Consider the following 57671-nt stretch of genomic DNA (forward strand, 5'->3'; position numbering starts at 1 on the left):
GGATGTAAAAATTATAGGAAATTATATGACTTAAAAGATAACTTTACTTCTCCTAAAAGATTTCAAAACAACCACAACATAGATACAAAATATCCTGGTTTAATTCAATCAAGATTTAAAAGAATTTATTCAGGATCTAAAGCAAGATAATAGAATAAAAAATAAATAAAAAGGGCTCTATATTTACATTTAGTATCAATAGATCTTTTAATACTGCTAAAATAGGCTAATATAGATTTTGAAAAATAAATTTAAACTATACTAGCAAATGAAACAAAAACAAAATTACACATGAAATTCCACTTACCAAACAATGATTAAAGTATTAAAAGAGCAATTTTTATTTAGCAGAGAAATTAGTGATTTCGTTTTTTTACACAAACCTTACAAGAACACATTAATAGAGATAGCATAGGCCAAGATCATTAAAATTTTTAGGAGACAAAAAATAAATGTGGCATAGACAAGTTAGTTCTCATGATTTTAGAGTTACATTTAGAACTATTTACTCTCAATACAAGGCAGAGCTTTTAATTAAATATTATCGAAAAAGTTATTGAAAGTGTTTTTACGCATAAAGAACTTAACCAAATAAAATTTTCTTATGAAAGAGAAAAAGCAGCCATTATGTAAAAAAGAAAACTTTTACAATGATATGATGATTATTTAAATGATTTAGAATTTTTGGGAATATAAATATATTATTTAATGGCAGGGTTATTTTATTTCTCATGATTATTTTTATACTCTTTTTAATTTCGTTAAAAAGAGTATAAAACCTTATATTTCATAACTTGAAACAGATTATAAAATTTTCTTTTTACTTTCTGTGGAAAATTATCCATAAAATCAGCAACCTTTTTTAGATTATCAAATTGCCAGATCAAAATAACCTACCTTGCTTTTCACCTCTCATAGATTCAACAAACATTTCTTTATTTATATTTTTTTTAACCACTCCATTTTCACATTTCCATATTTTCCAATCATCATTGATCTTCACAGGAAGATAAAAAACATATCCTGTTTTTCTACTTGCATAAATATAGGCTTCTTTTAGTTTTTTAATTTTTTCTTTGTATGAAATCTCATCTATATTTGAAGAATCACTTTTATTTACACTTTTTACTTCAAAAATATGAATTTTATTTTGTTTATCTTTAAAGATAAAGTCAGGATAACTTGTGTGTTTTCTTGTGTGATAATAATCAAATTTAATATTTGATTTATCTATAAAATTCTTGCCAAATAAATAAACTAGTTCGCCATCAATTTCTATAGTTTTACAACATTTATTTTTTATTTTGCTAAGAATTTTAAACCATTCCTCTTCAGCTTCACTATCAAATTGAAATTCTTCTTCTTCGTTAGTCCAAATCCAATCATTGATTATAATAGGCTTTCCATTACCATTAAAAAAACTATAAATATCATCTCTTAATTGAACTTCAATTACTTCTCCATATTTTTCATAATCTTCAACAACAGAACTTACCTTATTGCTGATATTATCTAAATTAGCATTAAACACAAACCATTTATTAAAATCTGTAACAAAATCTCTTTGTTTTTCTTTTACTTTATCACTACAAGATTGAAATTTTTTATAAGCTTTGAAAATAGAATCGTTATAGTATTCTATATCATTGTTAATACAATCTGATATATCTATATCATCTAAAGCAACTTCTTTAAGAGCAGTGATTTTAAATGGAGCAAATTCTTTGATTATTTCGTTTTCAAATAAACCTTTATTAATTTCACCCTTTAATTTCACTTTTGTGGGCTTATTTTGATCTTCTTTAGGTTTTATACCATAAACATAAGCTGTACTAAAAATTTCTTGAGTATTTTTATCTAATTTTTCAAAATATGTTAAACAAGGATTACGCCTTATACGCCCAATAACTTGCTCATCAAGTTGTTTAGATTGTGAATTTCTAACTTGATAAAGCATACAAGCTCTAGGCATATCAAAGCCTTCTGTTATAACCATTTTAAAGATTACAACATCAATAGGAAAATCATTTTGTTTAACATAGTTTTGCCACAGGCTTTTATTTTTTACTTTTTCTAATCTACTATTACTTTCGTAGCCATTTTCTTTTTCTACAAAGCATACCCATTTTAAATCTTTTTCTTCTATAACTTTTCTGATGATTTTCATTTCATATTCTGCAATACTTTGATTAGAAATTTGTATTATAAAAGCAGGTACTATCCCTTCTTTATTATAAATTGTTTTAATGCTTTTAAATTTATCTAAAGCTTTGCTTAATCCACTTTCTAAATCTTCTTCATCTTCTATATATTCTACTTTTTTAATCAAATTTGCACTAACAGCGTCATTTTCTGATATACAAACATCAAATTGATCATTTTTAGGAGTAGCTGAAAAATTAATAACTTGAGTAAAATAATTTGATAACTCATTTAGCTGATTTGTAGCTATATGGCTTTCATCTCTTATTAAAATTATTTTTTTACCTAGATTTTTACAAGTTTCTAAAAATACTAATAAACTTTTTTCTTTATTAATTCTACTTGCTTTAGTATATTGTGAGGTAGGTAAAACAAACACATTATGATTTATGTCAATATATAGACTATATTCTGTATTTTTTGTATTTTCTGCACCACTACTAATGTAAAAAGGGTTTAATCTTGTAAAAGCATTTAAAGATAAATTTGCAAAACTTTCAAAATTTTGTCCTGCTAAATTTCCTTTAGAGAGAGTAGAAACTATAAAGATAAAATCATCATCGATTTCTAGCATTTTATTCATCAAACTTGCCATCATGTATGTTTTACCACTTCCAGTGGGTGCTTTTAAGGTGATATTTTCTTTCCCTTGCATAGCTAAATTAAACAAGGAATTTACAGCTTCATTTTGTAGTTCTATAATTTCTTGTTTCATCATTCACCTTCTATTTTTCTGCAAGTTAGCTCAAATTCTTTACATATCCATTCTATTTTATCATGGATATTTTCAAAACCTTTTCCATAAAGTTTTTCATCTATTTTTTCAAAAACTGAATGATCGCTTGAAGCAATACTTTGAATTTCACTAACTTCTAAGCTATCTCCATAAGGAGTATTTTTTTCTAACCATTTAAAATCTTTACTTTTATCATAACATTCTCCACTCATGATTCTTTTTAAACGCTTTGAAGCAACATCTAAGGCAATTCCATTTGGATTTAAATCTGTTATTTCATTATTAGTAACTAAAATAAATTGTCTATTACCACCATCTTGTTTATTTAATTCCAAAACAGCATGTCCTGTAGTTCCACTACCCGCAAAGAAGTCTAGAATGATATCATTATTATTTTCCATATTACCAAATGATACCATTTTTAATAAATTTATTATTAAAGCACTAGGTTTTGGGTTTTTAAAAGGAGCATTAGAGTTATCTTTTGATAAAAGAAGATCTAATTCTGTTTTTCCATTATCGTTTGAATTTTCATTTTCTAAAAACGACAATGTAGTATAAGATTTTCCTTCTATATATTCAATTTCGTTTTTACCATTTTTTTTACGACATTTTTCATAAGATTTAGTATATATTCTATTATTTTTTATAACAATAAATCCATTTTCTATTCCCCACTCAACAGCAGACTTTGACCATCTCCACACCCAATCTGTATTTCCATGTTTTCCATTTTGACGTTCTAAATATTTCTCATAATCACTTCCTGCGTAAAATATTTTTCCATTTATTTCAATCGGATAATCCATATTTTTTGAATACTGAAGAGAACTATAATCTAATGTTTGAGTTAGTGCATATTTTCCACGCTTTTCTACATATTCATCTTCTAATATAAATTTATCCGTATTTCGCTCATCTAAAGAAAAATTATCCATAAGATCTAAATTCTTAGCATATGAAACTATATAATCATGATTTTTTGCAATAGTATTGGTGCTTTTACCACCTTTTTTTATTACTCTTGGTGCTGAAAAAATAAAATTTCCCTCCCCAAAAACTTCATCAAACAAACATTTGACATAAGCTTGATTTCTATCATCAATACTACAAAAAATAACGCCATCATCTTTTAAAAGTTGTCTTGCTAATACTAATCTTAGATAAAGCATGGAAAGCAAATTATCTCTTGTGATCGCATTATTGTAATTAGTTTGTGCAAATTCACCTAAATCATCTTTTCCATAAGGTGGATCTATATAAATTACTTTAATTTTATTTTTGTAGTTAATTAAAAGATTTAAAAGAGCAGGATAATTATCGCCTATTATAAGTTTATGAGTAATTCCACCTTGATCAAAACTAAGATTTTCATTCTTTTTTAAATATCTTATTGTTTGTCCTTCGTTTTTCTCCAAGCGTACATCAAAATGAAACCCTGTTCTTTTATAAGTCATACCTAGAGCTGATATTTTTAAAACTTCTGTTTTATTTTCTGCATTATCGATAAGTTTTATTAGAAAATCTGCATTTTCTTTTTCTAATATACCATTACTTGCACGATCTAAAATTTTTATTTTTTCTTCTTCTTTTAATTCTTGTAAGCTTTGCAATTCATTTCTTTCCATTTTATGCCTTTCTTAAATTTATTATCTAATAAATTACTATTCATTTGTTGAGTAAAATCATGATATTTATTTTGTGAAATTATAATAAAAATACATAAGATAATTATTTAAATATTTTTAGGCATGCATAAAAATTACAAATCATAAATTAAAAAAATAATCTCAAGAAAATCATTTTTTTCTATGAGCCTCGCAGAGAATATCTTGCTATTGCTAAAATCTCATCTTAATTTTTATATTTATAAGACAAAATATTTTATACTTATAATTAAAAAACCAAAAAAGGAATGTTATGAATGCTAATTATCCAAATGCAATCAAAATTTTAGGAATGTCAGATCTAATGAATTTGGTGTTACTATAAGAAAAAATGGTAAAATTTTATCTAGCATAAATTAAAAAAGCAAATAGAAAATGGTTTAACTACTATGGAAATATTGCAAGAAGCAGAAATAAATTTGAACTATTATATAAAAACAAACCCTTAACTTCATTTTCTACTTTTTCAAGAAACCATGAACAAAACCTAGAAGAAAATATTAACAATGGCTACTGAAATTACAAACACAAATCATGGATTTACAGCATGAAATAAAAGATTTAAATTATTTTACTCATACAAAATCAAGTATTTTAAATAAACGCAAATTATCATTAATTTATAATTATTTTACATTTTATATATTTTATACTAAATATTTTTACGTAATCTATAATACTAAAATACATAAACTATACATTATAAATATAAAATTTATTTTTTAAATCTTTAAAAAATAAATTTTATTAAATCTTTAAAATAAAAACTACAATAACTCAAATAATAGATGAATAGTATGACTTTTTATTTAAAATAGATATTTTGCAAATATTGATAAAATTTAGTTAAATTACAAAATTTAATTAAAAAATTTTACTTTACCCATCTTCAACTTATTTTAAAATTTAATTTTTATAATAAAATTAATATTTTATTATAAAAGGAGATGAATGCAAAAGCTAATTATAGAATTAGCCACTTTAAAAGATTTAGACTCTATATTGAAAATAACCCAAAACGCTTTAATATCTATGAAAAAATTAGGCTTTCATCAATGGAATGAAAACTATCCAAATTTTGAAATCTTTACTCAAGATATCGATAAAAATCATCTTTATATTTGTCGCAAAAAAGAACAAATTCTAGGTTTTGTTTGTATCAATGAACTTTTTATGGAAGAATACGAAGATGTACATTTTAATCCTAAATTTAATAATAAAGCTCTATATTTACATCGTTTAGCAGTCAATCAAAATTTCAAAAGACAAGGAGTTGGTTTTAAGCTTTTAAATTTTTGCGAAGAATTTGCTATAAGAAATAATAAATTAAGCTTAAGAGCAGATACATTAAGTAAAAATTTACCTATGAATTCGCTTTTTAAAAAATTAAATTATCAATTTTGTGGCGAATTTAATATAAAAAATTATAATGATAAATTCTTTGCTTATGAAAAAATTCTAAAAAACTTTAACTTTGATTAATAAAAATTTTGTAAGAAAAATATTGTTATAATAAATCTTTACGTAGCAGACAATTTTAAGGAATTTTAATGTTAAAAGAATTACTCGAAATAAAAAAAGAAATGGAGCCTGTAATCCACGATGCTAATGTAAAACTAAATGTTTTAGCAAGAGAAGTTATAGTGCGTAAAAAAGAATATGAAATTTATGGTCCTATGATAGATCGTGTTTATCTTGATAATGCTATTTATGTTAAAGTTATGTCTAGCGGACGTGATGCCAAAACAGATAATGTGCAAATTAAAACTGGTTTTTATATGGTTTTTGTTGCTCCAGAAAAAGAAAGCACAAAAGATATTAAAAATAAACTCAAAGTAGCTTATGAAGCACTTGATAATAAATTTATTTCAACACTTATAAAATCATGTCAACGCTTTAAAGAAATTATTTCAAAAACTCAAGCTACCTTGGCAAAAGCTTCACAAATGAATGTTTTGGTAAAAACAAATTTAGGAGAAGCTAGTGCTGCTTTAAAATTTAATATTACCATAGAATACACAAAAGATAATCAAAAACTTACTAGAGAAAATTCAAAATCAGCAGGAAGTTTTAGAGATACAAAGACTTATATTAATTTAGTTGTTGAAAAAAATACAGATTCTAGAGTATGTGAAAAATTGCTTGATGATGTTGAAAAATATTTTATTGGTGGTGGGTGAGATTATTTAGACTTATTAATTTTTATAATTTTTCAAATAAAAAAGATGCTTTTATGTATCTTTATTATAAAAATATTCAAAGAAATTATATGTTTTAATTTTTTATTTCTTTTTTACTTACAAAAATTTTCTAAAAATTGGATAAATATAAAAGTTTTCAAGATTGATTTTTAAAAATTATTATTTTCTATAAAATATTATTTATATTAAAAAGATATTTTTATATTTAAAAAAAGAATTTCTAAATGCTATAAAAATATCTTCGTCAAAATTTCCTAACTAATATAATTATTTGTGTTTGGTTCAAATTTCTTTATATTTAAGACTTAGAATCCAGACTAAAAAATTTATTGTTTCAAAAGTTTTTATTCTATCATCTCATTTTTAATATCTAAAAACAATCATAAATTTAGGAATTATAGCTACTTTAAATAATTTTAGTAAAAACCCAAATCATAGAATTTTAAAAATATAAAAATAACTTTTATTTTTCTAATTTAAAGTGTAAAAGTTAGATTCAACATTTTATTTTAAGAATATAATCAATACTATCAAAATATTTGAAATATTTTAAAAGAATAGCTAAGATAAATTTTTACTTTAATCTTCTAAAAATCTTATTTAAAAGATAATATAAGTTAAATGTTTTTCTTTAAAATCCAAAGATAAAACCAAATAATATTTTAAACTGCTCAAAAAATACATTCTTAAAATTGCAAGAAATTTTACTAGTCTAGAATATAAAATTTAATACTTTATAATCATTTTTTCAAATATAATTTATAATTAAATATTTCTTAAAAAGCAAAAAAATAAAATTATATACCTACCAAGATAGTTTAATCTTGTGTAATTATTTAAAATACTTGAAATTAAAAATTGATTTATTCTCTTTTAATTTTATTTTTAAATTTAATATTATTCCCTTTGTTTTGCTTCATCTTCAACCTCAAGTAAAAATCTCTCTACAAGTTGATCTTCTTTTAATTTAGCCACCACTTCTCCATGTCTTATTACAAGTCCTTGGTTTTTACCAAATGCTATGGCAACATCAGCCCCTTTTGCTTCACCTAAAGCATTTACAACACAACCCATTACACTGATATTTAAAGGTTTATTGATATGTTTAGTTTTTTCTTCAACTATTTTTATAGCTTTTATAAGATCACTTTGAATTCTCCCGCAAGTTGGACAAGAGATGATATTTACTCCACTTTTTTGCACACCACTATCTTGCAAAATTGCTCTTGCTACGCGAATTTCTTCTTCTAGCTCTCCTGTCATTGAAACTCTTATTGTATCACCTATACCTTTAAGAAGTAAATTCCCCAAAGCAATAGAACTTTTTATTGTACTATGAAATTTAGTTCCGGCTTCAGTAACACCTAAGTGAAAAGGATAATCGCAAAGTGGTCTTAATCTTTCATAAGCTTCTATAGTTTTTTGTGCATCTGAAGTTTTCATAGAAATTTTAATATCAAAAAAGTCTAAATCTTCCAAAAGTTTAATATTATACAGAGCACTTTCAAGCATAGCATCAACATTATATCCGTATTTATCACTAAATTGCTTTTCAATTGATCCATGATTTACGCCTATGCGTATAGGAATGCCTCTTTCTTTACACGCCTTAACTACGTCTTTTACATTTTCTTTAGAACCTATATTTCCAGGGTTTATCCTAATACCATCAATAAATTCAGCACAAAAAACAGCTAGTTTATGATTAAAATGTATATCAACAATTAAAGGCAAAGGGCTTTTTTGCTTAATCTCTTTTAAAGCTCTAGCATCTATCATATCTAAACACGCTAAACGCACTATATTGGCTCCTGCAAAATATAAACGATTAATTTGATCTAATGAGCTATCAATGTCTCTTGTCTTAGTAAATAACATGGATTGCACAGAAATTGGAGCACTTCCTCCGATCGTAACATCGCCTACTTTAATTTCTCTTGTTTTAAATCTTTTATACATTATAAACTTCTTTTAATTTATTTTCATTTGTATATTTTTTTAATGAAAGTTTATTTTATTATTTTTTTGATAAAATTTTATAAAAATATTTAAAATTATAGGATTTTTAATGCAAGAAAAATCGGATTTTTCCAAAGGCTTAGTTATTTGGCTAACAGGTTTAGCAGGAAGTGGAAAAAGTTATATTGCTGAAGCTTTATATAAAAAATTGTGTTTAAAATATAAAAATATTATTTATCTTGATGGAGATGAATTAAGAGATTTACTTGGAAATTACGATTATGATAAACAAGGACGCATTAATATGGCGTTAAAAAGATCTCAATTTGCCCATTTTTTAAGTTCTCAAGAAATGATAGTTATAGTAAGTACAATTTCAATGTTTAAAGAAATTTACGATTATAATAGAAAAACTTTAAAAAATTATTGTGAAATTTATATCCAATGCGAACTTGAAGAGCTTATTAAACGTGATAAAAAAAATCTTTATACCAAAGCAATAAATAAAGAGATTAATAATGTTGTAGGTATTGACTTAAAATATGATGAACCAAAACCAGATTTAATTATAGATAATAATCAATTTGGTAATTTAGAACAAAAAGTTGAAAATATTTTAAATTTTTTAAAAATTTAAAATATTTTTCTAAAAAAATAAATTAAAATCTAATTATATTTTATCACTTAAGCATAGTATTTATAATTTATTTTTATAAAAAAGTATAAAAGTATTTACTTTTATACTTTTTTAATCACTATTTCATCATTATTAGTATCAATTAAAATACTATCGTTTTCATTCAATTTATCAGATAAAATCATATCGCTTAATTTATCCTCTATCATATCATAAATAGCTCTTTTTAAAGGTCTTGCTCCAAATTCAGGATCAAAACCCTCTTTTGCAATCAAAAGTGCTCCTTCTTCACTAAGCTCTGCTTTAATCCCTTTATTAGCCAAATTTTTTTGCAAATCTCTAAAAAGAAGCTTAACTATCTCATAAGCCTCATCTTTTCCTAAAGGGTTAAAGGTAATAATATCATCTAAACGATTTAAAAATTCTGGTTTAAAGAAATTTTTTAATTCGTTTTTAATTGCATTTTCTTTTTCTTCGCCATCTAAATTCATAATAGCCAAAGAAGCAATATTTGAAGTTAAGATTATAATGGTATTTTTAAAATCAACTACAACTCCTTTGCTATCAGTTGCTCTAGCATCATCTAAAATACCTAAAAGTATGTTAAAAACATCTTTATGAGCTTTTTCAACCTCATCAAATAAAAGCACACTATAAGGCTTACGACGCACAGCTTCAGTTAATTCTCCACCTTCTTCGTGTCCAATATATCCTGGAGGTGCTCCTAAAAGTCTTGATACACTATGTTTTTCCATAAATTCACTCATATCAAAACGAATCATTGCTTTTTCATCATCAAATAAAAACTTTGCCAAAGCTTTAGCTGACTCTGTTTTTCCTACTCCAGTTGGTCCTAAAAATAAAAAACTTCCTATAGGTTTATTGTCTGCATTAAGCCCTGCTTTATTGCGCTTTATAGCTCTTGCTAAAGCAGCTAAAGCTTTATCTTGACCTATGACACTTTCTTTTAAATGTTTTTCAACTTCTAAAAATTTAATTTTTTCAGAAGTAAGCATTTTTTGCACACTTATGCCTGTCCATTTGCTTAAAATTCCAGCTACTAAATCCTCATCTACTTGATTTTTAAGCAAAACTCCATTTTCACTCATTTTCTTCCATTTTTCTTCGGCATTTAAAAGCTCTTTTTCTAAACTTGGAATTTTACCATATTCTAGCTCAGCAGCTTTTTGAAACTCTCCTTTATTTTTAGCCAAATTAGCTTCATTTCTTAAAAGATCAATTTCTTTTTTCTTTGAACTTATCTCATCAAAAACAGCCTTTTCGTTTTCAAATTGAGAATTTAAAGTATTTTGTTTTTCTTTTAAATTAGATAATTCTTTAGTTATCTCTTCAAGCCTTTTTTGATTTTTTTCATTATTTTCCATTTTTAAAGCTTCATTTTCAACTTCTAAAGTTTCTATATCTTTTCTCACTTTTCTTAAAGAACTTGGTTCGCTTTCTATTTGCATTTTAAGTTCAGCTGCAGCTTCATCAATTAAATCAATAGCTTTATCAGGTAAAAACCTATCTGCAATATAACGTTTAGAAAGTTTTGCAGCAGCTACTAAAGCACTATCATTAATACTTACATTATGGTGTATTTCAAGTCTTTCTTTAATACCTCTTAACATTGCCAAAGCTTCATTAATACTTGGCTCACCAACATTTACAGGTTGAAAACGACGTTGTAAAGCAGCATCTTTTTCAAAGTATTTACGATACTCTTTTAAAGTTGTTGCTCCTATAGTATGAAGTTCACCTCTTGCAAGTGCCGGTTTTAAAATATTTGCCGCATCCATACTACCTTCACTTGCCCCAGCTCCAACAATAGTATGAATTTCATCAATAAAAAGTATAATATTTTCACTTTTAATTACTTCATTAACAACAGATTTCAATCTATCTTCAAATTCACCACGATATTTTGCACCAGCTATTAATGCACTCATATCAAGAGCAATTAATTTTTTATTTTGCAAAGAAGTTGGAACATCTTTTTTAACAATTCTTTGTGCTAAAGCTTCTACAATTGCAGTTTTTCCAACACCAGGTTCTCCTAATAAAATAGGATTATTCTTGGTTTTTCGAATTAAAATTTGCATTAATCTTTCTATTTCTTCTTCTCTACCTATGACAGGATCAAGCTTTGATTCAATAGCTTTTTGAGTTAAATCAATACCAAATTTATTAAGAGCATCTAAAGTTTCATCACTTGTTTTACTATCTATTTTACGTCCAGCTCTTAAACTTTGCAACTCTTTTTGAAATTCTTTTATATCTAAAAATTTAGATAAAATTCCTCTAATAGGTTCTTTTTCACTCTCACTTATTAGCCAAATATCTACAGATAAATAACTATCTCCATTAGCACTCATTAAACCTTTGGCATTTTCTAAAGAATTGACTATTTCATTAGAAAATTTAATATTTTCTTTTGTTACATTTGAACTTGTTGCAAGATTTGAAATTTTGCTTTTAATCTCAAGCTCTAAAGCTTCTTTAGAAATATTTAATTTATTTAAAATTTGATTTAAAATACTAGCACTATCTACAGTTAAAGCCCATAAAAGATGCAAAGGAACTACTTCATTATTTTTAGAATATATCGCTAAAGATGCTGCACTTTCAAGATTTGAAAGCATAGAATCTGTTAAATAATCTTGTATATTTGCCATAACCCATCCTTAATTATTTCATTTTTTAGATTATTATATAACTTTAGTCATATTATGTCAAGTTTATTTATATATTTTTATTAATTTTATTTATATAAATACTATAAATACAATTATATAATAATTATGTTTTTCTAGATATATTCTTGATTTATTTACGATTCTTTAAGTTAAGTTTATTAAAATTAAAAAATAATAAATAAAATTTGGAGTTTAAAATTGAAAGCTAAAAGAATTTTTGCCCTAATAAGTGGCTTTATAGGATCTTTAATCTTTTGTTTTTTTATAGTCAATGTTTTAGAAGCTAAAACAAACAATACAAATGAGCAAATACAGCAACGTCTTCAATCTTTGGAAAAATTAACTAAAACTTTAGCAATCATCGAGCAATATTATATCGATGATATAAATATTACCAATTTAGTAGATAAATCAATCTCCGGACTTTTAAATAATCTTGATGCACATTCTTCTTTTTTAAATGAAAAAGACTTCAATGATATGAAAATTCAAACTAATGGTGAATTTGGAGGGCTTGGAATCACTGTTGGTATGAAAGATGGAGCTTTGACTGTTATTTCTCCTTTAGAGGGAACTCCAGCTGATAAAGCAGGTATTAAACCAGGAGATATTATTTTAAAAATCAACAATGAAGCTACTTTAGGAATTTCGCTTAACGATGCTGTTGATAAAATGAGAGGAAAACCAAAAACTAAAATTACTTTAACAATTTTTAGAAAAGGGGCAAATGAGCCTTTTAATGTGACCTTAACAAGAGATATTATAAAGGTTGATAGTGTTTATTCAAAACTTATAGAAAATGAAAATATATTATATATTAGAGTTACAAATTTTGATAAAAATATTGTAGAGAAAACTAGCAAAGAACTTAAAAAATATCCAAAAGTAAATGGAGTTATTTTAGATTTAAGAAATAATCCTGGAGGATTATTAAATCAAGCTGTAGGTCTTGTTAATCTTTTTGTTGATAAAGGGATAATAGTTTCTCAAAAAGGACGCATAAAAGAAGAAAATCAAGAATATAAAGCAGATGCTAAAAATAAAATTTCTAATGCCTCTTTAGTAGTGCTAGTCAATGGAGGAAGTGCAAGTGCGAGTGAAATAGTCAGTGGGGCTTTGCAAGATTTAAAAAGAGCTATTGTTGTAGGAGAAAATACCTTTGGTAAAGGAAGTGTTCAACAAATTATTCCTATTAATCAAAATGAAGCTTTAAGATTAACCATAGCAAAATATTATTTGCCAAGCGGTAGAACTATCCAAGCTATAGGAGTTAAACCAGATATTGAAATTTTTCCAGGAAAAGTAAATACAGATAAAAATAGTTTTACTATTAAAGAAAGCGATTTAAAACAACACCTTGAAAATGAATTAGAAAAACTTGATAAGCAAAAAGATTTAAAAAATCAAAATAAAGATGATAAAAATTTAATTACATCAAAACAAATTAATGAAGATGCCCAATTAAAAACAGCGATTGATACAATTAAAATTTTAAATCTTAAGGTAAGTCAATGAAAAAAGATTTATTTTATGAAGGTAAAGGTAAAAAAATTTACAAAACACAAGATGATGACTTGTTTATTGCGGAATTTAAAGATGATTTAACTGCATTTAATGCAGAAAAAAAAGGCAAAGAAGAAGGTAAGGGTAAATTAAATTGTAAAATAAGTACTATAATTTTCGAATTATTAGAAAAAAATGGTATTAAAACTCATCTTGTAAAAGCTATTAGTGATAATGAACAACTGATTAAAAAATGTCAAATTATTCCTATAGAAGTTTTAATTCGCAATATTGCAGCAGGATCTTTAAGTAAAAGACTTGGTATAAAAGAAGGAAAGGTTCTCCCCTTTACTCTAGTAGAATTTTGTTTAAAAGATGACAAACTTGGAGATCCTTTTATCAATGATGAGCATTGCTTACTTTTAAATTTAGTTAAAGACCAAAATCAAATTATAACTATAAAAGAATTGGCAAGAAAAATTAATACGATTTTATTAGATTTTTTCGATCAAAGAAATTTAAAACTAATAGATTTTAAAATAGAATTTGGTCTTTCTAAAAATCAAGAAATTATTTTAGCTGATGAAATTAGTCCTGATAGTTGCAGACTTTGGGATAAAAATACCAATGAAAAGCTTGATAAAGATAGATTTAGACAAGATCTAGGAAATGTTAAAATAGGCTATGAAGAAATACTTAGAAGAATTGTAGGATAACTATGAAAATTGTTGTTAATATTTTTTTAAAAGAAGGTGTTTTAGATCCTCAAGGAAAAACTATACAAAAAGCTTTACATGCTCTAAATTTTAATAATGTAAACAATGTTAAAATGGCAAAACAAATCATTCTTGAACTTAATGAAAATGATAAAATGAAAGCAAATAAAGAAGTAAAAAAAATGTGTGAAGAACTTTTAGTTAATGACGTTATAGAAGATTATGAGATTATTATATGAAAGTAGCTATTATAAGATTTCCTGGAACTAATTGTGAATTAGATACTCAATATGCTTTTGAAAAACTAAATTTAAAAACACAAATCATTTGGCATGAAGAAAAAGAATTTCAAACTGATTTGGTTGTATTACCCGGTGGATTTTCTTATGGAGATTATCTAAGATGTGGCGCAATTGCAAAATTTGCTCCTATTATACCGGCTATATTAGAACACGCAAAAAAAGGCGGTTACATTTTAGGAATCTGTAATGGTTTTCAAATTCTTTTAGAATTAAAACTTTTAAAAGGGGCTTTAAAAGCAAACAATAGTCTTAGTTTTATTTCAAAAAATCAAAAATTAAAAATAATTTCAAATCAAAATGCCTTATTGAGATATTTTAACAAAGAAGAGATTATTACATTACCTATTGCACACGGAGAAGGAAATTACTTTGCCACTGATGATGATTTAAAAGAACTTGAAGATAAAGATTTAATTCTTTTAAAATATATAAATAATCCTAATGGTTCATTATGTGATATAGCAGGAATATGTGATGAAAATAAAAAAATTTTTGGTCTTATGCCTCATCCTGAAAGATTTTGCGAAAATATCTTAGGAAGCGACATAGGGCTTAAAATCTTAAAAGGATTTATTTCTTGATTGCTTTTTTAAGATTTTTCTTTTTCATTTCTTTTTTAATCATCAAAGTCCTAGCGCAAGATAATATAAATAATTTACAAATAGAACTTAAAAATCTTCCAGAAGAAGAGCAAAAAATTTATAAAAATATTGCTCCTAGCGATGAAAGCGAAGATTATCAAAAAAATATTGAAGATCCTTTCATCCCACAAAGCTCACTTGTTTTAATTACTGGCAATTATATAAATAAAGCTTATGTTGGAGAAGTTTTTCCTATAACAATCTATGCTAAAACTACAGAAAATACCAATTTTAATTTTCATATTGAATTTATCAAAAATAATGATCTCTTGTTTTTAAATCCTGATGTTAAATGGGAAAGAAAAAATGATGTTTATGAAGCAACATTATGGTTTGAGGCAAAAACCTCTAATGCTAATTTAGAACAAATCATTATCAAGCTAAGTCGCAATAATGTTTTTTTCCAAAAAGCTAATATTGCTATAAATCCTATAAAATTTGAAAATACGCCAAGTAGTAATAATTTTTCTCATTTAGTTGCAAGCTCACTTGAAATTAAAAAGATTAAAACAAATTATTTTGATGATAAAAATGTAATTATGATTATGGAATTAAATGCTACTAATACCAATCTTAAAAGTTTTTACTTAAAAGGAATAGAAAAACAAGGTATTGAAAATTTAAAAGGAGATTTTAATTCTTCTAATGCTTATTATTATGCAGTATTTCCTGTAAATAAAAATATTTTTTCTTTTTCTTATTTTAATAAAGATGAAAAAAAACTTCAAAACTATAATTTAAAAATAAAAGTTAGCGAAGATAGTATAAGTACACAAAGTGATTTAAATCCTACTAATAAAGATTTTAATATCTATAAACAATATGGACTTTGGATTATTGCTTTTTTATTAGGAATTTGCTTTGTTTTTAAAAAAAATTACATTATTTTAGTTTTTGCGCTAATTTGTTTTATCTCTGGATTTTTAATAGACACTTCAACAAAAATTGGAATTTTAAAAGCTAATGCCAAAGCTAGAATTTTGCCGACTGAATTGTCAACTTATTTTTACACAACTAATAACAATGAAAAAGTTGAAATTTTAGGAGAAAGAAAGCCATATATAAAGGTTTTATTTAAAGATGGAAAAATAGGATGGGTAGAAAATGAAGATCTTGCAAAAAATTAGAGCTTTATATTTTTGGATCTTTTTTATTTTAAGCGTAAGCTTAGTTTTACTTTGCTTTTGTTTTATATCATCTCAAAAAAAACTTTGGAAAATTCGTAAATTTTGGGCAAAAACTCAAAAATATATTATTCCCTATAAAATAGAACTTAAAGGTGTATTCAATCAACAAGCTTCTATGATACTTATGAATCATCAAAGTACTTTAGATATTATCGCTTTAGAAGATATTTATCCTAAAAATTTAGCTTGGATTGCAAAAAAAGAATTAGCTCAAATTCCTGTATTTAAATTAGCAATGAAAAAGCCTAAATTCCTTTGTATAGATAGAAAAAACCCAAGGGAGTTAATAAAAATATTAAAAGAAGCAGAACAAAGACTAAATGAAAATAGAGTATTGGCTATATTTCCAGAAGGAACAAGATCAAGAACCCAGAAATTGCTTAAATTCCAAAGTGGAGCCAAAATTTTAGCACAAAAATTAAATTTAAAAATTCAACCTATTCTTATTGTAGATTCTGCAAAAATTTTAGATACCAAAAGTTTTAATGCAAATAAGGGGATTCTTAAAATTATTTGTATGGATTTAGTTGATACTAGTGATGAATTATGGCTTGAAAATACACGTAAAAAAATGCAAGAGCTTCTTGATAAAGAAAGAAATAACCTTAAATTATGTTAAATACACTTTTAATTGTAGGGCTTGGAGGATTTTTAGGTGCTATTTTTAGAATGCTTTTTATCGAATTAATAAACAAATTTTTACCCTATTCTATTAATCTTGGAACACTTTTTGTTAATATTTTAGGATCATTTTTTTTGGGAATGTTATATTCTTATTTACAAAATAGATATTTTTCACCTTATTTAAATTCTTTTATTAACATAGGATTTTTAGGTGCTTTTACTACTTTTTCTAGTTTTTCATATCAAAATTTACTATTTTTACAAAATGGGTGCTATTTAAATTTAATTCTTAATATATTCCTTAATATAAGTTTTTACCTATTTGCTGTATGGATTGGTCTTTTAATTTTTAAATAATTTAAAATTATAAAATAAAAACTAAATTTTAATAATCACTATAAAATATCTTAATTAAAAAAGTTATTGTCCATAAATCTCAAAAATACTTTATAAAATCTTATTTGATTAAAAAATATTGATAAAAATTTCTTTTAAAAGCCAAATTCTCTATCTTTTAAAAAATATCTAGATTTAAAATTTACTCTTAATTTTAATTTTTTTGCTAAAATATCTCCTTAAAAATTAATTAAGGAGAAAAGATATGCAATTTCAAACTGAAGTCAATCAACTTTTGCAACTTATGATACATTCTTTATATTCTAATAAAGAAATTTTTTTAAGAGAGTTGATTTCAAATGCAAGTGACGCTCTTGATAAACTAAATTTTTTAAGCGTTAGTGATGATGCATATAAAAACCTTCAATTTAAACCAAAAATAGAAATTAAACTTGATAAAGATAAAAAAACTTTAAGCATTAGCGATAATGGTATTGGTATGAATAAAGATGATTTAATCAATCATTTAGGAACCATAGCAAAGAGCGGAACAAAAAATTTTTTAGAAAATTTAAGTGGAGATGCGAAAAAAGATTCTCAGCTTATAGGGCAATTTGGTGTTGGATTTTATTCAGCTTTTATGGTGGCAGAAAAAATCGAAGTTTTGACTAAAAAAGCCTTAGATGATAAAGCTTATCTTTGGAGTTCTGATGCAAAGGGCTATGAAATAGAAGAAGCAGACAAACAAGAGCAAGGTACTATCATAACGCTTTATTTAAAAGATGATGAATTTTTAAATTCTTACAAAATTGAAAATATAGTTGAAAAATATTCTAATCATATTCAATTTCCAATCTTTATGGAAAAAGAAGAATATATCCCTGCTAAAGAAGGCGAAGAAGAAGGAAAAACAGAATTAAAAATTTCTCAAATCAATAAAGCTAATGCTTTATGGAGATTATCAAAAGCTTCTTTAAAACAAGAAGATTATGAAAAATTTTATGAACAAAATTTCCATGACAATGAAAAACCCTTGCTTTATCTTCATACAAAAAGCGAAGGAAAATTTGAATATAATTCTTTATTCTTCATCCCAAAAAACGCACCTTTTGATCTTTTTCGCGTTGATTATCAAAGTGGCTTAAAACTTTATGTAAAAAGAGTATTTATTAGCGATAATGATAAAGAGCTTTTGCCAACTTATTTAAGATTTATAAGAGGTATTATTGATGTTGAAGATCTTCCTTTAAATGTAAGTCGTGAAATCTTACAAGAAAACCAAATTTTAAAAGCAGTTAAAGAAGCTAGTGTTAAAAAAATTCTTAGCGAATTAACAAAATTAAAAGAGAAAGATAAAGAAAAATATATAAACTTTTTTAAAACCTTTGGAAAAGTTTTAAAAGAAGGTTTATATGGCTTTGGCGACAATAAACAAAGTTTATTAAAACTTATGATGTATAAGAGCACCAAAAGCGAAGGTTTAAGAACTCTTGATGAATATAAAGAAAATATTAAAGCAGAGCAAAAAGAAATTTATTATATTACAGGGAATAATGAAAGCTTACTTAAAAATTCTCCACTATTAGAAGAGTATAGAAAAAAAGATGTTGAAGTTTTGCTAATGGATGATGAAATTGACTCTTTAGTTATGCCAATGCTTGATGAATATGAAGGTCTTAAATTTGTAGCAATTAATCAAGTGGAAAACAAAGAAGAAATTAGTGATGAAGATAAACAAAATTTTGCTTCTTTACTTGCTAAATTTAAAGAATTACTTAAAGAAGAAGTAGATGATGTGCGCCTTACTTCAAGACTTAGCGATAGCCCAAGTTGTATAGTTTATGATAAAAATAAACCTGATTTTGCTATGCAGCAAATTCTTAAACAAATGGGACAAGAACAAAATATCAAACCTATTTTAGAACTAAACCCTAAACATCAAATATTTAACAAGCTAAAAGAAAATGAAACCTTTACTCCAGATATTGCTACCTTAATCTTAAATATGGCAAAATTAAGTGAAGGAATGGGAGTAAATAAACCCGATGAATTTAATAAAGCTCTTAATAAAATTATCATAAAGGCTTTATCTTGATTGTAAATATAGCTATTACAAAAGCTAATTTAGATGAATATCAAATTTTTGATGTTAGAACTCCTTTGGAATGGGAAGAAGGAGTTCTAAAAAATGCTGAACTTGTTTATCTTTATGATAATAAAGGTTTTATCAATCCAAATTTTACACAAGAAATTAAAGAAAAACTCAATAATAAGCCATTGGCTTTTGTTTGTCGTAGTGGAAATAGAAGTCAAATAGCAGCTCAGATCATCCAAGATGAACTTAAACTTTCTAGTACAAATCTTGAAGGTGGTATGATGGCATACTACAAGGAAAAATAAAATGGCTTTTTATTTACTCATTGCTGCTTTATCTTTTTTAATGCTTTATTTTGCTATTAAAAAATATACTTTAAAAATTGATGAAAAAACTTTACTAGAACCTATTAAAACTGATATTTATCCTAAATTTTGTGATTATATTGATGAAAAAATTCGAGAATTAAAATGCAAAGTACAAAATAATGAATTAGAACTTTTAAACTTAGATAAAAAAGATATTTTTTTAGAGTATCTTGGAGATTTAAGCCGTGAGCTTACTTTTATACAAACTATGAATTTGAGTAAAAAAAGTGATGAATTATGGCAAAATGAACTTTTTAATTTTTTAAAAAAATTAGAGCAAATTATTGAAGATTTTTTAAAAGAATCTCACTCAATCAATGAAAAGCTAAGAAACGACTTAATGCAAAATTTTGAAACATTAAAAGAGGGAAATTAAAAAATCATTTCCCCTTGAATAAAATGATGTTTTATTTTCCCATATAGTTTATCTTTAGCATACAAAGAATTAGAAGAAGTTTCAAAAGAAGCACTCTCATCAAAAATAATAAAATTAGCTTCTTTTCCAACTTCGATTTCCCCAGTATTTAAACCTAAGAATTTTGCAGGATTTAAACTTGTAAGCTTGCAAAGTTCCTTCCAAGATAAAAGCTTATCTTTGATAAAAAAAGTATAACAAAGACTAATAAATTCATCAATACTATCTATACCAAAAACAGCTTCATCAAAAGTTGTATCTTTTAAGCATTTTGTATAAGGGCTATGCATGCTACTTAAAAAACTAATTTTTTCTTCTTTTAGGGCATTTTTTAAAGAGTTTAAATTCTCTTTTGAGCGCAAAGGAGGCATAAGTTTAGCCAAGGTATTAAAATCTTTACAACTTGTATCATCTTTAATTAAATGATGAATACTAAAAAGAGTTAAATTTTTTTCATCTAATAAAGACAAAGACTTTTCAAGGCTTAAAATATCATAAAGAATTTTAACCTGATAAAAGTTTTCAAGTTCTTTTATCTTGGCCACTTCACTTGTTTCTGCTACTTCGATAATGCCGCTTAATCCTAATTCAGAACTTGTTAAGCTTTCATTCATTACACCATTATCATAATTTTTTTCATAACATTGCATAAAAATTGGTAAATTTTTCATTAAGGCATATTGTATACTGATTTTTAAAACATTGGCATCGATTGCACTATTAAGTTCTAAAGCACAAGCACCTCTATCTATAAACATAGAAAGATTTCTTAATTTATTTTGAGAATCTAACACTTTAACACTAGGAAAAATATGTATTTTTCTTTGAGATAAATTCTGCAAATATAATTCAAACCCTTGTTCATCAAAATTTGTACTATCGCGCAATACAATAGCACAAATTCCATTTTTTAAACATTGTTTCTCTAATGCATCTAAATGTTTTAGAGAAAATGTATTATCTTTTAAAGTAATACAAAGATCAATAAAAGAAGGTAGTAATGTGAGATTTTGTGCATCTATAATTTTATCATCATCTTTTATATTGTCTGCAATTTGCGCTATTTTACCTTTTTCAATTCTAATATCCTTAAAAACTTCTCCATAAAGTTTAGCATTTTTAATAATCATTACCCTTCCTTATTGAAATTATTTTGTTTAAGTAATTTTTGCACAGATTCGCTTAATGTATTGCCCTCTAAAATACTAACAAGTTCATTTACTATAGGGATATAAATCTCATTTTTTTGAGCTATTTTTTTTATAGCATATGAAGTAGCTATACCTTCTGCTACTTCTTTAAGTTCCATTTGAATTTCTTCTATATTTTTATTTTGTGCTAACATTAATCCTACACGATAATTTCTTGAAAGGTTGCTTGAAGCGCTTAAAAATAAATCTCCTGCTCCACTAAGCCCTAAAAAAGTTTCTTCCTTAGCCTTAAAAAATTTACCAAAACGATGCATTTCAATTAATCCCCTAGCAATTAAAGAAGCTCTAGCATTATTGCCAAGTTTTAAACCATCGCATATTCCACTTGCAATAGCTAAAACATTTTTATAAGCACCACAAATTTCAGCACCCTTAACATCATTGTCAATGTAAGTTTTTATAAAATCAGGAAAAAACTGAACAAATTCTTTACAAGTTTTTTCATTAAAACCATTAATCATTAAAGCACAAGGAAGTTTTTGTATAACTTCGGCAGCAAAAGAAGGTCCACTTAAAACACAAAGTTGATCTTTATTAACAAATTCTAAAAAAATATCATCTAGAAATTTACAAGTAGAATTTTCTATACCTTTAGATGCAATTAAAATTTTTTGACCTTGATTGATAAAATTTTCTTTAAGCCAAGAAGAAATTCCTTGAGCGCTAAGAGCAAAAATAATATATTCGCATTTCAAAGCTTCTTTAATGGATATAAAATTTGGTATATTTCTAGGAGTCAAGGAAGTTATATAACACTTATTATTTATACTTAAAGCACTATATAAAGCACTTCCCCATTTACCTGCTCCAATTACAGCAATACTCATTATCCAAGCTTTGATTTTAAGATTTCATTAACTTTTGATGGATTAAAAGCGCCTTTGCCTTCTTTCATAACCTGTCCAACAAAAAAACCAAATAATTTATCTTTTCCACTTTTATATTCTTGAACTTTATCTTCATTAGCATTTAAAATTTGATCAATTACTTTTTCAATAACTCCATCATCACTAACTTGTTTAAGTCCTAGTTTTTCTATACTTTCATCAATTTGCATTTTAGGATTTTCAAAAATAAAAGCTAAAATATCTTTAGCTGCTTTCGCACTAATAACACCTTCTTCTATTTTTGCAATAAGCTCGCCAAGTTTTTTTGCATTTACTGGAGAATTTTCTATGGTATAATCACCTTTTAAAAATCCCATAAGTTCAGTATTAAGCCAAGTAACACAAAGTTTTGGATTTAATTTATAAGAAAGAAGCTCTTCAAAAAAATGACTAAGTTCCAAAGAAGAAATTAAAATCTCAGCATCACTTTCTTTAATTCCAAATTCATTAATATAACGTATTTTTTTCTCATCAGGTAATTCTGGAATTTTAACATCTAAAAATTCATCTTTTAAAACAACTGGTAATAAATCAGGATCTGGAAAATAACGATATTCTGCTGCTACTTCTTTATTTCTCATACTTTTTGTGATTAAATTTGTTGTGTCAAACAATCTTGTTTCTTGTACTACTTCTTTTTCATATACCCCATCTTCCCAAGCTATACTTTGACGCTTAATTTCATATTCTATAGCCTTTTGTATAAAACGGAAAGAATTAAGGTTTTTAATTTCTACTCTAGTATAAAGTTTAGTGTCGCCTTTTGGACGTATACTTACATTAGCATCACAACGAAAACTTCCCTCTTGCATATTAGCATCAGAAATATCTAAAAATCTTATAATAGAATGAAGTTTTTTAAGATAAGCTACTGCCTCATCACTGCTTCTTAATTCAGGCTCACTAACAATTTCTAAAAGAGGTGTTCCCGCACGATTTAAGTCTATTTTAGAAAAAGAACTCTCATGAATATTTTTTCCTGCATCTTCTTCTAAATGTGCTCTTGTGATACCTATGCGTTTATTTTCTCCATTAATATTAATAAAAATTTCTCCATTTTCAACTATAGGAATATCAAATTGAGAAATTTGATAACCTTTGGGCAAATCAGGATAAAAATAATTTTTTCTATTAAAAATACTTTTTTTATTAATCGTAGCATTAACAGCTTTTCCAAAAGAAATAGCTTTTTTAACCGCCTCTTCGTTTAAAGTAGGCAATGCTCCAGGTAAAGCTAAACATGTAGGGCAAACATTGGTATTCGGTTCTTCTCCAAAAGAAGTGGCACAAGAACAAAAAATTTTAGTCTTAGTATTTAATTGAGCATGAACTTCAAGTCCTATAACTACCTCAAACATTTATTTTCCTTAAAAATTTTATAATAAGATTTTATCATTTTTTATTTCAAAAAGACTTTAAAAGAATAAAATATAAAAATTAATTATTTTTAATTTTTTGCTTTAATTCGTAATTTTTTATTAAAAGATCAAATATAAGATAAAATAAAATTCCTAATATAACAATTTTCCAAACAAAATTATTTGAAAATAAAAAAAGCACTCCAAAAAGAATAAAACCTAAAGAAGCACCCTTTAAAAAATCAAACAAATAAATCAATGGCCTTCCTCGATTATCGTAGCACCAGCTAAATAAACATAAGTTAAAATCATAAAAATAAAAGTTTGCAAAAATGCCATAAAAGTTAAAAGCACATAGGCTGGAAGAGGAGCAACATAAGGAACCAAAGCTAAAATAACTGCCAAAAATAAATCATCACCCTTAACATTGCCAAATAAACGAAATGATAAAGAAATTACACGAGAAAGATGAGAGATAATTTCTATAGGAAACATTAAAGGAGCCAGAATTTTAATAGGACCCATAAAATGAGAAAAATATTTTATAAAACCTTGAGTTTTTATGCCTTCAAAATGATAATATACAAAAACAATCAAGGCTAAAGAAAGAGTTAAATTTAAACTTGCCGTTGGAGCTTCAAAACCTGGAATTACTCCTATAATATTACTTAAAAAAATAATTATCCCTAAAGTAGCAACTAAAGGAAGATATTTTCTTGCAGCTTTTTCATCTCCTAAAGTATCTTTACCCATAGTCAGAACACCTTCTAAATAAGCTTCAACTAAATTTTGCATTCCTCTTGGAACAAGTTGCATAGAAGAAGTAGCTAATTTTGTAATAACTATTGCAATAACAATAACTATGCCTAGATGAAAAAAATAAGCAAAAGTATGGCTTGAATCAAAAAAAGAGCTAAATAAAAATAAATCTTTCATATTTTCCTCAAATAATATTTTAATGGATTATCTTATCTAAAACTTACTTATATTTTAATGAAATTACATCCATTCTAAAACTTGAGAAAGCTCTTTGGTAACAAAATATTTTAAACCTATATCTTCTAAAGGTTTAGAAGGGATAATAGCATTTTTAAATTTTTGCATTTTAGCTTCTTTTAATCTAACATCGAGATGAAATACATCTCGAATTTCCCCATTTAAACTAAGTTCTCCTATAAAAACACTATCTTTGCTTAAAGGACGATTTTTAAAACTTGAAATTATAGCAGCAACCACAGCCAAATCTGCAGCTGTTTCATTGATTTTCACACCACCACTTACATTAATGAAAACATCATAATGCCCTAGAGGAATTTCTAATTTTCTCTCTAATAAAGCTAAAAGCATGTCTAAACGATTTCTCTCATAGCCTGTTGCACTTCTTTTAGGATAAGAACTTTCGCAAACAAGAGCTTGAATTTCTAAAACCAACGCTCTACTTCCCTCCATCACAACACCTAAAGCACTTCCTGAAGTAGCCTTGCCTCTAGTAAAAAAACGATTGGCTAAATTTTTAGCACTGATTAGACCCTTAGGACTCATTTCAAAAATCCCTACTTCGCTAATATTGCCAAAACGATTTTTAAAACCTCTTAGCAATCTTATTTCTTTTGTAGTATCACCCTCAAAATAAAGCACTACATCAACCATATGTTCAAGCACTCTAGGACCAGCAATTGCCCCATCTTTAGTAATATGACCTATAATAAAAATACTTATATTGTAAGCTTTGCTTAAACGCATAAGTTCAAAAGTAATTTCTCTTACTTGAGTAATACTTCCTGCGGCTGAAGAAATTTTATCAGAATATAAAGTTTGAATAGAATCTATAATTAAGATAGAATAATCTTTTTTACGCAATTCCTCTATGATATTTTCTAAACATAATTCTGTAAGTAAAAATAAATTTAATCCATTGGCATCAAGTCTATTGGCGCGTAATTTAATTTGTGATTTACTCTCTTCTGCACTTACATAAAGCACTTTTTTTCCATTATTTGCTAAATTAGAGGCAATTTTAAGCAAAAGAGTTGATTTTCCAACACCAGGACTACCACCAATTAAAACTAAAGAACCCTCAACCAAACCTCCGCCTAAAACAAGATCAAGTTCATCATCTTGCGTGCTAATTCTGCTAAATTTTTCTATTTCTACCTCATCAATACATATAGCTTCACTTGCTTTAGAATTTATATGTTCTAATTCTTTTAAAATCTTAATTTGCTCAGCTTTAAGCTCTATAAAACTATCCCAAGAACCACATTCTGGACATTTACCAAGCCATTTTCTTTGTTGATTTCCACAAGATTGACACTCAAATAAAATTTTACTTTTAGCCATTTTAAAACCTAAAAAAATTTTTAATATTATAATATTTTGAAGTTAAAAAAGACTTTTTAAATTTCTTAATAAAAGTGTTTGTTTTAAAGGAGCGATATTCTCTTTTATTCCTTTTTTTACAAGTTTAATGTTGGCAATTAAAACTTGAATTAAAAAAATATGATCCTTAATCCATGTTAAATTCTTATCTAGCCATTCTTGTTCATTTTTAGGATTTAAAACATAAATCCTTGCTAAATTAAATTCAAATTGCATTAAAAAAGGTCGTATAAATTCATAAAGTACCGATTTAGTATAATCATCTATCCTTAACTTAAAACAATCAATTTTTTTAATAGCTTCTTGGATAATCATTTTGTCAATAAAATCTTTATTTAGTATTCTTTTGCTATCTTGTTCGAGATTTTTTAAACATTCATCTAATTCTTTTAAAAATTCATCACAATCTAGATAAAGTTTATAAATATTTTTATCTATATCTAATAAAAGTCTATTTTGCTTATCTATATCTAATTTTTTTAATTGTTTAAATTTTTTATCATCATCATTTAATAAGCTAACGCAACATTCTAAAAAAGGTTTTTCTATAGCTCCTTCTATCCTTGCTCCACCTTCTGTAGCATTATAAAAATTACAATTTTTTATATTTTTATGTATAAAATTTTCTATAGAAAGCCTAAAAGCATTCCACATACAATGAGTTTTAACCTCTCCTTTTCCTCCATAAGCTAAAGTATTTTCTTGTTTTATATTGCTTTCATAATTTGATCCATACATATAATCTTTAGAATGGGAAGTCCCATCTTGAGAATAAGCTAAATCTTGGCCTATAAAAATAATATTTTTATGCTCTAAAGTGTAAGCAAGTTTTAAAGCATTTAAGGCAACCGTGGATCCTGAAGGAAAATTACCAAAATCTTCAAGCATACATTGTTTAGTAAATAAAGAAGGATAAGGGATTAAAATATAATTTCTTTTAGAGCTTTCAAGATATTTTATAGCTTTTGGATGTACTAAAGCTAACAATACAAAAATAATATCCTTATCAATACTTTCATAAGAATTCTTAAAAAGCTCTGCAGTCTTTTCTGTTCTTTCAGACATTAAAACATAATCAGGTTTTATATCATATTTTGCAAGAATTGAATAAGCACTATCAGCACAAAATATGGTAGCTTTGTTTTGATATTCTTTAAGTAAAGGAAGTTGTTTATCTAAAGAAGGCCCAGTAGAAACAATAATGGCTGTTTTTGATTTTTCTTTACGAATTTCATATAAAAAACTAAGCGAAGGGTTTAAAATCATTTTAGGACTATTAAAAATAAATTGAGTAAAACCTTGCAAAGTATCTTCAATATCATTGCCTTGATAAAGTATTGTTGATTTAATAATTTGAGAAATTCTTTGATTAAGTTTTATAATATCATTCTGAAAACTTTCATAATAAGTACTATGCAAATGCAAAGAATAAACTCTTAAAAAATTAAAAAAAGGTGGGGTAGTAAAAATATTTTCTAAATCTTTTGTCAAAATATCACTTCGTAAAACAATAAGCTTGTTATTTTTTAACTCTTCGCTAAAATCAATCAGATGAAAAATTTCATAAAGCAAAGAAATATCATCCTCAAATACAACAATATGTTTTAAATGGATATTTTTAAGCAAAACTTTATATAAAATACCATTTCCAAAACCATAAAAATAAAGAACAGGATAAAATAAATACTTTGTTTGAAAAAGTTTTAATTTTTCTTCTAATTCTTTTTCTGCATCTTGATAAATTTGTAATTTATTACAAGTATTGATTAGATTTAGAGAAAGTAGATCCCCCCCCCCGTTGCTAAAATTCTAAAATTATGCAAAATATTATTATTTAGTTTTTCATAAAGAGAAATGTTTTTTAAAGAAGATATATTTTTAAAAAAAAGATCTTTTTGTTCTTTACTATACATTGTTTTAATCATAAATAGGATCTAAAAGCGTATCAAGATATTTATCAATATCAAATTCATATAAATCTTGCATACTTTCTCCTACACCAATATATAATATAGGAAGTTCAAGCTCTCTTGCTATACTAAATAATCCTCCACCTTTAGCTGTGCCATCTAGTTTTGTTATAATAACTCCATCAAGCTTCACAAATTCGTTAAATGCTTTTGCTTGCAAAATACCAGCATTTCCTTGAGTCCCATCTAAAACTAAAATTTTCCTATGTGGAGCTCCATCATATGCTTTATTACAAATACGTATAATCTTTTCAAGCTCTAATGCTAAATTTTTTTGATTTTGAAGCCTTCCTGCTGTATCAATAATCACTTGATCAAAATCTTTAGCTCTAGCTTTAGAAATAGTATCAAAAGCAACAGCTGAAGGATCGTGTCCTTGAGAGCTTGCCACAATCTCAATATCCAATTTTTGTGCCCAAAGTTTAAGTTGTTCTATAGCTCCAGCTCTGAAAGTATCACAAGCTCCTAAAATAGTTTTTTTATTTTGCTGTTTATATAAATATGCCAATTTTGCAATACTTGTTGTTTTTCCTGCACCATTAACACCTAAAACAAGTTCAACAAAAGGTTTATGATGAGGTAATTCTTTTTGATCGTATAAAAAATATGTTTTCATTACACGTTTTAAATCTTCTTTTCTAACTTCATCAGAAGGAGGTAGATAATAAATGATTTCCTCTACTATTTCATAACTTACATCTGCTTCTAATAAAATTTCCTCTAAAAGATCCTTGGTAATTTTTTTATGTCCTGATTTAATTTGAACGATATTTTCAAGAGTCTTTTTTAATCCTTTTTTTAAAAAATCAAACATTAATCTATAGCCTTTTGTATATCAATTTCTAACATTTCTGCAGGAATCAAGCCTAAATATTGTCTTATAAGATTGTTATCTTTATCAAACAAAAATAAAGTTGGCATTCCATTAATACCTCCTAAACTCTTAGCTAAAAGATAGTTGCTATCCCCCATAGCAATATCAAATTTTATTTTATTCTTATGTATAAAAGTTTCTACACTTTGCTTATCTTGCTCTTCAAGTAAAACACCTACAATTTGCAAATTTTGTTTGTATTTTTCCTCAAATCTATTAAGATCTACAATTTGGGCAATACAAGGCTGACACCAAGTTGTAAAAAATATAAACAAACTAATTTTATCGCCATTATTAAAGATAATTTTATCATCTTGAGTTTTAACTGATAATAAATTTCCATTGATCATTTTTAGATTAAAAGAATTTACTTTACTTTCAGACTTATTTGATGATATATTTTTTTGTGCTGATTCTTGTTCGCCTTCTTTTTTTGAATTTTTATCACAAGCTGTAAAAAATAAAGAAAAAATTAAAAAAAGAAAAAAAAATTTTTTAAAAACCATTCAATTTTTCCTTGTTAAATTAAAAATAAAAGATAAAATTATAACATAAATTAATATCTCAAGGTAAGTTTTATGTTGAAAAATAATTTTAGAGAAAAATCAAAAAAACTTTTAAAAGAACACATAAAATTTAAATTTAAAAGAGATTTTCAAGTCTTTAAAGAATGTTTAAAAATAATTAAAAAAAATAAAGCAAAAAAAATTTTGCTCTTTATCCCTTTAAAATATGAACCCAATTTATTCAAATTTAGGAGATTATTGAGTAAAAATTGCGAACTTTTTGTCCCATTTATGCAAGATAAAAGCTTGAAAATAGTAAAATTGAGACTACCTTTAAAAAAGAAAAAATATGAAGTTTTTGAACCAAATGATTCCTTTTTTAAAGTAAAAAAAATTGATCTAGCTATCATTCCTGTTATAGCTGTGGATAAAAATTTAAAAAGAATTGGTCATGGAAAAGGTTTTTATGATAGATTTTTTTATGATTTAAACTATAAACCTTTAACTATTTTTGTTCAAAGTGTTAATATGTTTAATAATAAAAACATTACTGATTTCTATGATATACAAGGAGATTTTTATATAAATCCTTATAAAAAATACTATAGGAAAGAAATAATAAATGATAACAATAATTGCAGTTTTTACAACCTTAATAGGACTTGGATTAGGATATTTAGTTGCTAAAAAAATTAATGAAGCCAAACACGAAATTTTTATCGAACAAGCAAAGGCAAAAGCAAAAGCTATTGAATATGAAGCTGAACTTATACTAAAAGATGCTAAAAATTCTATACTTAATGCTGAATTAGAAATTAAGAAAAAATATGATGATAAAGCTCATAAATTACAACAAGAACTACAATGCAAATTTGAAGAAATTCATAAAAAAGAACAACAAATTAAAATCGAAATGGAAAAAATAAAAAAGGACGAAGAAGAATTGAATAAAAATCAAAAAATCATAGAAGATCTTCATTGTGATAATTTAAAATTAAAAAATCAATACCAAAATAAAATTGATGAAGTAATCAATATTTTAGAACACTCATCAGGTCTTACAAAAGATGAGGCTAAAAAAATTATTCTAGAAAAAGTTGAAGAAAAATCTCGCAATGAAATAGCTCATATAGTAAGAAAATATGAAGAAGAAGCTAAAAATGAGGCTAAAAGAAAAGCAAACTATATCATAGCTCAAGCCACTTCACGTTTTGCTGGAGAATTTGCTGCAGAGAGGCTTATTAATGTAGTAAATATTAAAAATGATGAACTCAAAGGACGCATCATAGGCAAAGAAGGACGCAATGTTAAAAGTTTAGAAATGGTTTTAGGGGTTGATATTATTATAGATGATACACCAGGTGCTATTATAATTAGCTGTTTTAATCTTTATCGCCGTGCCATTGCTACAAAAGTAATAGAACTTTTAGTTGAAGATGGGAGAATTCAGCCTGCACGTATTGAAGAAATCTATGAAAAAGTTTGTAAAGAATTTGAAAATTCCATTTTAGAAGAAGGACAAATTATAGCTATGGATTTAGGCCTTGATAAACTACATCCTGAAATTTTAAAACTTATTGGAAAATTAAAATATCGTGCTAGTTATGGTCAAAATGCATTAGCTCATTCTTTAGAAGTTGCACATCTTGCAGGAATTATCGCAGCTGAATGTGGCGGGGATGAAAAACTAGCTAAACGCGCTGGAATTTTACACGATATAGGAAAAGCACTCACACACGACTTTGAAGGTTCTCACGTTGATCTAGGAGCCGAACTTTGCAAACGCTATAAAGAGCATCCTGTTGTAATTAATGCCATTTATGCACACCACGGTCACGAAGAAGCTACAAGTATAGAAGCAGCAGCAGTTTGTACTGCTGATACTTTAAGTGCTGCAAGACCTGGTGCAAGAAGAGAAGTCCTAGAAGCTTTTCTAAAAAGAGTAAACGAACTTGAAGAAATAGCCAAAAATAAAGAAGGGATTAAAAATGCTTATGCGATTAATGCAGGAAGAGAAATTAGAGTAATAGCCAATGCAAAGCTAATCAATGATGATCAAGCTGTACTTTTAGCCAAAGAAATTGCTAATGAAATTGAAGATAAGCTTCAATATCCTGGTGAGGTTAAGGTTAATGTAATACGCGAATTAAGAGCAATTGAATATGCAAGGTAAGATTTTATGCAAGATATGATTGATACTTTACTTCGTTATGGTTATATTGTTTTATTCTTTTATTCTTTAGGTGGAGGGATGGTTGGAATTCTTGCTGCTGGAGTTTTGTGTTCCCAAGGCAAGCTTGATTTATATTTGTGCATAAGTATTGCTTTTATTGGCAATACACTAGGCTCTACTTTGCTTTTTATTTTAGGAAAATATTACAAAAAAGATATTTTGCCTTATTTTAAAAATCATAAACGAAAACTGGCTTTAGCTATGATTAAAGTAAAACAATATGGGATATTTTTACTTTTTATACAAAAATATATTTATGGGATCAAAACCTTCATTCCTATAGCAGCAGGTATAGCTAGATATGGTTTTCTTAAATTTCTCATAATCAATACAATTTCAAGTTTTATTTGGGCATTATTGCTTGGATATTTAGCTTATATTTTTGGACAAAGCATTACTTTTATTTTTAATAATCTTAGCAATTATCCTTATTTAGCACCTTTATTTTTGCTTTGTTTAGTTGGAGTAATTTGGCTTTATCTTCATAATTTTTCCAAAAAATAATGCTTTTTTATAATTCTTTATTACAAAAAAATAAAGAATTATTTATCATATTTTTAATTTTTCTTAGTATTTTTTTATTTAATATTTTATTAGAATATAAAAATTATTTAAATTTTAAAGAAAATAAACATCCTTTAATTCAAGCTACTATTATTCAAATTTATCAAAAAAAGAATATAAAAAATAAAAATTATTTTGTCTTAAAATTAAAAAATAAAAATTTTACATTTTATACAACAAGTTTTAAAGATTTAAATCTCAGTAAAAATGAAAATATAGAACTTAGAATAATTACAACAAATTTAAATTTTAAAGATTATTTATCAAAGAATTTTTATGCGCCAAGTTATGGTATTCAAAGTTTAGGATTTAGCAAAAATCTAAAAATTATTGATTATTTTTTAAATCAACATAAAGATGAAAAAATTAAAGAATTTTATGGAGCTTTATTTTTTGCTTTGCCTATATCATTGGAACTTAGAACAGATATTAATTATTATGGAGTAGCACATTTAATAGCAATTAGTGGTTATCATATGGGACTTATATTTTCTTTTTTATTTTTTATCTTAAGTCCTATTTATAGCTTTTTTCAAAAAAAATATTTTCCCTATAGAAATTTAAAACTTGATTTAAGTATAATAATTTTTATTTTTTTAATCATTTATGCTTATTTAATAGGTTTAATTCCCTCTTATATACGCTCCTTAATTATGCTTTTATGGGGATTTTATTTAATTAGTAAGAATATCAAACTTATTAATTTTATAAATTTATTTCTTAGTATATGTATTTGTATAGCTTTGTTTCCTAGATTTTTATTTAGTGTTGGATTTTTATTTTCTATTCTTGGAGTTTTTTATATTTTTTTGTATTTGCATCATTTTTCAAAATATTTTAAACCTTTTATGAATGTTTTATTGCTTAATATATGGACATTTTTTGCTATGATTTTACCAGTAATGTATTTTTTTCCGCTTCTTACTTATCAACAAATTTTGGCTATTTTTATTAGTATTATTTTTATCATTTTCTACCCTTTAGTTTTATTTTTACATTTTATCAATGAAGGAGGATTATTGGATCATTATTTAATATCATTTTTTAATTTTAAGCTTTATGCAATTAATTTTCAAATTCCTTTTTTAATTTTTTTGGCTTATATTTTACTTTCTTTACTTAGCATACGTTTTAAATTATTGGCGCTTCTTTGTATTTTTCTTAATCTTTTGCCCTTCATTTTCATTTAAGTTGTAACAAATTTTTATTCCAAAAAGATAAACAATCCAAGAAATATAAATCCAAATAAAGAAAAACAAAATAGCAGAAAAAGATCCATAAACACTTTGATAAGTTTTGCTATAAATAATATAATAAACAAATAAATTTTTAATAACATACCAAATCATAGAAGTTAAAAAAGAAACAATACTTATAATTTTAGTTTTTATACTATGCAAAGAACTTGAAAAAGCAATAAAAAATAAAGCCCAAATAATAATAAAAGGTAAAAATTCAAAAAAATTAAATCCTATTTTCCATTTATCTAAAAGTTCTTGTATATAACCTGATATATAAAAACTAAAACCTAAGCCCAAAGGTATTAAAGTAAGCAAAGTCCAATATGAGCTTATACTTTGCCAAAGATTTTTTGGCTCATTTTTAGTGATACGATTAATCACAAAATCATAACCAGAAAAAAAAGCCAAAGAAGTAAAAATCATTGCTATAAAACCAAATATACCCAAATTAACACTATTTTTTAAAAAAGTATCCAAATAAGAAAAAACAATATCTTGTTGAGCAGGAATTAAAAAAGCAAAAATAACTTGTTTAGCCTTTTCATAATAGGTATTAAAACTAGAAATTCGAGTAAAAACCGAAAAACAAATAAATAAAATAGGTATTAAAGATAAAATTGTATAAAAACTTAAAGCTGCTGAATAATTTAATACTTCTTTATCTCTAAGTGCAAATAAAATTTTTAAAATTCTACTAAACATTTTTAAATTCCCATTTTAAAAGGATTTAATATATTATTTGGATCAAAAGCCTTTTTAATATTTCTCATTAAATTTATCTCAGCTTCATTAAAAGCAAGTTGCATAAAAGGTGCTTTAGAAATTCCAATGCCGTGCTCCCCACTTAATGTTCCGCCTAGTTCTATGGTAAGTTTAAAAATTTCTTCTATAGCCTTATAACCCTGCTCGATTTGAGTTAAATCATTTTTTTCAAGCATTACATTAACGTGTACATTTCCATCTCCAATATGACCAAAACAAGGAATTTTAAAATTATATTTTAAAGCAAGTTTTTCAATTCCTTCTAAAAGTTCAGCAAGTTTTGATCTAGGCACTGTTATATCCTCATTAAGTTTTAAATTTCCGTAAATTGTAATAGCTTGAGAACAATTTCTTCTTGCAAACCAAATATCACAAGCTTCTTTTTCATTTTTTGCTATTTGAAAATCTTTTGCTCCCATTTGTAAAAAAAAATCTTTCATTTGATTAAGATTTTTATTTAAATTTTCTTCTTCATTGTTATCCATTTCTATAATCAAGGCTGCATTGGCAATTAAATAATTAAGTTTAAATTTTTGCTTTAATGCCTCTATGGTTAAAAAATCTAAAAATTCCATACAAACAGGGTTAAAACCTTTTGATAAAGCTTTACATACAGAATCAATAGCCTGTTTTATATCATCAAAAAGTGCAATAGCTGTTTTTTTAAATTTAGGCAAAGGAAGCAATTTTAAAGTAAGTTCGCTTAATACCGCCAAAGTTCCTTCGCTTGCAATTAAAATTCCGGCTATATTATACCCTGCTACATCTTTGATTGTTCTTTTTCCTGCTCTTATAATTTCACCATTTGGCAAAACTGCTCTTAATGCCATTACATAATCTTTTGTTATACCATATTTAACAGCCTTCATTCCTCCAGCATTTTCACTTACATTGCCCCCTAAAGAACAAAAATGCATACTAGCAGGATCAGGGGGATAAAAAAGATTATATTTTTGTGCTTCTTTTTGTAAATTAAAATTAATAACTCCAGGTTCTACTACAGCAACTAAATTTTCAAGATCAATTTCTAAAATTTTATTCATATGTTTTTCAAAAGATAAAATAATTCCTCCATTAATTGCCAAAGCTCCACCACTAAAACCAGTTCCAGCGCCTCTTGGAACTACAATAATACGATTTTCATTACAAAATTTTAAAATTTTAGCAATATCATTTTCATCTCTTGGAAAAAGCACTCCATCAGGTAAATAATGCTTTTTTGTTGCATCATAACTATAAGCTCTTTGATGCAAAATATCAAAACAAGCATTATCATTTCCTAAAAGCTCTTTAAAATATTGTTTAAACTCTTTTTTCATTAATTTTTATAAATCCCTAATAAAGCTTTATAATATCTATAAAAATTTGTTATATCTTGTTCAGAAGTAAAAAAACCTAAAAATTTATTTTGATAACTCCCTACTCTTGAATAAAAAGGTGTTTGTATTTTTGTAGCTTTTTGTATGGATCTTTCATATAAAATGCTAAAATCTTGACAATCTACAAAAATAGCTTTTTGCTCAAGAGCAAAAATTACAATTCCTACAGCATTATTGGAGCAAAATTTTCTAAAATCAGATCTTTTAGGACTGCTTATAGAATCTCTAATTAACTGAGCTCCAAAAATATCTATATGAGTAAAATAAATTTGAGGAAAACTTTGTTCAATTTCATTGTAAATTGTTTCATTAGGCGCTATAATTAAAGCTCTATTATAAAGAAAATTTAAAATAACCTCATCATTGACTTCTGGTAAAATATTTGGCAAAGGAAGAGCTTTTTGCTCTAAAGAATCAAAAACTTTAAATTCTAATTTAGCCAAACCATTTTCCTTTGATATAACACTTGCTCTAGCAACTATACTTTTAGAATCTGCAAAATTATGCATTATAATACCTGAAGAATGGAGCGAAATTTCAGGACTATCCTTAATATATCCATAAACTCCATCAACTTTTATAAGATTTGTTTTTACAGAATTTAAATTCAAATCTGCATAAAGATTAGCAAAAAATAACATCATTATAATAATTCTTAACAAACTCATACTCCTTTAATACATTCATAATCATTTTTCATTAAGTAATTGTAAGAAAAATAAAGTAAAATATAGCTTTTAATTTTATAATATTGTTTAATTTTTAAGGTTTTTAATGAAAAAAATTTTATTTTTGTTTTTGGCTATTATTCAAGCTTTTGCTGCTGTAAGCATGGAAGAATTAACTTGGGAAAATGGCGATACCTTGCTTAAATTCCTACAAAGAAATTCAATTCCTATGTCTTTATATTATAATCTAGACAAAGAAGATCAAGAATTAGCTTCAGAAATTGCCTATAAAACAAAATATCAAATTTTAAAAGATGACAATAATAATATCGAACAAGTTTTAATCCCAATTAGCGATGATTTGCAAATTCATATTTATAAAGATTCCAATAAACAATATATTTTAACTTTTACCCCGATATTTTACAATAAAGAAAATAGAATTTTACGCTTAAATGTGAAAACATCTGCTTATCAAGATGTATACGAAGAAAGCAAAAGCTCAACTTTGGCAAGAGCTATGGTAAGAGCCTTTAGAGGAAGTATTAATTTTCGAAACATCCAAAAAGGTGATGAAATTATTTTATATTATGAACAAAAAAGAAGAATGGGAAAACTTTTTGGTGATATTACAATTAAAATGGCTCGTGTAGAAGTAAATAAAAACTCTCAAGAAATATTTTATTTTAATGAAAATTATTATGATAAAAAAGGTAAAGAAATTGACTCTTTTTTATTGGATAAGCCTGTTAATTACTTAAGAATTTCATCAAAATTTAGCACAGCAAGATATCATCCTGTATTAAAAAGATATCGCGCACATTTAGGAGTTGATTATGCAGCACCCACAGGAACCCCTGTTAAAAGTGCTGGAAATGGAGTAATTACCTTTGTTGGAACGCAAAATGGCTACGGTAATGTTGTTAAAGTACAACATTCATCTGGATATACAACACTATATGCCCATCTTAGTCGCTTTGCAAAGATTAAAAAAGGACAAAAAGTTAAACAAGGACAGGTTATTGCTTATGTAGGTTCAACTGGTATGAGCACAGGTCCTCATTTGCACTTTGGAGTTTATTTAAACAATAAAGCTATTAATCCAGAATCTATTATAAAAATTGCTAAAACTCAACTTAATAAAAAAGATTTAGATGAATTTAAAAAAGTGGTAAGTGAGTATGAAAAAAAGATGAATCTATTTATTCAGGATAGCAAAGAAAATCCTCCAAAAGAAGAAGATTTTGAAAACTATATTGAACTTGATTCAATATAGTTTTTGACTAATTTTTAAACCAAGAAGTAATTTTTTCAAAAAATCCTTTTTGCTCGTGATGCATACCATCTTTTATTCCAAAACTTTCTCCTAATTGCTCTAAAAGTTTTCTTTGTTCATCATTAAGCGTTTTTGGAAAAGTTATTGCAATTTGAACAATTTGAGATCCAAATTCATCAGAATGAATATTTTTCACCCCTTCATTTTGTAAAATAAATCTTTGCTTATCTTTAGCACCTATTGGAAGTTTTAATATAGCTTCCCCTCTTATAGTGGGAACTTTAATGCTTTCTCCTAAAATAGCCTGAGTGAAAAAAACTGGGTATTCTATATAAATATCTTCTCCATCACGGATAAAAGTATCATCTTCTTCTGCAATTATTTTTACAAGCAAATCTCCTCTTAAACCATTTTTGACAATATTGCCTTTATTAGCAACTTTTAAAGTTACACCCGTATCTACACCTTCTGGGATATTGATCTCTACCTTGTCTTTTATTTCTTCATAACCCAAACCTTTGCAATCAGGACAACGCTCACTCGCTTTTTCTCCGCTTCCTTTACAATCAGGACAAGTTTGAGCAAAAGTAATAAAACCTTGTTGAATTCCAATTTGACCTTTTCCTTTGCATTTAGGACAAGTTTGAGTTTTACCATCTTTAGCTCCACTTCCATCACATTTTTTACAAAAATTTTTATACGTAAAATCTAAAGTTTTTTTACATCCAAAAACTGCTTCTTTGAAATTTAATTGAAGATTAATAGTTAATTGAGAACTAAATTTTTCACTGTTTGCTCTTTTTTTACTTGAACGTGTAAAGCCTCCTCCAAAAAAACTTGAAAAAATATCGCTTAAATCTTCAAAATCAGCAAATCCTCCATTAAAGCCCGAAGAAGCCCCTCCAAGACCTGCTTTTCCATAGCGATCATATATTGCTCTTTTTTCGTCATTGCTTAAAACTTCATAAGCTTCATTGATTAATTTAAATTTATTTTCAGCTTCTTTATCCCCTTGATTTCTATCAGGATGATATTTTAAAGCTAATTTTCTATAAGCTTTTTTAATCGTATCTTTATTAGCACTTTGTTCTATTTCTAAAATTTCATAATAATTAATTTCCATTATATCTCCGCATTATTTGTTAAAATTTTTAAAAATAAAAAAGTAATTTACCAAGTTTTTAATATAATTTAAATAAAATTACATTAAAAATTAAGGAAAAGCAATGATTAATGTTTTAATGATAGAAGATGATCCTGATTTTGCACAATTGTTGTCTGAATATTTAGCTCAGTTTAATATAAAAATTACTAATTTTGAAAATCCACGTTTAGCTTTAGAAGCTGGGATTCAAAATTATGATTGCTTGATTTTAGATTTAACTTTACCTCAAATTGATGGTTTAGAAATTTGTAAAGAAATAAGACAAAAAAGTCATATTCCTATTATCATATCTTCAGCAAGAGGAGATTTAAGCGATAAAGTTGTAGGACTTCAAATTGGAGCTGATGATTATTTGCCAAAACCTTATGATCCAAAGGAGATGTATGCAAGAATTATCAGTCTTATCCGTCGTGCTAAAAGAATTGATAAGCAAAGTTCTACAGAAAATTTAAACTCTGCCTTTAAAATTGATGAAAAAAAGCACGAAATTACTTATAACAATCAAGTTTTAACTCTAACTCCTGCAGAATATGAAATTTTAGAATATCTTATCCAGCAAAATGGATACTCAATATCAAGGGAACAACTTGTTAGTCGTTGTAAAAATTTAAAAGATAAAGATTCTAAAAGTTTAGATGTGATTATAGGAAGATTAAGAGTCAAAATAGGAGATAGTTCAAAATCACCTAAACATATTTTTTCAGTTAGAGGAATAGGATATAAACTTATAGGATGATTAAAAATTACTCCATTAATACAAAATTAATTATTTTGTTTATTGTAACTTTCTTTTTAGTATGTGTTCTTTTTATTTTTCTTTTAAAAGTTGAAGGTAATATTTATAACAAAGAAGAAAGTTTCAAACAAGAAAATTTAATTAAAAGTTTATTGAGCAATTATAAAAATGAAGTTGATACCGATTTAAAAAAATATTTAATCAATAGTGGTTTTAATATGATTAAAAATAATCAACTTGCAAAACTCATTCGTAAAGAAGGAAAAGTTGCTTTTATGCAAGATGGAGATTATTGTAATCTTTATTCTTTGTTTTACAACAATAATCTTTATTTAGATATGCAATGTAAAAATTCATCTAATGCTTTATTTGAACAAAGTGTAAACAATAGAGTATATAATCTTTTATTGGCAGGATTTTTCTTTTTTTCTTTTTTAGTTATTTTTATGTATCTTTCTGTTTTAAAATCTTTAGAACCATTAAAAAAACTTCGTATGCAAATTGCAGAAGTTAGCAACGGAAAAAAACCTAAATTTGAAAACTATCAAGATGATGAAGTAGGAAAAATTGCTTTTGAATTTGAAAAAGCTTTTAAAAAAAATCAAGAGCTTATAGAATCAAGACAACTTTTTTTAAGAACTATTATGCACGAACTTAAAACTCCTATAGGCAAGGGAAGAATTATTACTGAAATGATTAAAGATTTTAAACAAAAAGATCGTTTAAATGATATTTTTATAAGACTTGACCTTTTAATTAACGAATTTGCAAAAATGGAAAGTTTATTTTCCAAAAATTATAATCTTAATATCACACAAAATCAATTTAGCGTGATATTAAATGAAGCTAAAATTTATCTAATGCGTGATGATTTGGATAGAGTTATTAATATAAAATTATATTCAGATCCTTTTTTAAATGTTGATCTTGAAATTTTCTCTTTAATACTAAAAAATATGCTTGATAATGCACTTAAATATTCCGATGATGGAACTTGTAAATTAGAATGCTATAAAGATTCTTTTGTAATTAAAAATCCTGGAAAAAAATTAAGTCAGCCTATTGAATACTATTTTAAAGCTTTTTCAAGAGAAAAATATGAAAAAGTTGGAGGAATGGGACTTGGTCTTTATATAGTTTATGAAGTTTGCAAGCTTCATAATTTTGAATTAATCTACAATTATGAAAAAGGGAAACACTGCTTTATGGTATTTTTTGGAGAAAAAACAAAAAATGGCAATTAAAGGCATAGAAAAATTTAACAATCTTGTAGAAAGTTTTGCATCACTTCCCACAATAGGAAAAAAAACTGCAATTCGCCTAGCTTATTATATTTGCACAAGTAATCATTTAGAAGGTATGAAACTTGCACATAATATAGAAAATGCTTTGCGCTTTATTAAACCTTGTGCACAATGTGGCGCTTTAAGCGAAAATGAACTTTGTGATATTTGTATTGATGAAAATCGTCAAAAAGATTTAATCTGTATTATACAAAGTCCTAAAGATGTCTTAATCATCGAAGAAAGCAATAGTTATAATGGATTTTATTTTGTTTTAGAAAACTTAGAAGAAGAAACCATTCAAAAACTTATTTCTATGATAAAAAAAAATAATACCAAAGAGCTTATTTTTGCTTTCACTCATAGCATAAATTCAGATACTATGATTTTTTTTATAGAAGAAAAACTAAAAAATCTAAATTTAAAATTTAGCAAAATAGCACAAGGTATCCCAAGTGGTGTAAATTTAGAAAATGTAGACTTTATTTCACTGCATCGTGCTATCAATTTTAGAACAAATATAGAAAATTAAATATTTTTAATTTTTTGTGCAATTTTTTTATTACAAATAAGGCTAAGCTCATTAAAATCTGCCTTATAAATATTTTCAAAATTTCCAAAATAATGAAGTAGTTTTTGTATATTTGCCTCACTTAAACCTAAATTAAGAAGTTTTGAGCTTTCTAAATCTTGTTTTCTTTTAATTCTTTGATGAAAACTTATAGCAAAACGATGTGCTTCATCTCTTAATTTTTGCAAAAATTGCAACTTTTTATCATCAATGCTTAAAGAAAATTCTCCTTTTATAGAATGAATTTTATCTTTTGCTCCGCCTTTTGCTCTATGAGATTTAAAATCAATCTTTTCTTTTGAAATAGCTAGAATATCAATATTTACTCCACTACTTTCAACTATAGCTTTTGCTAAATCAAGCAAAGTTTTTCCTCCATCAATCAACCATAAATCAGGTGGTGGATTTTTATCAAAATCTTTTGCTCTTCTTGTTAATACTTCTTTCATTTGTTCATAATCATTTTTATAATGAAGATGAAATCTTTTATATTTTTGCTTATCCCATCCATCTTGCTTATAACAAACCATAGCTCCTACTATAGCTGAACCTTGCAAATGAGAATTATCAAATACTTCTATACAATTTGGAAAATTCTCGAGCTCAAAATATATTTTTAATTCATTTAAAATTTCAAAAGAATTATTTTTCTTATAAGAATTTATATTAATTAAAGCATTTTGATATGCTAAATTACAAATTTTCCTTTTTTCGCCTATTTTTGGATTTTTTATACTAATTTTTTTTGAAAATCTTTTGCAAAGCAATTCTTCAAGAAGTTTTAAATCTTCAAATTCTTCATAAACATAAATTTGGTTTGAAATAATAGGTATATCATTGCTAAAATTTTCCAAAATAAATTGTTTATAAATTCCATTTTTATCAAACATATCATCTTTTAGAATAACTACTTTATGATTTGATCCAATTACTTTACCATTTTGAATTACAAAACGCAAAAGAGAAAGCAAGTTATTTTCATAAGCGATAGCAAAAACTTCAAAATCTTCTAATTTTGCAAGATCAATTTGTATTTTAGTTTCTAAATCTTTAATAGTAACAATTTGATCTCTAATCTTAGCGGCTTCTTCATAATTTTCATTTTGAGCTAAATATAACATTTGTTTTTCTAAATTTTTAACCAAAATACTAGGATTTAATAAAGCATTAGTCGCCTCATTTAAAATTTTTTCATATTCATTTTTTGAAATCAAATTAGCACAAGGAGCTTTGCAGCGACTAATCTGATAAAAAAGACAAGGGCTTTTACAAGAATTCTTTTGTCTTAAAGGATAATAATAATAAAGAGCATTTAAAAGTTCTTTCACGCCCTTAAAAAAAGGTCCAAAATATTTAATTTTATTTTTTTTAATTAATTTTCTCGTGCTTTGAAATCTTGGAAATTCTTCATTAAAATCTACATAAATATAAGGATAAGTTTTATCATCTCTTAGCAAAATATTATATTTTGGATGAAGTTGTTTGATAAAAGAATTCTCTAAAATCAAAGCATCAGCTTCTGAATTTGTGGTTATAAATTCTAAATGTATGGCTTCTTTAATCATTTTTTGAATTCTTAATGAATTTCTAGGATTTGGAGCAAAAAAAGGTGTAAAAGTAAAATAAGATCTTACACGATTTTTTAAATTTTTAGCTTTCCCTACATATAAAAGTTTGCCATTTTTATCAAAATACTGATAAATTCCTGGGCTTTTGGGTAAAGTTTTTAACTCGTCATAAATCATTGATTTTTGCTCTTAATTCTTCAAATTGTGTATATAATTTTTTATTTTTAAAAGGATTTTTAAATTGAGCTTTTGAAAGTTCAATATAAGATGTTTTTTTTTCATCTTGTATAAAATTTTGTTTTTCCCTATAACGCTGAGAAAAAATTTTGATAGTATTGACTTTATCAAATGGAGTATTTAAAAATCTTTTTGTAAAAATTTTTATAAGAACTTTAATATTATTTTTGGTATCATCATTGTTTAAATCTTGATATCCAACGGAATGAAAAGTAACAATATTTAAAATATTGTTATGAATAAAGATTTTTGAAATTAAATGCTGATGCTTTAGATCCATTAGTTTTAAAAATTCTTTATAGAGGATAAAATTTTTTAAGGGTTTATAATGATGAAGGCTTATCATATCATTTATAATAACATTAACACTTTTAATTTTCTTCATAAAATAATTTTAACATTTTTTTTCTTAATATTTTTAAGTGCTTGTGGTTATAAAGATAATCCTGAGTATATAAGCTATGATCAAAATAAATCTATTAAAAGTATTAAAAAATATGAAAATTTAAATAGGTGGTAATAATGAAAAAAGATTATATTCTAGTATTAGATTTTGGCTCTCAATACACACAATTAATTGCAAGGAGATTGAGAGAACAAGGTGTTTATACAGAAATCCTACCTTTTAATGTAAGCTTAACTGATATAAAAGCTAAAGAACCTAAAGGTATTATTTTAAGCGGAGGTCCTGCTAGCGTTTATGCAACAGATGCTTATTTTTGCGATAAGGGTATTTTTGATCTAAATTTACCTATACTTGGAATTTGTTATGGAATGCAACTTATGGCTCATCATTTTAAAGCTAATGTTATGCCAGCAGGACATAAAGAATACGGAAAAGCAAGTATAGAAGTTAAAAAAGATAGTGCTTTATTTAAAAATTTACCTAAAAAACAAATTGTATGGATGAGTCACTCTGATAAGGTAGAAAATCTCCCAGAAGGTTTTGAAGTTTTAGCTACAAGTGAAAATAGTCCTTTTTGTGTTTTTGCTGATGAAAAACGTAAATTCTTTGCTTTACAATTTCACCCCGAAGTCCAACATAGCGAATTTGGAAAAAGTATACTCAAAAATTTTGCTAAATATGCTTGTAATTGTGAAAGTATTTGGAATATGGGTTCTTTTGCTAAATCTCAAATCCTTAAAATTCAAGAAGAAGTAGGCAATGATAAAGTTCTTTGTGCAGTAAGTGGAGGGGTAGATAGCAGTGTAGTAGCTGCCTTACTCGCTAATGCCATCAAAGAACAACTTATTGTTGTTTTTGTAGATAATGGCCTTTTAAGATCCAAAGAAAAAGAACAAGTGGAATTTATGTTTAAAAATACTTTAAATATTCCGCTTATTAGTATAGATGCAAGTGAAATATTTTTAAGTCGTCTAAAAGGTATAATTGATCCTGAACAAAAAAGAAAAATTATAGGCAATACTTTTATAGAGGTTTTTGAAAAAGAAGCTAAAAAACATAATGATGTTAAATATCTTGCACAAGGAACACTTTATACAGACATCATAGAAAGTTCTGTTGTAGGAGCAAGTAAAACTATTAAAAGCCATCATAATGTAGGAGGACTTCCAGAAAAAATGAATCTAAAACTCATAGAACCTTTAAAAGAAATTTTCAAAGATGAAGTACGTGCTTTAGGACTTGAATTAGGACTCAACAAGGATGTTGTTTTCCGTCATCCATTTCCAGGACCTGGTCTTGCTATACGCATTATGGGAGAAGTTAATAAAGAAAGTTTAGATTTATTGCGTAAAGCAGATATTATTCTAATTGAAGAACTAAAAAGCACGGGTTGGTATGATAAGACTTGGCAAGCATTTTGCGTACTTTTAAATGTTAAAAGCGTGGGTGTTATGGGCGATAATCGTACTTATGATAATGCAATTTGCATAAGAGTTGTTAATGCAAGTGATGGAATGACGGCTACCTTCTCTTATTTGCCTTATGAAATTTTAGAAAATATTAGTAGGCGTATTATTAATGAAGTACATGGAATAAACCGCGTTGTTTATGATATTTCTAGTAAGCCACCTGCAACAATAGAATGGGAATAAATATTTCTAAAAAATAATTTTTGATATTTTTTAAAATATCAAAAATTTTAAATAAAAATTTATATGCTCTCTTTTTTTCTTACATCTTATAATTATATAAGCAATAAGTTATATTTGAAATCATTCTAGTTTTCTTTAATTTTAATACATTCATATTAAAATTAAAGATAAACTTATATTTATTATATAAATTTTATAAAAATAAAGTTAGAATCTTATGAGAATTTTCAAGGAAGAAGTATGCACGGAAAAATAGCAATTTATATGGATTCAACAGGACGTGGAACTGTAACTAATTCAGCTAAAATATTTTTTGAGTTTAACCGCCAAATTTGGAGTGATAAAAGAAGTATGCCAAGTGCTGGAATGCTAGTAGAGTTTCGCTCAGATGGCAAAACTATTACCGGAATTCGCCCTTCTAAATTTCAAGAATTTAAAGAAGGTGATTTTATTACTGAAAATGACTTTTGGAAAACAGATAATGATGATGAGCTTGAAGATTTGCAAAATACTCGTAGAAGTGCATATGTAACAGAACTTTATCGCAATACAGATTATGACACTATAGAAAAAATTCCTCTTTCTTTTACTATACCCCAAGCTATACAAAAATATTTTTCAGGAGAAATTCTTTCTGTAGAAGCTTTAAAATCTAACATTCAAGATGAAAAAGAAATTCCATGTATTTTGGACTATATTATCATAAAGCGTTTTTTAAACAAAGCTCTTGATACTTTAATTTTTATGGACAATTCTATAGATCAAACACAATTTAGTGTTTTAAAAAGTATAATAATGCATCTTGAGAATTCCTATACAGATATGAAAGATAAACATAAAATGTTTAATATTAATAAAATTTTCAATGAAACATTTTTATCACTTCAGTGTCATTATCAAGCGCTTCTTGCCACTATAGATACAAGAACAAATCGTTCAGCTTCCCTAGAATCTCAAATTAAAAATCTCAATCTTGAATTAAATTCAAAAACCAATATCAATCCTGAAAAAGCTAAAGCTAAACAAGAACGCTTAGAAAAACTTCAAAAAGAAAATGAGTATTACAAAACCTCACTTAAACGTCTCATTGCCATTAAAGAAGATTTTTATAAAAAAAATTTAAGTATTTTTGAAAATGCTTTTAAATTATCTAAAGAAAAACTTTTTTCAAAGATTATAACAGGACTTAATTTATGTGCAACCATTATGGATATGAAAATTTGGAAACTTTCTTTAAAATCATCGGGAGTAAAAAACTCGTATTTTACAAGAAGTAATATAGAAAATTCTTTTTGTTCCTTATCCTTTGCTGAACACTATTTAAGTCGACTTAATAAATCAGCGCTTAATCCTTTTGATCACAAACTTTTACTTTATATTCAAAAAATTTCCAAAGAACAAAGAAAAAAATTTTTAGTCGTTACCTCAGATCTTGATTTGCTTTGCAAAATTAAAATTGAAATTTTTTCTTTAAATCCTTATTATCTTGTAAAATATGCCCCAAAAAAAGTTAATTACCAATCCTTAATGAGAGATAATACTTTTGATATAGTTTATATTGATGAAAAACATATTTGGGATAGTGCTGCAGATATTATACTAGAAGGAAAACACTTTGATAAAACAGGAAAAACAAAATTTAAACTTATTTAACTATAAATTTTTAAGTTAAATACCGCTATAATTTCAAAGCCTAAGCAGTATAGCATTTAAAGATTCAACAAAAAATATTTAACTGTGAATGTATAATTTACTGTGTCTGTGGCTTCGTTTGAGTTTTTTAAGTTAAAACGAGAAGTTGCAGCCTTTAAAAATTATCTAGCGGTTCTCTTGACTTCTTGGAGTCGTTTAAAGTTAGCTGTTTAGGTTTTAAGGAGATATATGAAAATATTAATTTTAGGCAGTGGTGCAAGAGAATACTCCATAGCTTTAGCTTTAAAACAAACTACAAAAAATTTAGATTTGTACTTTTCTCCTGGTAATGGAGCTACTCAAAATCTTGGGATTAACTTAGATACTAAAGATATTAATGAGCTTGTAAATTATGCCAAAGAAAATAAAATAGATCTTTGTATAGTAGGAAGTGAAGATTTTTTAGCAAAGGGAGTTGTTGATATTTTTAAAAAAAATAATTTAGCCATTTTTGGACCAACAAAAGCTGCAGCAATGCTTGAAAGCTCTAAAATTTTTATGAAAAATTTTTTAAATAAATACAATATTAAAACTGCAAAATTTTTAACTACCAGCAATTTAGACGAAGCTAAAAGTTTCATACAAAAATTAACTCTACCTATTGTTATAAAAGCAGATGGTCTATGTGCTGGAAAAGGTGTAATCATTGCTTTAACACACGAAGAAGCAATAAGTGAAAGTAAAAAAATGCTCAGCGGAGAAAGCTTTGGCGATGCTGGGAAATCTATAGTTATTGAAGAGTTTTTAGAAGGATATGAACTTAGTGTTTTTGCTATTTGCGATGGAGATGATTTTATTCTTTTACCTGTAGCACAAGATCATAAAAAACTTTTAGATGGAGATAAAGGACCAAATACTGGGGGTATGGGTGCTTATGCTCCAAGCCATTTGGCCAATGAAGAACTTTTAGAAAAAATTAAAAAAGATATTATTATACCAACCCTAGAAGGAATGAAAAAAGAGAATAAGGAATTTTATGGAGTTCTTTTTATAGGCTTAATGATAGTGAAAAACGAGCCTTATGTTTTGGAATTTAATGTGCGTTTTGGAGATCCAGAATGTGAAGTTTTAATGCCTTTAATTAAAAATCCTCTTGAGCTTATTTTAGCTTCAACTCAAAAACGTTTAAAAGATGTAAGACTTGATTTAAAAGATGAATTTGCTATAGGAGTAGTTTGCGCAAGTAAAAATTACCCCTATGAAAATTCAGAAAAAAGTGAAATTATCATAAAAAATATTCCCAAAAACTCTCATATTTCTTATGCTGGAGTTAGCTTAGAAAACGATAAGCTTATGGCAAATGGGGGTCGTATTCTAGTATGCGTTGGTTTAGGTAAGAGTCTTAATGACGCCAAGCAAAAAGCTTATGAATTATGTGATAATATTCATTTTGAAGGAAAACAATTTAGAAAAGATATTGGATTTTGGGCTTTTAAACAATGAAAGAAGATTTATTTGATAAACTTGAACGTGAAAATTTAGAAATTGCTAGTTTCTATAAAAGAGCATTGGCTTATTTAATAGATAATATAATTTTATCTTTCATAGTTTTTATTATATTTTATAATCAATTTTCTATGGCAAAAGATGCATTTGAAATAACACAAATTTTAGGAAATTTCTCGTTAGATTTTATACTCCTTCATTTTTTTTATCATACCCTCTTTACTTATATGTATGGAGCAAGCTTAGGGAAAATGGTTTGCAAAATTATAATTATAGATGAAGATTTATTTGATAAACCAACGCTAAAACAAAGCTGCATAAGATCTGCCATAAGACAAATAAGCGATATGGCTTTTATGTTAGGTTTTGCATGGGCTCTAGGAAATAATTTACGTAAAACTTGGGAAGATTACATAGCAAGGACAATTGTTGTTAATGCTGCGTAAGATTTTCTTGCTTTTAGGAAGTACTTTTATTCTTAATGCAGTAGAAGTAAATATCTATGCTTTAGATGTAAAAAAAGAAAAAAATATAATTACCGCAAATAAAGATGTTGTTATTTTTTCTGATTTTTATTTTATTACTGCAAATAAAGCAATTTATAACGAAACAAATCAAGAAGTAGAGCTTTTTGGCGATGTAAATGTTCTAAGAGGACAAAATGAACGCTTGCATTCAAATTATGCCAAAATTAAACTCAATACCGATGAAGCAAAATTTCAAAATTTCTTTTTTTCTAATAATAATCTTGAAGTATGGTTTCAAAGCAAAAATAGCTATTTAAGTAACAATAAATTTGAAAGTCATATTTCTAGTGTCTCAAGCTGCAATGTTGAAGATCCTGATTGGGAAATTCGTTTTAGTGATGGATGGCTTAATAGAAAAAGCAATTTTATTCATCTTTATAATGCAAAATTATATGTTAAAGGTATTCCAATTTTTTATTTGCCCTATTTTGGTTTTAGTGCAGATACACATAGACAAAGTGGATTACTTATCCCTCAAATTGTTTTAAAAAAGAATGAAGGACTTTATTATAGACAACCAATCTATATAACTTATAAAGATAATTGGGATTTAGAATTAAATCCTCAAATTAGAACAAAAAGAGGTTTTGGTTTATATTCTGATTTAAGATTTGTGGATTCTTTATATTCTATGGGGAATTTAAATTTTGGTCTTTTCAGAGAAAAAAAACAATATTATCTTAAAGAAAATTTAAAAAATCAAACTCACGGGGGTATAGAATTAAAATATTTAAGGAATAATCTTATTAAAGGCTTGCTTGGAGATAATTTTCAAGAAAGTTTATGGATAGATGTAACCTATCTTAATGATATAGATTACTTTAATCTTGGTCCTAGTAATTACAATGATTTAACTTCACTTGTTACATCAAAAATTAACTATTTTTTAGCAGATGAAAATAATTTTTACGGAGCTTATGCAAAATACTATATTGATACTTCAAAAGTAAATAATAAAGATACTTTACAAGAATATCCATCTTTTCAATATCATAGATTTTTAAATTCCTTATGGGGAGAAAATATTCGTTATTCTTTTGATGCATCTTTTCATAATTATTATAGACAAGTAGGGCCTTATGCTAATCAACTAAATTTAACTCTGCCTTTTTCTTATCATGATGTTTTCTTTAATGACTTTTTACATTTTACTTTTACTGAAAATTTTTATGCCTCTTTTGTTAATTATGCTCAAGATCCTCAAAAAAGCAAAGAGCATCTTTTTAAAAATACTCATGAATTTAATTTATACACCGATCTATCAAAATCATATAATGATTTCTTTCATACTCTAAATTTTGGAATTAATTATTTATTACCTGGAGCAAAATCAGGTTTAATAACAGAAGACTATCTCAAATCAGAAAATGAGGAAGAAAACTCAAAACTATATGTAGTACAATATTTTTACAATCAACTTGGAGAGAAAAAAATTAAACATCGTTTTAATATTAATTATTTAAATCGCCAAGATAAATTTGATAAAATAGAAAATTTATTTACTTACTATTATAATGATTATATCAATTTTAATAATGAAATAAAATATTCTTATTTACAAAATCGTTTTAGTAAAATTTTAAATCAATTACAAACTAGCGTTATTCCTAAATTTAATTGGAACTTTTCACATGCTTATCAAAATGATGAATATGGAAAATACAGCTTTATAAGCACACAAGCTAATTATAAATTTAATCAAAATTATTATATTTTTGGTGGAATTTGGCTTGATACTCAAAGATCTCATGCTAATATGTGGGAAATTGGATATACTTACCAAAGAAAATGTTGGAATTACTCCTTAGTCTATAGAGAAAAAATTGACCCTCAACTTACAAGTGGAGGAATTAGCGCTAAAAACCAAAGTGGTGTTTATTTTGTATTTAACTTTTATCCTATAGGAGGAGTTAAATACGACTTTTCTTTACAAGAAAATGAAAATAAAATTTAAAAGGATTATTTTGTTTAATTCATTTTTAAAAAAAATAACTAATACTCTTTTTGGAGAAAAAGGAAATCAAATGCAATATGATATACAAATTAATAAAAATTTAGAAACTTTTTATATAGATAAAGTCGCTAAACAAGCTCTAGGTTCTGTTTTAATGCAAGTTGGAAAAAGTGTTGTTTTAGCAACTGTTGCCAAAGAGGATAAAAAAGTTGAAGAAGATTTTTTACCTTTAACGGTTCAATATATTGAAAAAACATATGCCGCAGGAAAAATCCCTGGCGGGTACGTAAAAAGAGAAACTAAACCTAGTGATACAGAAACTTTAAATGCAAGAATTATTGATAGAAGTTTAAGACCATTATTTCCAAAAGGTTATCTTTATCCTACACAAATTACTCTGATGATACTTTCAGCTGATCAGGAAACAGATTTGCAAGTAATAAGTCTAAATGCTGCAAGTATTGCTCTTTATATAAGCGGAATTCCTATTAAAGCTCCAGTATGTGGGGTACGTATTGCAAAAATTAATGAAGAATTTATTCTTAATCCAAACAATCAAGAACTTCAAAAAAGCTCTTTAGATCTTTATGTATCTGGTGTAAAAGATGAACTTTTAATGATAGAAATGAGAGCATTGCCAAGCAAAGACAACAATATTCAAAAAATGAATGAATTAAGCGAAGATGAAACAATAAAGGCTTTAGAAATAGCCCAACAAGCAATTTATGAAGCATCTTGTATTTATGAAAAGACTTTTGCTAAACACAAAAAAGAAATTGACATTGAATTAAAAGAACAAATAGAAAATAACGAGCTTTTTGAATTTATAGAAAAAAACTATTTAGATGATATCAAAAATGCTATTAATCAAATGGCAAAAAGCGAAAGAGTAAGCGAACTTCATAAAATTTCTCAAAAAATCTTAAATTTTCACTCCAATGAAGGATGGAATCAAGAAGAAATTTTAAATATCCTATTTCTGATTAAAAGAAAAATTATAAGGGAACAAATTATTTATGAAAGAAAAAGAGCTGATGGAAGAGCTTTAGATGAAGTGCGTCCTATTGATATAGAAACAAATATTTTACCAAATGCACACGGATCCTGTCTTTTTACAAGAGGACAAACTCAAGCACTTGTAGTAGCTACTTTAGGCAATGATAACGATGCACAAATGATAGATTTACTTACAGAAAAAAATCCTATCAATGAGCGCTTTATGTTTAATTATAATTTTCCAGGATTTAGCGTTGGAGAAGCAAGTCCTATAAAAGCACCTGGTAGAAGAGAGTTAGGGCATGGAAATTTAGCTAAAAGAGCTCTTTATCCAAGCATAAATGAAGATTATCCTTATGTCATTCGCTTAGTAAGCGAAATTTTAGAAAGCAACGGATCAAGTTCTATGGCTTCAGTATGTGGCGGTTCTTTAGCTTTAAGAGCTGCTGGAGTACAAAGCATTGATCTTATAGCAGGTGTTGCTATGGGGCTTATTTTTGAAAAAGACAAATATGCCATATTAACTGATATTATGGGCTTAGAAGATCATGATGGAGATATGGATTTTAAAGTAGCTGGAAATAAAAATGGTATTACTGCTCTACAAATGGATATAAAACTTGGTGGTATAGATAAAAAAATATTAAAAGAAGCTCTTGTACAAGCAAAAGAAGCAAGAATTCATATTCTTAATATTATGCAAAAGGCTAATGAAAATATTATAGTCAATGAAGAAATTTTACCAAAATTAGAATTATTTAAAATCGATCCTTCAAAAATTGTTGATATCATAGGACAAGGCGGAAAAACAATCAAAGAAATTGTTGAAAAATTTGATGTTTGTATTGATATTGATAGAGATAAGGGTGAAATAAAAATTGCAAGCAGTAATAACGAATGTATAAAACTAGCTAAAGAATACATCTTAAATATCATTAAAGGAAAGAAAAGGGAAGCCCTTAAAGATATTTCAGAATTTGAACTTCATCAAGAATTTATAGGAGTTGTAAAAAAAGTCGCTTCATTTGGTACTTTTATTGAACTTAAAAATGGTATAGATGGACTACTTCATAGTTCTAAAATCAAAAATCCACTTAATGTTGGCGATGAAATAAAAGTTAAAATTAATGAAATCAAAAATGGAAAAATTTCCGTAGATTTAGTAAATGAATGATATTATCACCCATCCTTTAGAGCCATTTTTTGATAAAAATTCAAAAATACTGATTTTAGGCTCTTTTCCTTCTATAAAATCAAGACTTAGTGGATTTTATTATCAACATCCAAGAAATCATTTTTGGAAAATTTTAGAAAAATTATACCAAGTAAAATTATTAAATAACATCGAAACTCAAAAAAAATTTCTAAAAATGCATCATATAGCCTTATGGGATGTTTTACAAAGTTGTAAAATTAAAAATTCAGATGATAAAAGCATAAGCTTTGTGAAGATGAATGATTTAAGTCAAATTCTAAACAAAGCAAAAATTGAAAAAATAGCTATAACAGGTCAAAAAGCTTTTACTTTATTTAAAAAATATCAAGAATCTTTTATAAAAGAAACTTATCCTAATATTCGAATTTTAACCCTTCCTTCAAGCTCACCTGCCAATTTGAATTTTAGCTTTGAACAACTTGTTCATAAATATCAAGTTATATTAGATTAAACACAAAGGAAAAAAATGAAAAAAATTTGTTTTGTATGTTTAGGAAATATTTGTCGTTCCCCTATGGCTGAATTTATTATGAAAGATTTAATTCAAAAAGACAGTACCATATCTGTAGAAGTAACAAGTGCTGGAACTTCTGGATATCACGATGGAGAAGATATGCACATAAAAACAAAAGAACAACTTAAAAAAGCTAACATTAAAGCAGATGGATTTATCAGTAAAAAACTAACACAAGCTATATGCGATAACAATGATTACATCGTAGTTATGGATAATTCTAATTTTAATAATGTCTTAAAAGATTTTAAAAATACAAAAAATAAAATTTTAAAACTTACTCAATTTGCAAAAGAACTAAACTACGATGAAGTTCCAGACCCTTGGTTTACACATAATTTTGACGAAACTTATAAAATAATTTCTTTAGCTTGTAATAATCTTTTAAATTTTTTAAAATCAAACTGAAAAATTTAATCATTTTTAAAAAGTTTAATAGCTAATGACTTTGCTTTACTTTGATCTGTATCTTTTTTTAAGGTTTTATAAATTTTGCTTACATAATCTTCTAAAATAGTATGAGAATTAATACGTTTTTCATTTTTTTTAGGAATTATTTTATGATATTCTCCATCATTATTTAACTCATAAGATAGTATATTATCATCAAGCTGTAAATGTAAAATTTTAGAAAGCTTAGCTCTACTTCTTTCATCAAAAATAGGAGACATTAGCTCTAGTCTCCTTTCTAAATTTCTAGGCATCCAATCAGCACTTGAAATAAAATAATTTGGCTCACTATGTTTAAAATAAAATATTCTTGCGTGTTCTAAATATTTACCAACAATACTTTTAACTCTAATGTTTTTACTATAAGTTTCACCTGGTCTTAAACAACAAATTCCACGCACAATAAGATCAATCTTAACACCTTTAATAGATGCCTCATATAAAGCTTTAATAATATCAGGATCAACTAAAGAATTCATTTTAGCAATGATTTCACCCTCTTGCTCTTTTAAGCTTTCTATACGAATCATTTCAAGAATTTTTTCTTTAATTTGATTAGGACTCATTGCTAAAGTTTTTAAAGTTCTATTTTTATTAAACCCTGAAAGAATATGAAAAAAGCTGGTTGTATCTTTTGCAAATTCTTCTCTGCTAGTAAAATAACTTACATCAGTATAAATTTTAGCACTACTTGCATTATAATTTCCCGTGCTTAAATGAACATAGAATTTAAGCTTTTCATTATGTTTTCTAATTACTTGTGAAACTTTAGCATGCACTTTAAATCCAGTTATACCATAAATCACGTGAGCACCTGCATCTTCTAAAGCTTTAGCCCAATGTAGATTATTCTCTTCATCAAATCTTGCCTTAAGCTCAACCATAACCGTTACTTGTTTCCCATCGCTTGCAGCATCAATTAAAGCTTGAACTATATTTGAGTTTTTCTCAACCCTATAAAGTGTCATTCTTATAGATATAACCTCTGGGTCTTTGCTTGCTTCTTTTATAAATTTATATACAGGATCAAAGCTTTCAAAAGGTTGTAATATCATTATATCTTCTTTATCGATGGCATTAAAAATTGAAGTATTTTCATTAAAAGGAGGCAATACTTTTGGAGTATAAAGAGGATTTAAAAGATGAGTAAAAGTTTTATTTTCAATAATCTGCCAAAGTGCTGGTAAATTTAAAAGTATAGAATACTCATATACATCTTTATTAAAAATTTTCATATGAGTATTTAAAAATTCCATAATCTGTTCATCTGCATTTTCCTGAATTTGAAGTCTTACAAAAGCACCTTTTCTACGAAGCTTTAAACCTTGTTCTAAAATCATCATAAAATCATCAGCTTCTTCTTCTTCTATAACTAAATCAGCATTTCTTGTAACTCTAAAAGCCGCAGAAGAAAGAAGTTTATAACCTGGAAAAATATCTTCTATATGAGGATTTACTATACTTTCAATAGGAACATAAATATTTGAACTTACTTCATAAAATCTTGGCAATACTCTAGGAATTCTAATCATTCCAAATTTAATAAGTTCAGGATTATTTTTATCACAAATTTTAACAACCAAAGAAAAAGATAAATTATTTAAATGTGGAAAAGGATGCGTAGCATCTACTGCTATAGGAACAATTACAGGAAAAATATAAGAGAAAAAATATTCATCACATTTTGCTTTTAAATTTTTATCAAGTTTTTCATAAGATTTAATAAATAAATTTTCTTTTTCAAGCTCTTTAGTAATTTGAATAAAATATTTTTCTAAAAGTTTTTGTTCTTGATGAAGATATTTTCGAATCTCTTTTAATTGCTTTAAAGGAGTCATTTCATCGCTACTACTTGCATTAATCCCAGCAGAAAAAAGTTGTTTTAATCCTGCAACTCTAATCATATAAAATTCATCTAAATTAGTACAATAAATTGCAATAAATTTTAATTTCTCAAGTAAAGGTAAGTCTTTAGAACATTGATCTAAAACACGAGAATTAAATTTAAGCCAAGAAAGTTCTCTATTTAGAAACATACTAGGATTAATTTGCATTCAAAACTCCTTTTTATAATGCATAATATTTATTTTAATAATATTATAAATTTATTAAAAACTTTACTAAATTTCAATAAAAAATAAAATAATAAATCTTTTTTGATTAATTAAGAGTAAATATATCCTTAAATTAATATTAAATATATATTAGCTAAAATTCCAATTTTTATTTTCCTATTATCAATTTCTAAAGGAGATTTTTTTTGAAGCATAAAAAACCTTTTTTAAATCTTTTTAATGTTTTTCTAATTCTTCTTGTAGCTTTTTTTATCATTGGTTTTTATACTTTCTATAATGCAAAAGGAACCTCTTATCTAAGCAATGCTAGTGAATCTTGTAATAATTGCCATATTATGAATGAAGTTTATAATGACTATCTTGCAGGACCTCACTCTAAAAAAATTGCTGGGGAACCAAGAGCTACTTGTTCTGATTGTCATTTACCGCATAATTTTATCAATAAATGGATTGCAAAAGCCCAAAGTGGGCTAGGACATGCTTATGCATTTACATTTAAACTTGATGAATTACCGACTAATCTTAGTGCCAATGAAAAAAGTAAAAAAATGGTTCAGGATAATTGCATTCGTTGCCATGCAGACTATGCAGCAAGTGCAATAAATGCAACAACAAACCATCATTCAAATAATGCTTTAAATTGTGCTTCTTGCCATAGTGGCGTAGGACACAAACTTGGATTTTAATTATTAGGAGGAAATATTATGAATAAAAAAGTTTTATACCCTGGTATAATCACTTTAATTATTTTAATTGCTGGAGTTCTTTGGCTCAATAATGATATAAGCAAAAAACAGCAAGAAAGCTTAGGTGGAATTGATAGTAAAAATTTTGTTGAATTAAGCGATGATAACCCTACTTTTGATACTTGGGGAAAGAATTTTCCAGATCATTTAGATATGTATTTAAAAGTTGAACAGGAAAAACCAATTCCAACAGAATATGGTGGAAATTTAGCTTATTCTAAACTTATACGTTATCCACAGCTGACTGTACTTTGGGCTGGTTATCCTTTTGCTCTTGATGCAAACGAAGAAAGAGGACATTTCTGGGTTCAAGTTGATCAAATGGATACAGCAAGAAATAATAAAGATTTTTTAAATGCGCATGGATATAAAGCATTTCAAGGACAACCAACTGCTTGTATGAACTGCCATAGTGGATGGACGCCTTGGCTTATTAAAAATGTTGCAAAAAATGACTGGATTGCTTTTAATACTACCAAATACTGGACTATGATTAAAAATATTCCTGATAATATGACTACACCTACCAATATACCAGAACATGAAAGTATACATGGTGGAAAAAGAATGGGTGTAACTTGTGCCGATTGTCATAATCCAAATGATATGAGTTTAAGACTTACCAGACCTGCAGCCATTAATGCTTTAGTTGCAAGAGGATATGAAAAAGATCCTATACAAGGAATTAAAGCCACTAGAGAAGAAATGAGGACTCTTGTTTGCTCTCAATGTCACGTTGAATACTACTTTAAACCAACAGGAACAAAAGTAAAAGTAATCGGCGAAAGTATAGCAAATGATAATACCAAAAAATGGTGGGATGGAACTCAAAAGACATATGATG

Annotated in this window: 52 protein-coding genes (1 of these 52 only partly in view); 31 read left to right on the forward strand and 21 right to left on the reverse strand. The window is 26.3% G+C overall.

Annotation, left to right across the window (positions count from 1 at the left end; genetic code table 11):
* Positions 1-883 precede the first annotated feature (883 nt).
* Both GQV94_RS03125 and GQV94_RS03130 read right to left on the reverse strand, forming a co-directional pair.
* A complete protein-coding gene (locus GQV94_RS03125) occupies positions 884-2917 on the reverse strand; it encodes a DEAD/DEAH box helicase (protein WP_200169502.1) in 2034 nt (677 codons plus the stop codon).
* Positions 2917-4566 carry a site-specific DNA-methyltransferase gene (locus tag GQV94_RS03130; RefSeq protein WP_200169503.1) on the reverse strand — a complete coding sequence of 550 codons (1650 nt, stop codon included), beginning with the start codon at positions 4564-4566 and terminating at the stop codon, positions 2917-2919. The genes GQV94_RS03125 and GQV94_RS03130 overlap by 1 nt, the downstream gene beginning before the upstream one ends.
* A 990-nt stretch (positions 4567-5556) precedes the next feature.
* Here GQV94_RS03130 and GQV94_RS03135 point away from each other — a divergent pair.
* Both GQV94_RS03135 and GQV94_RS03140 read left to right on the forward strand, forming a co-directional pair.
* Positions 5557-6087: a GNAT family N-acetyltransferase gene (locus tag GQV94_RS03135; protein WP_200169504.1), complete on the forward strand. Its 531-nt coding sequence runs from the start codon at positions 5557-5559 to the stop codon at positions 6085-6087.
* Between the two features lie 68 nt (positions 6088-6155).
* Entirely contained in the window at positions 6156-6785 is a 630-nt protein-coding gene (locus GQV94_RS03140; protein ID WP_200169505.1) for a hypothetical protein, read from the forward strand.
* A gap of 918 nt (positions 6786-7703) precedes the next feature.
* Here GQV94_RS03140 and ispG read toward each other — a convergent pair.
* Entirely contained in the window at positions 7704-8768 is a 1065-nt protein-coding gene (ispG, locus tag GQV94_RS03145; RefSeq protein ID WP_200169549.1) for a flavodoxin-dependent (E)-4-hydroxy-3-methylbut-2-enyl-diphosphate synthase, read from the reverse strand.
* A 106-nt stretch (positions 8769-8874) separates the two neighbouring features.
* Here ispG and GQV94_RS03150 point away from each other — a divergent pair, with 106 nt between their 5' ends.
* The gene (locus GQV94_RS03150; protein WP_200169506.1) at positions 8875-9402 is read left to right on the forward strand and encodes an adenylyl-sulfate kinase; all 528 of its coding nucleotides are present in this window, start codon (positions 8875-8877) and stop codon (positions 9400-9402) included.
* A gap of 101 nt (positions 9403-9503) precedes the next feature.
* Here GQV94_RS03150 and GQV94_RS03155 read toward each other — a convergent pair whose 3' ends face one another.
* Positions 9504-12077, reverse strand: coding sequence for an ATP-dependent Clp protease ATP-binding subunit (locus GQV94_RS03155; RefSeq protein WP_200169507.1), 2574 nt, complete (start codon positions 12075-12077; stop codon positions 9504-9506).
* A 204-nt stretch (positions 12078-12281) separates the two neighbouring features.
* On the opposite strand from GQV94_RS03155, the gene GQV94_RS03160 reads away from it, so the two are divergent.
* The 10 genes from GQV94_RS03160 (at position 12282) to GQV94_RS03205 (ending at position 20246) form a co-directional block, all read left to right on the forward strand.
* Complete coding sequence (locus tag GQV94_RS03160) at positions 12282-13613, forward strand: S41 family peptidase (protein ID WP_200169550.1); 1332 nt, start codon at positions 12282-12284, stop codon at positions 13611-13613.
* The gene (purC, locus tag GQV94_RS03165) at positions 13610-14317 is read left to right on the forward strand and encodes a phosphoribosylaminoimidazolesuccinocarboxamide synthase (RefSeq protein WP_200169508.1); all 708 of its coding nucleotides are present in this window, start codon (positions 13610-13612) and stop codon (positions 14315-14317) included. The genes GQV94_RS03160 and purC overlap by 4 nt, the downstream gene beginning before the upstream one ends.
* A gap of 2 nt (positions 14318-14319) precedes the next feature.
* Complete coding sequence (gene purS, locus GQV94_RS03170) at positions 14320-14556, forward strand: phosphoribosylformylglycinamidine synthase subunit PurS (RefSeq protein WP_200169509.1); 237 nt, start codon at positions 14320-14322, stop codon at positions 14554-14556.
* Positions 14553-15200 (forward strand): phosphoribosylformylglycinamidine synthase subunit PurQ, encoded by a 648-nt coding sequence (purQ, locus tag GQV94_RS03175; protein ID WP_200169510.1) that lies wholly within the window; start codon positions 14553-14555, stop codon positions 15198-15200. Before purS ends, purQ begins: the two co-directional genes overlap by 4 nt.
* A gap of 26 nt (positions 15201-15226) precedes the next feature.
* Complete coding sequence (locus GQV94_RS03180) at positions 15227-16387, forward strand: SH3 domain-containing protein (protein WP_325099505.1); 1161 nt, start codon at positions 15227-15229, stop codon at positions 16385-16387.
* The gene (locus GQV94_RS03185; protein ID WP_200169511.1) at positions 16365-17066 is read left to right on the forward strand and encodes a lysophospholipid acyltransferase family protein; all 702 of its coding nucleotides are present in this window, start codon (positions 16365-16367) and stop codon (positions 17064-17066) included. The genes GQV94_RS03180 and GQV94_RS03185 overlap by 23 nt, the downstream gene beginning before the upstream one ends.
* The gene (locus tag GQV94_RS03190) at positions 17060-17428 is read left to right on the forward strand and encodes a fluoride efflux transporter FluC (protein WP_200169512.1); all 369 of its coding nucleotides are present in this window, start codon (positions 17060-17062) and stop codon (positions 17426-17428) included. The genes GQV94_RS03185 and GQV94_RS03190 overlap by 7 nt, the downstream gene beginning before the upstream one ends.
* Before the next feature lie 244 nt (positions 17429-17672).
* Positions 17673-19502 carry a molecular chaperone HtpG gene (gene htpG, locus GQV94_RS03195; RefSeq protein ID WP_200169513.1) on the forward strand — a complete coding sequence of 610 codons (1830 nt, stop codon included), beginning with the start codon at positions 17673-17675 and terminating at the stop codon, positions 19500-19502.
* Positions 19499-19807 (forward strand): rhodanese-like domain-containing protein, encoded by a 309-nt coding sequence (locus GQV94_RS03200; protein WP_200169514.1) that lies wholly within the window; start codon positions 19499-19501, stop codon positions 19805-19807. Before htpG ends, GQV94_RS03200 begins: the two co-directional genes overlap by 4 nt.
* A 1-nt stretch (position 19808) precedes the next feature.
* Positions 19809-20246 (forward strand): hypothetical protein, encoded by a 438-nt coding sequence (locus GQV94_RS03205; protein ID WP_200169515.1) that lies wholly within the window; start codon positions 19809-19811, stop codon positions 20244-20246.
* Here the strand turns inward: GQV94_RS03205 and GQV94_RS03210 are convergent.
* The 10 genes from GQV94_RS03210 to GQV94_RS03255 all read right to left on the reverse strand — a co-directional run bounded on the left by GQV94_RS03210 (position 20243) and on the right by GQV94_RS03255 (position 29470).
* Positions 20243-21415 carry an amidohydrolase family protein gene (locus GQV94_RS03210; protein ID WP_200169516.1) on the reverse strand — a complete coding sequence of 391 codons (1173 nt, stop codon included), beginning with the start codon at positions 21413-21415 and terminating at the stop codon, positions 20243-20245. The two genes, GQV94_RS03205 and GQV94_RS03210, sit on opposite strands and share 4 nt — an antisense overlap.
* Positions 21415-22323 carry an NAD(P)H-dependent glycerol-3-phosphate dehydrogenase gene (locus tag GQV94_RS03215; protein WP_200169517.1) on the reverse strand — a complete coding sequence of 303 codons (909 nt, stop codon included), beginning with the start codon at positions 22321-22323 and terminating at the stop codon, positions 21415-21417. The genes GQV94_RS03210 and GQV94_RS03215 overlap by 1 nt, the downstream gene beginning before the upstream one ends.
* Positions 22323-23741, reverse strand: a complete 1419-nt coding sequence (gene gatB, locus GQV94_RS03220) for an Asp-tRNA(Asn)/Glu-tRNA(Gln) amidotransferase subunit GatB (RefSeq protein ID WP_200169518.1) — start codon at positions 23739-23741, stop codon at positions 22323-22325. The genes GQV94_RS03215 and gatB overlap by 1 nt, the downstream gene beginning before the upstream one ends.
* Positions 23742-23820: 79 nt before the next feature.
* Positions 23821-24000: a hypothetical protein gene (locus GQV94_RS03225; protein ID WP_200169519.1), complete on the reverse strand. Its 180-nt coding sequence runs from the start codon at positions 23998-24000 to the stop codon at positions 23821-23823.
* On the reverse strand, positions 23997-24677 hold the full coding sequence (locus tag GQV94_RS03230; RefSeq protein WP_200169520.1) for a F0F1 ATP synthase subunit A: 681 nt from the start codon (positions 24675-24677) through the stop codon (positions 23997-23999). The genes GQV94_RS03225 and GQV94_RS03230 overlap by 4 nt, the downstream gene beginning before the upstream one ends.
* Before the next feature lie 63 nt (positions 24678-24740).
* Positions 24741-26081, reverse strand: a complete 1341-nt coding sequence (gene radA, locus GQV94_RS03235) for a DNA repair protein RadA (RefSeq protein ID WP_200169521.1) — start codon at positions 26079-26081, stop codon at positions 24741-24743.
* Between the two features lie 42 nt (positions 26082-26123).
* Positions 26124-27887 (reverse strand): motility associated factor glycosyltransferase family protein, encoded by a 1764-nt coding sequence (locus tag GQV94_RS03240; protein ID WP_442778706.1) that lies wholly within the window; start codon positions 27885-27887, stop codon positions 26124-26126.
* Between the two features lie 5 nt (positions 27888-27892).
* A complete protein-coding gene (locus tag GQV94_RS03245) occupies positions 27893-28045 on the reverse strand; it encodes a hypothetical protein (RefSeq protein ID WP_200169523.1) in 153 nt (50 codons plus the stop codon).
* Positions 28038-28904 carry a signal recognition particle-docking protein FtsY gene (ftsY, locus tag GQV94_RS03250; RefSeq protein WP_200169524.1) on the reverse strand — a complete coding sequence of 289 codons (867 nt, stop codon included), beginning with the start codon at positions 28902-28904 and terminating at the stop codon, positions 28038-28040. Before ftsY ends, GQV94_RS03245 begins: the two co-directional genes overlap by 8 nt.
* The gene (locus GQV94_RS03255; protein WP_200169525.1) at positions 28904-29470 is read right to left on the reverse strand and encodes a TlpA family protein disulfide reductase; all 567 of its coding nucleotides are present in this window, start codon (positions 29468-29470) and stop codon (positions 28904-28906) included. The genes ftsY and GQV94_RS03255 overlap by 1 nt, the downstream gene beginning before the upstream one ends.
* A 72-nt stretch (positions 29471-29542) precedes the next feature.
* Between GQV94_RS03255 and GQV94_RS03260 the strand changes: the two genes are divergently transcribed.
* Genes GQV94_RS03260 through GQV94_RS03275 form a run of 4 tightly spaced genes read left to right on the forward strand, consistent with a single transcriptional unit; the run spans position 29543 to position 33457 of the window.
* Complete coding sequence (locus tag GQV94_RS03260) at positions 29543-30157, forward strand: 5-formyltetrahydrofolate cyclo-ligase (protein ID WP_200169526.1); 615 nt, start codon at positions 29543-29545, stop codon at positions 30155-30157.
* Complete coding sequence (rny, locus tag GQV94_RS03265) at positions 30093-31643, forward strand: ribonuclease Y (RefSeq protein ID WP_200169527.1); 1551 nt, start codon at positions 30093-30095, stop codon at positions 31641-31643. The genes GQV94_RS03260 and rny overlap by 65 nt, the downstream gene beginning before the upstream one ends.
* A 6-nt stretch (positions 31644-31649) precedes the next feature.
* The gene (locus GQV94_RS03270) at positions 31650-32207 is read left to right on the forward strand and encodes a DedA family protein (protein ID WP_200169528.1); all 558 of its coding nucleotides are present in this window, start codon (positions 31650-31652) and stop codon (positions 32205-32207) included.
* Positions 32207-33457, forward strand: coding sequence for a ComEC/Rec2 family competence protein (locus tag GQV94_RS03275; protein ID WP_200169529.1), 1251 nt, complete (start codon positions 32207-32209; stop codon positions 33455-33457). The genes GQV94_RS03270 and GQV94_RS03275 overlap by 1 nt, the downstream gene beginning before the upstream one ends.
* Here the strand turns inward: GQV94_RS03275 and GQV94_RS03280 are convergent.
* From GQV94_RS03280 to GQV94_RS03290, 3 genes are read right to left on the reverse strand one after another with little or no spacing between them, the layout of a single operon-like run.
* Positions 33404-34210, reverse strand: coding sequence for a YihY/virulence factor BrkB family protein (locus GQV94_RS03280; protein ID WP_200169530.1), 807 nt, complete (start codon positions 34208-34210; stop codon positions 33404-33406). The two genes, GQV94_RS03275 and GQV94_RS03280, sit on opposite strands and share 54 nt — an antisense overlap.
* A 2-nt stretch (positions 34211-34212) precedes the next feature.
* On the reverse strand, positions 34213-35589 hold the full coding sequence (locus GQV94_RS03285; protein WP_200169531.1) for an FAD-linked oxidase C-terminal domain-containing protein: 1377 nt from the start codon (positions 35587-35589) through the stop codon (positions 34213-34215).
* Positions 35589-36290 (reverse strand): plasminogen-binding N-terminal domain-containing protein, encoded by a 702-nt coding sequence (locus GQV94_RS03290; protein WP_200169552.1) that lies wholly within the window; start codon positions 36288-36290, stop codon positions 35589-35591. The genes GQV94_RS03285 and GQV94_RS03290 overlap by 1 nt, the downstream gene beginning before the upstream one ends.
* 133 nt (positions 36291-36423) lie before the next feature.
* Between GQV94_RS03290 and GQV94_RS03295 the strand changes: the two genes are divergently transcribed.
* Entirely contained in the window at positions 36424-37593 is a 1170-nt protein-coding gene (locus GQV94_RS03295; protein ID WP_200169532.1) for a M23 family metallopeptidase, read from the forward strand.
* Between the two features lie 7 nt (positions 37594-37600).
* Here GQV94_RS03295 and dnaJ read toward each other — a convergent pair whose 3' ends face one another.
* Positions 37601-38716 carry a molecular chaperone DnaJ gene (dnaJ, locus tag GQV94_RS03300; RefSeq protein ID WP_200169533.1) on the reverse strand — a complete coding sequence of 372 codons (1116 nt, stop codon included), beginning with the start codon at positions 38714-38716 and terminating at the stop codon, positions 37601-37603.
* 103 nt (positions 38717-38819) lie between these two features.
* On the opposite strand from dnaJ, the gene GQV94_RS03305 reads away from it, so the two are divergent.
* The 3 genes from GQV94_RS03305 to recR are packed head-to-tail and all read left to right on the forward strand — an operon-like array spanning position 38820 to position 41309.
* Positions 38820-39494 (forward strand): response regulator transcription factor, encoded by a 675-nt coding sequence (locus GQV94_RS03305; protein ID WP_200169534.1) that lies wholly within the window; start codon positions 38820-38822, stop codon positions 39492-39494.
* Entirely contained in the window at positions 39491-40738 is a 1248-nt protein-coding gene (locus GQV94_RS03310) for an ArsS family sensor histidine kinase (RefSeq protein WP_200169535.1), read from the forward strand. Before GQV94_RS03305 ends, GQV94_RS03310 begins: the two co-directional genes overlap by 4 nt.
* Positions 40728-41309, forward strand: coding sequence for a recombination mediator RecR (recR, locus tag GQV94_RS03315; RefSeq protein WP_200169553.1), 582 nt, complete (start codon positions 40728-40730; stop codon positions 41307-41309). The genes GQV94_RS03310 and recR overlap by 11 nt, the downstream gene beginning before the upstream one ends.
* On the opposite strand, the gene uvrC is transcribed toward recR, so the two are convergent.
* Both uvrC and GQV94_RS03325 read right to left on the reverse strand, forming a co-directional pair.
* The gene (gene uvrC, locus GQV94_RS03320; protein ID WP_200169536.1) at positions 41306-43093 is read right to left on the reverse strand and encodes an excinuclease ABC subunit UvrC; all 1788 of its coding nucleotides are present in this window, start codon (positions 43091-43093) and stop codon (positions 41306-41308) included. The two genes, recR and uvrC, sit on opposite strands and share 4 nt — an antisense overlap.
* Positions 43083-43538: a hypothetical protein gene (locus GQV94_RS03325; protein ID WP_200169537.1), complete on the reverse strand. Its 456-nt coding sequence runs from the start codon at positions 43536-43538 to the stop codon at positions 43083-43085. The genes uvrC and GQV94_RS03325 overlap by 11 nt, the downstream gene beginning before the upstream one ends.
* 137 nt (positions 43539-43675) lie before the next feature.
* Here GQV94_RS03325 and guaA point away from each other — a divergent pair, with 137 nt between their 5' ends.
* From guaA to GQV94_RS03365, 8 genes are all read left to right on the forward strand, one after another.
* Positions 43676-45211, forward strand: coding sequence for a glutamine-hydrolyzing GMP synthase (gene guaA, locus GQV94_RS03330; protein ID WP_200169538.1), 1536 nt, complete (start codon positions 43676-43678; stop codon positions 45209-45211).
* Positions 45212-45451: 240 nt separating this feature from the next.
* The gene (locus GQV94_RS03335; protein ID WP_200169539.1) at positions 45452-46864 is read left to right on the forward strand and encodes a hypothetical protein; all 1413 of its coding nucleotides are present in this window, start codon (positions 45452-45454) and stop codon (positions 46862-46864) included.
* Positions 46865-47092: 228 nt separating this feature from the next.
* On the forward strand, positions 47093-48346 hold the full coding sequence (gene purD / locus GQV94_RS03340; RefSeq protein ID WP_200169540.1) for a phosphoribosylamine--glycine ligase: 1254 nt from the start codon (positions 47093-47095) through the stop codon (positions 48344-48346).
* Positions 48343-48795, forward strand: coding sequence for an RDD family protein (locus GQV94_RS03345; RefSeq protein ID WP_200169541.1), 453 nt, complete (start codon positions 48343-48345; stop codon positions 48793-48795). Before purD ends, GQV94_RS03345 begins: the two co-directional genes overlap by 4 nt.
* The gene (locus GQV94_RS03350) at positions 48785-50830 is read left to right on the forward strand and encodes an LPS-assembly protein LptD (protein WP_200169542.1); all 2046 of its coding nucleotides are present in this window, start codon (positions 48785-48787) and stop codon (positions 50828-50830) included. The genes GQV94_RS03345 and GQV94_RS03350 overlap by 11 nt, the downstream gene beginning before the upstream one ends.
* Before the next feature lie 70 nt (positions 50831-50900).
* On the forward strand, positions 50901-53000 hold the full coding sequence (locus tag GQV94_RS03355; RefSeq protein WP_200169543.1) for a polyribonucleotide nucleotidyltransferase: 2100 nt from the start codon (positions 50901-50903) through the stop codon (positions 52998-53000).
* Positions 52993-53493 (forward strand): DNA-deoxyinosine glycosylase, encoded by a 501-nt coding sequence (locus tag GQV94_RS03360; protein WP_200169544.1) that lies wholly within the window; start codon positions 52993-52995, stop codon positions 53491-53493. The genes GQV94_RS03355 and GQV94_RS03360 overlap by 8 nt, the downstream gene beginning before the upstream one ends.
* Positions 53494-53508: 15 nt before the next feature.
* Positions 53509-53964, forward strand: a complete 456-nt coding sequence (locus GQV94_RS03365; protein ID WP_200169545.1) for a low molecular weight protein-tyrosine-phosphatase — start codon at positions 53509-53511, stop codon at positions 53962-53964.
* Between the two features lie 5 nt (positions 53965-53969).
* Here the strand turns inward: GQV94_RS03365 and GQV94_RS03370 are convergent, their stop codons facing one another.
* On the reverse strand, positions 53970-56060 hold the full coding sequence (locus GQV94_RS03370) for an RNA degradosome polyphosphate kinase (protein WP_200169546.1): 2091 nt from the start codon (positions 56058-56060) through the stop codon (positions 53970-53972).
* A gap of 206 nt (positions 56061-56266) precedes the next feature.
* Here GQV94_RS03370 and nrfH point away from each other — a divergent pair, with 206 nt between their 5' ends.
* Positions 56267-56767: a cytochrome c nitrite reductase small subunit gene (gene nrfH, locus GQV94_RS03375; protein WP_200169547.1), complete on the forward strand. Its 501-nt coding sequence runs from the start codon at positions 56267-56269 to the stop codon at positions 56765-56767.
* An 18-nt stretch (positions 56768-56785) separates the two neighbouring features.
* Positions 56786-57671: the 5' portion of an ammonia-forming cytochrome c nitrite reductase subunit c552 gene (locus tag GQV94_RS03380; protein ID WP_200169548.1), read on the forward strand. Its footprint extends 923 nt past the window's final position; 886 of the gene's 1809 nt are visible here — the first part of the coding sequence; it begins with the start codon at positions 56786-56788; its stop codon lies off the right edge, out of view.

This window comes from Campylobacter sp. TTU_617, from assembly GCF_016599045.1.
In the GTDB taxonomy this organism is placed as follows: domain Bacteria; phylum Campylobacterota; class Campylobacteria; order Campylobacterales; family Campylobacteraceae; genus Campylobacter_D.

What these genes read in the sequence shown, in the direction of transcription:
- GQV94_RS03125 (WP_200169502.1), bottom strand. Translation starts at nt 2,917, where the DNA reads ATGAAACAAGAAATTATAGAACTACAAAATGAAGCTGTAAATTCCTTG.
- GQV94_RS03130 (WP_200169503.1), bottom strand. Translation starts at nt 4,566, where the DNA reads ATGGAAAGAAATGAATTGCAAAGCTTACAAGAATTAAAAGAAGAAGAA.
- GQV94_RS03135 (WP_200169504.1), top strand. Translation starts at nt 5,557, where the DNA reads ATGCAAAAGCTAATTATAGAATTAGCCACTTTAAAAGATTTAGACTCT.
- GQV94_RS03140 (WP_200169505.1), top strand. Translation starts at nt 6,156, where the DNA reads ATGTTAAAAGAATTACTCGAAATAAAAAAAGAAATGGAGCCTGTAATC.
- GQV94_RS03150 (WP_200169506.1), top strand. Translation starts at nt 8,875, where the DNA reads ATGCAAGAAAAATCGGATTTTTCCAAAGGCTTAGTTATTTGGCTAACA.
- GQV94_RS03155 (WP_200169507.1), bottom strand. Translation starts at nt 12,077, where the DNA reads ATGGCAAATATACAAGATTATTTAACAGATTCTATGCTTTCAAATCTT.
- purC (WP_200169508.1), top strand. Translation starts at nt 13,610, where the DNA reads ATGAAAAAAGATTTATTTTATGAAGGTAAAGGTAAAAAAATTTACAAA.
- purS (WP_200169509.1), top strand. Translation starts at nt 14,320, where the DNA reads ATGAAAATTGTTGTTAATATTTTTTTAAAAGAAGGTGTTTTAGATCCT.
- purQ (WP_200169510.1), top strand. Translation starts at nt 14,553, where the DNA reads ATGAAAGTAGCTATTATAAGATTTCCTGGAACTAATTGTGAATTAGAT.
- GQV94_RS03185 (WP_200169511.1), top strand. Translation starts at nt 16,365, where the DNA reads ATGAAGATCTTGCAAAAAATTAGAGCTTTATATTTTTGGATCTTTTTT.
- GQV94_RS03190 (WP_200169512.1), top strand. Translation starts at nt 17,060, where the DNA reads ATGTTAAATACACTTTTAATTGTAGGGCTTGGAGGATTTTTAGGTGCT.
- htpG (WP_200169513.1), top strand. Translation starts at nt 17,673, where the DNA reads ATGCAATTTCAAACTGAAGTCAATCAACTTTTGCAACTTATGATACAT.
- GQV94_RS03205 (WP_200169515.1), top strand. Translation starts at nt 19,809, where the DNA reads ATGGCTTTTTATTTACTCATTGCTGCTTTATCTTTTTTAATGCTTTAT.
- GQV94_RS03210 (WP_200169516.1), bottom strand. Translation starts at nt 21,415, where the DNA reads ATGATTATTAAAAATGCTAAACTTTATGGAGAAGTTTTTAAGGATATT.
- GQV94_RS03215 (WP_200169517.1), bottom strand. Translation starts at nt 22,323, where the DNA reads ATGAGTATTGCTGTAATTGGAGCAGGTAAATGGGGAAGTGCTTTATAT.
- gatB (WP_200169518.1), bottom strand. Translation starts at nt 23,741, where the DNA reads ATGTTTGAGGTAGTTATAGGACTTGAAGTTCATGCTCAATTAAATACT.
- GQV94_RS03230 (WP_200169520.1), bottom strand. Translation starts at nt 24,677, where the DNA reads ATGAAAGATTTATTTTTATTTAGCTCTTTTTTTGATTCAAGCCATACT.
- radA (WP_200169521.1), bottom strand. Translation starts at nt 26,081, where the DNA reads ATGGCTAAAAGTAAAATTTTATTTGAGTGTCAATCTTGTGGAAATCAA.
- GQV94_RS03245 (WP_200169523.1), bottom strand. Translation starts at nt 28,045, where the DNA reads ATGATTAAAACAATGTATAGTAAAGAACAAAAAGATCTTTTTTTTAAA.
- ftsY (WP_200169524.1), bottom strand. Translation starts at nt 28,904, where the DNA reads ATGTTTGATTTTTTAAAAAAAGGATTAAAAAAGACTCTTGAAAATATC.
- GQV94_RS03255 (WP_200169525.1), bottom strand. Translation starts at nt 29,470, where the DNA reads ATGGTTTTTAAAAAATTTTTTTTTCTTTTTTTAATTTTTTCTTTATTT.
- GQV94_RS03260 (WP_200169526.1), top strand. Translation starts at nt 29,543, where the DNA reads ATGTTGAAAAATAATTTTAGAGAAAAATCAAAAAAACTTTTAAAAGAA.
- rny (WP_200169527.1), top strand. Translation starts at nt 30,093, where the DNA reads ATGATAACAATAATTGCAGTTTTTACAACCTTAATAGGACTTGGATTA.
- GQV94_RS03270 (WP_200169528.1), top strand. Translation starts at nt 31,650, where the DNA reads ATGCAAGATATGATTGATACTTTACTTCGTTATGGTTATATTGTTTTA.
- GQV94_RS03275 (WP_200169529.1), top strand. Translation starts at nt 32,207, where the DNA reads ATGCTTTTTTATAATTCTTTATTACAAAAAAATAAAGAATTATTTATC.
- GQV94_RS03280 (WP_200169530.1), bottom strand. Translation starts at nt 34,210, where the DNA reads ATGTTTAGTAGAATTTTAAAAATTTTATTTGCACTTAGAGATAAAGAA.
- GQV94_RS03285 (WP_200169531.1), bottom strand. Translation starts at nt 35,589, where the DNA reads ATGAAAAAAGAGTTTAAACAATATTTTAAAGAGCTTTTAGGAAATGAT.
- GQV94_RS03290 (WP_200169552.1), bottom strand. Translation starts at nt 36,290, where the DNA reads ATGTTATTTTTTGCTAATCTTTATGCAGATTTGAATTTAAATTCTGTA.
- GQV94_RS03295 (WP_200169532.1), top strand. Translation starts at nt 36,424, where the DNA reads ATGAAAAAAATTTTATTTTTGTTTTTGGCTATTATTCAAGCTTTTGCT.
- dnaJ (WP_200169533.1), bottom strand. Translation starts at nt 38,716, where the DNA reads ATGGAAATTAATTATTATGAAATTTTAGAAATAGAACAAAGTGCTAAT.
- GQV94_RS03305 (WP_200169534.1), top strand. Translation starts at nt 38,820, where the DNA reads ATGATTAATGTTTTAATGATAGAAGATGATCCTGATTTTGCACAATTG.
- GQV94_RS03310 (WP_200169535.1), top strand. Translation starts at nt 39,491, where the DNA reads ATGATTAAAAATTACTCCATTAATACAAAATTAATTATTTTGTTTATT.
- recR (WP_200169553.1), top strand. Translation starts at nt 40,728, where the DNA reads ATGGCAATTAAAGGCATAGAAAAATTTAACAATCTTGTAGAAAGTTTT.
- uvrC (WP_200169536.1), bottom strand. Translation starts at nt 43,093, where the DNA reads ATGATTTATGACGAGTTAAAAACTTTACCCAAAAGCCCAGGAATTTAT.
- GQV94_RS03325 (WP_200169537.1), bottom strand. Translation starts at nt 43,538, where the DNA reads ATGAAGAAAATTAAAAGTGTTAATGTTATTATAAATGATATGATAAGC.
- guaA (WP_200169538.1), top strand. Translation starts at nt 43,676, where the DNA reads ATGAAAAAAGATTATATTCTAGTATTAGATTTTGGCTCTCAATACACA.
- GQV94_RS03335 (WP_200169539.1), top strand. Translation starts at nt 45,452, where the DNA reads ATGCACGGAAAAATAGCAATTTATATGGATTCAACAGGACGTGGAACT.
- purD (WP_200169540.1), top strand. Translation starts at nt 47,093, where the DNA reads ATGAAAATATTAATTTTAGGCAGTGGTGCAAGAGAATACTCCATAGCT.
- GQV94_RS03345 (WP_200169541.1), top strand. Translation starts at nt 48,343, where the DNA reads ATGAAAGAAGATTTATTTGATAAACTTGAACGTGAAAATTTAGAAATT.
- GQV94_RS03350 (WP_200169542.1), top strand. Translation starts at nt 48,785, where the DNA reads ATGCTGCGTAAGATTTTCTTGCTTTTAGGAAGTACTTTTATTCTTAAT.
- GQV94_RS03355 (WP_200169543.1), top strand. Translation starts at nt 50,901, where the DNA reads ATGCAATATGATATACAAATTAATAAAAATTTAGAAACTTTTTATATA.
- GQV94_RS03360 (WP_200169544.1), top strand. Translation starts at nt 52,993, where the DNA reads ATGAATGATATTATCACCCATCCTTTAGAGCCATTTTTTGATAAAAAT.
- GQV94_RS03365 (WP_200169545.1), top strand. Translation starts at nt 53,509, where the DNA reads ATGAAAAAAATTTGTTTTGTATGTTTAGGAAATATTTGTCGTTCCCCT.
- GQV94_RS03370 (WP_200169546.1), bottom strand. Translation starts at nt 56,060, where the DNA reads ATGCAAATTAATCCTAGTATGTTTCTAAATAGAGAACTTTCTTGGCTT.